Genomic DNA, 57,671 nt, shown 5'->3' with positions numbered 1-57,671 from the left:
ACAGAGTTAGGCTCTCGGTGGACAAGTCCAGACGTTTGCGGCGTTTAAGGGCTATATAAGCGGTGGAATTAATCAATGTAACCAGCACACCTACCGATGCAAAGCCAAATTCATTGGTCATAAATTCTGTAATTTCCCCCAGCAGCTTCACCCCCAGCTCGGTATCTTCCATGCGAAAACCGGAAAGGACAATATTATCCAGGGTATCAGTTATATGGGGCTGCTTCTGCAGATGCTGATAGGCATTGATAATATCCTGCCGGCTGAGCACCCCCACTGCCCTGCCCCTGTCATCCACTACAGGTAGCAGCTCCTGGCCCTCCCAGATCATCAGACGGGCGGCATGACCAATGGAGACATCCTGTTCAACTGTAACTGCCGGCCGCATTACCGCCGAAATCGGTTCCTCCTCTTCCCGCCCAAACACATCTACGGGGGTAACCAGGCCAATAACCTCCCCGGCCTCGTTCAAAACCGGGAAACGGCTGTGGTGATATTTCTCCACCGCGGCGTGCCAGTCGGCAATCCGGTCAGTTGCTTTTAAATAGCGGAACTCCCGCACCATAGCATCTTCTACCAGCACAATCTCCTTGTCCGGCATGGCTGCCAGCAGGGCCCGGTTAATGATACTGGTCACAGCAAAAGTGTCATAGGGGGTGGAAATGACCGCCCGATTTTTTTGCCGGGCCAGCTGGATAATCTCTTCTTCCGGGGTAAAGCCCCCGATAATCAGCAGATGGGCCCCCAGCTCCAGGGCCGCCCGCTGAGCATCAGTACGGTTACCCACAATAAAGACACTGCCCTCTTCAACATAATGGGGCAATACATCCACCGTTGACGCTCCAATTGTAAAAGCTTTAATCCCTCGGCTCAAATACTCTTCACCTGTAAGCACTGTACCCTCAACCAGGCGCTTGATTTCAGCCAGGGTTAGATCCTCAATTTCCCGTGCCTCCGGAGTTTCGATCCGCACTGTACCTACTTTGGGAATGGAACTGACCAGCCCCTGGGCCTCCGCCTCCTTGATGGCCCGATAGGCTGTACCATCACTTACTTCCAGCTCCCGGGCAATTCGCCGCACCGAAACCTTGGTTCCAACCGGTAATGCCTCAATATACTGCAATATCTGCTCATGTTTGGTTTGTGGTGCCATGGTCCGCACTCCTTCCTCTCCTGTGTTGCATAACAACCCGATTGTGCTACCATTATTGTATCATAGTTTTCCCTGCTGGTACAATCGACTTACCCATCATTCGCCTCCATTATTTCCAGTTCCCGGGATTTTATGCGCTGATCCCCGATTTCCGAATAAAGAATCCCTACTAAAATCAATGTCCCTCCCAGCCACAGCTGCAGGGTTGGTGTCTCTCTTAGAAAGACAAATGCAAACACCGCTGTAAAAACTGGCTCCAAAGTAAAGATTATAGCTGCCCGCTGGGCCGATGTAAAGCGCTGGCCCCAGTTTTGCAAAAATAATACCAGACCGGTGGCTATTACCCCCATGTACAGTAAACCCAGCCAGGTTGCCTTTCCGGCCATCAGCCAGCTTTCCCCGGTCCACCAGGAGAACAGCCAGCAACCCAAACCGATCACCAGTAACTGCAGCCAGGTAAAGGGGCCGGTAGGGTAGCGGCCGGCATAACGGGAAACCAGCACAATATGGAGGGCAAAGGCAATGGCACACAGCAGGGTCAGTACATCTCCCCGGTTAAACTCGCCCTGCACCAGTTCCGGAGACCAGGAAAGCAAAGCCAGCCCGGTGAAAGCCAGAAGTGACCCCAACCAGACTGCCCGGGAGGGCTTTTGCCCGTAAAGGAAAAAAGCTACTACCGGGGTTAATACCACCGCCAGGCCGGTTATGAAAGCTGACTTGGAGGCAGTAGTGCTCAATAAGCCCAGGGTCTGCAGAACAAAGCCAGCGCCCAGAACCAATCCCAGCTTGATCCCTGCCCACCAGCCCCCCGCCGGCAGGGCTTTAATCTGCTGCCAGAAGATCACCCCCAGCACCAGAGCCGCAATGGTAAACCTGATGGCCAGATAGCTAAATGGCGGCATCTCCCCCAGCCCCAGCTTAGTCACAATAAAAGTAGTGCCCCAGATCAGGGTCACTACCAGTAAAGCCAGCTCCCCTTTATTTTTCAGCAATTTTTTCGCCTCCTTTATCTTCTCCTATTATAACTGAATTTGGCAAAGTTTGCACCAGCAGTTAAAATATAATCAGAAAATTATTTCAGGAGGTTGAGAGCTATGAAGATTACATTTCTCGGTCATGCCGGCTTCTGGCTGACAGGAAACCAGACTCGAGTTGCCATCGATCCGTTTCTGACCGGCAATCCCGTCGCCAAACATCAGCCCGGGGAAATCCAGGCCGAATATATCCTGGTCAGTCACGGCCATGGTGATCACCTGGGAGATAGTGTGGCTATCGCCCGCCAGAGCAATGGCACCATTGTCAGCGTTTTTGAAATCGCCAACTACTGTGCCACCCAGGGGGCCACTGTCCATCCCATGCATATCGGCGGCAGCTACAATTTCGGCCCGGTGAGAATCAAGCTAACCCCGGCTCTGCATGGCAGTTCCAGCGGCGAATACCCTGCCATCTATCTGGGCAACCCCTGTGGCTTTATCGTGGAAATGGATGGCTTGACCCTCTATCATTCCGGCGATACGGGACTCTTTGGAGATATGGCCTTGATCGGCCGCCGGCATGTGCTGGATGTAGCCTTTATCCCCATCGGGGATAATTTCACCATGGGTCCTGATGATGCCCTGGAGGCGGTGAAAATGCTTACCCCCCGTTATGTGATCCCCATGCATTACAACACCTGGCCCCTGATCGCCCAGGATGCCACCAGTTTCAAACAGCGGGTAGAAGCGGAAACAGGAGCGGAAGTAATTATCCTTAATCCGGGTGAGAGCTGGGAAATACAGTAAAAATATAATAACGTCTTCACAACATCTTCACAAAATCTTCATAAATTCGACATATTTTAGCCAAAAATGTATATTACACTATGTAATAGATAAACTAATTAATAGCGAAGGGGGACTGTATTATGAAAAAAACAATTGTAACCTTTGTAACTGCAGCTGTGCTGGCTGTGCCATCTTTGAGTTTCGCTGCTGAAACTCAGTTTAGCGACATAACCAACCATCCCGCCGCCCCTTATATTCAGTTCATGCAAAGTAAAGGAATGGTAAAGGGTACGGGAAACGGCCAGTTTCATCCCGACATGAAAATGGACCTGAAGCATCTCAACCGTTTACTTACCAGGGTATCCGGCAAAGAAGCCAGCCTGACCATGACTCACCGGGTAGCAGTAATTAAAGGTATTGTAGATCTGTTCGGTTTAAATAGCGCCGCTGAGGCTTTAACCGTTGAAGAAACCACCGCACTCCTGTCTGCATACAATGACCAGCAGGATATCCCGGATGCAGACCGCAAGGCCGTTGCTTATCTCGTACAGCAAGGTGTACTGGTGCCTGCAGAGGAAAACAACCAGTTGCGCCCCCATCAGGAAATTACCCGCGCCGAAGCAGTAACACTGCTGGCCAAACTGGCCCAGAAAAATTTAATAACCTTAAACAACAGTCCCGAACTGGCTGATAAAATGATGGATGCAAAACAAACCAGCATGAATATGAAACAGGGCATGATGAAGGAAAAAATGGCTAAAATGATGGCTGAACAACAGACCAGAATTATGCAAATGGAAAAAATGCTGTCTACGATGAATGGTGAACAGAAAGAAAAAATGATGCAATTAATCAAAGACATGAAAGCCATGATGGAAGAAATGAAAATGATGATGGCTGAATCCGGTATGATGGGACAAACTGGCCAGCCCCATCCCACCGGGCATAAAATGTAAAAAGAGGGCTCTTCGCCCTCTTTTTATTCTATCACTACCAGCACTTCATTCATGCCCACGTTCTGGCCTTCACTGACCAGCACTTCCTTAACGGTACCAGCCTGTTTGGCAGCAATTTCATTTTCCATTTTCATCGCTTCCAGTATCACCAGCACCTGCCCGGCATCTACCTTATCCCCCGGCTTGACCTTTACTCCTTTGATCACCCCCGGCATGGGAGCGGTTACCTGCCCTTTGCCAGTAGCCACCGGAGCGGCGGCCGGAGCAGCCATTGCAGGAGGCGGCGGTGTCGCCGCCGGTTGCGCCGAACGCTGAATGGTAGCCGGCGTCTGGGCCCCGGCTTCAGTGGGCAGTTCCTCCACCAGAACTTCATAAGCTATGCCATTAATGGTTATTCGCAACTTTTTCATGCATCTCTCCCCTTCCTACCTCAGCAGTCTGCTTTGCATCTGCTGATACAATCCCAGCACTCGCCAGGGACTGCCGCCAGCCAAACCGCCGTCCCTGTCTGCTCTCCTGATTTCTCTTATCTGTAACGGCTTACCATCACTGACTGCATCCACGGCTGCAGCAATCACTGCCAGCAATTCCGGGGTCAGTTCCCCTCCGGCCCCGGCCACCCTCTGATTGTCACTGCCGGTAACCGCCTTTACCGCTTCAGGTCCGGGTTGAGGTACAGCCTCAGCCACCGGCGGGCGCACCGCTACTTTTTCCTTGGGTGCCAGGGGTCCCATGCGGGTAGTAAGGAAATTAGTATAGACCTCCCCTTTTTGAAAATAGAAATTATCCAGCACCTGTAGATGAAAGGGGATGGTGGTAGTTACCCCTTCAATGAGAAATTCCTTGAGACAGCGGCGCATGCGCTGAATGGCTTCCTGCCGGTCATGCCCCCAGACAATCAGTTTGCCGATCATGGAATCGTAGAAGGGAGTAATAGTATACCCCTGGTAAGCTGCACTGTCCAGCCGCACCCCGAAACCGCCCGGCGGACGGTAAAAGGTGATCGTACCTGGATTGGGCAGGAAATTGTTAAAGGGGTCTTCGGCATTGATCCGGCATTCAATGGCATGGCCGCGGATCTGGATATCCTTTTGCTCATAACCCAGAGGCTCTCCGGCCGCAATGCGAATTTGCTCCTTGATCAAATCGATTCCGGTAATCATTTCAGTCACGGGATGCTCTACCTGAATCCGGGTGTTCATTTCCATGAAATAAAAGTCGCCATCCCGGGTCAGGAGAAATTCCACCGTGCCAGCACCGGAATAGTTAACGGCCTGAGCTGCCCGGACCGCCACTCCCCCCATGATTTCGCGCAAGCGGCTGCTGAGGGCAGGAGACGGCGCTTCTTCAATCAATTTCTGATTCCGGCGCTGTACCGAACAGTCCCGTTCTCCCAGATAAACTACGTTGCCGTGGTTATCAGCCAGTATTTGAAACTCGATGTGACGGCAGTTCTCCAGATATTTTTCCAGATAGACATCAGGATTATTAAACCAGGTTTGGGCTTCAGAACGGGCTGCCCGCCAGGCCTCGGCAAACTCCGACTTCTGCCGGACAATCCGCATCCCCCGGCCGCCCCCGCCGGCAGCTGCTTTTAACAGCACAGGAAAGCCCATTCTGGTAGCCAGTTTCAACGCTTCTGCCTCCGACTCAATAATAGCTTCACTGCCTGGTACTACCGGCACTCCGGCCTTGATCATGGTTTCCCGGGCCACCGCTTTATCCCCCATGGCTTCGATGGCCTCCGGGGAGGGGCCGATAAAGACCAGACCGTTTTCAGCACAGCGCCGGGCGAAATCAGCGTTTTCCGCCAGGAAGCCATAGCCGGGATGCACCGCCTGGGCACCAGCTTTGACAGCCACCTCGATGATTTTTTCCGCCTCCAGGTAGCTGCGGGGGCCCCCGAGGCAATAGGCCTCATCGGCCAGCTGCACATGCAAACTATGGGCATCCGCTTCGGAATAAACGGCCACAGTGGCGATATCCAGTTCATGACAGGCCCGGATAATCCGAACCGCAATTTCTCCCCGATTGGCAATCAGGATTTTTTTAAACACGGCTCTCCCTCCTTTAGAACGGAATATTGCCGTGTTTCTTCGGCGGCCGGCTTTCCCGTTTATTGCGCAGCATGTGCAGGGACTGAATCAAGCGGGCCCTGGTCTGCCGGGGATCGATAACGTCATCCACCAGCCCCTTGGCACAGGCCACATAGGGGTTGGCAAACCTTTCGCGGTATTCCGCCGTCCGGCGCGCCCGCACTTCCTCTGGATTATCGGCACTGTTGATTTCATCCTTGAAGATGATATTGGCTGCACCATCGGGACCCATAACGGCGATTTCCGCTGTCGGCCAGGCCAGAGCCACATCAGCTCCCAGGGAGCGGCTGCACATGGCCACATAAGCTCCTCCGTAAGCCTTGCGTAAAATCACCGTCATCAACGGCACTGTCGCCTCTGAGTAAGCGTAAAGGATTTTAGCTCCGTGACGAATAATACCCCCATATTCCTGGGCCGTGCCCGGCAAAAAGCCAGGTACATCCACAAAAGTGATGATGGGGATATTGAAGCAATCACAGAAACGGACAAACCGGGCGATTTTGTCCCCGCTGTTGATATCCAGACAACCGGCCAGCACTTTGGGCTGGTTGGCCACAATGCCCACACTGTAGCCATCCAAACGGGCGAAGCCCACCACACAGTTTTCCGCCCAGTAGCGATGGACTTCGAAGAATTCGCCCCCATCCACTACTGCCTGGATGACATCCCGGACATCATACTGTTTGTTAGGTTCTGTGGGCACGATTTTCAGGATGTCTTCCGCCCGGCCGAAGGGCTCCCGTGGCTCCACCCGGGGCGGTTCCTCCATATTGTTCTGAGGTATATAGGAAAGGAGGGTGCGTATCTGCCGCAAACAGTCCTCTTCATTATGAGCCAGGAACTGGGCCACCCCGGAGACATGGTTATGGGTCATGGCACCTCCCAGTTGTTCAGTGGAAACATCCTCCCCGGTAACAGCCTTAATCACCTGCGGACCGGTGATAAACATCTTGGAAGTCTCCTGCACCATAAAGATAAAATCGGTGATAGCCGGGGAATAGACGGCTCCACCGGCACAGGGCCCCATAATGGCCGATATCTGGGGTATCACCCCTGAGGCCAGGGTGTTGCGGTAAAAGATATTGCCATAAGCGGAAAGGGCCATCACTCCTTCCTGGATACGGGCACCCCCCGAATCATTGAGCCCGATCACCGGGGCCCCCGATTTCATGGCCAGGTCCATGATTTTGCAAATTTTGAGAGAATGCATTTCCCCCAGGGCCCCGCCATAGACGGTGAAATCCTGGGAAAAAACGTAGACCAGCCGGCCATTGATGGTACCATAACCGGTGACAACCCCTTCACCCAGCTGTTCATCACTCTTGCCAAATTCCGGCGCTTCCCCCTGGACAAACATATCGGTTTCCACAAAGGAGCCTGGGTCCAGGAGCAGCTCAATCCGCTCCCGGGCTGTCATTTTACCGGCCATATGCTGGCGCTGGATGCGCTTGATTCCGCCCCCTAGCTTGAACTTTTCCCGGCGGGCGGCCAGTTCTTGCAGTTTTTCTTCAATGGTCGCCATTATTTCCCCTCCTGCCGTTCACAAAGTTCAATCAAGAGGCCCTGGGTGCCTTTGGGATGGAGAAAAGCAATTCTGGCTCCTCCTGCCCCCTGGCGTGGGGTCTCATCGATCAGCGGAACCCCTTGCGCTTTCAGCTCCGCCAGTGTCTGTTCCAGGTTTTCCACCCGGAAGGCCACATGCTGCAACCCCGGCCCTTTGCTGGCAATGAATTTGGCAATGGGGCCATCGGGGTCAGTTGATTCCAGCAACTCCACCTTGGTTTCCCCGACAGGCAGGAAGGCCACCCGGACTTTCTGGGCCGGTACCTCCTCAATTCCCTTCACTTCCAGGCCCAGAATATCCCGGTAGAGAGCCAGCCCCTCTTCTAAGGAGCGGACGGCAATGCCCAGATGGTCAATTTTCTTCAGCATGACCATCACCTCCCAGCCGCTCTTGAATAAACTCCACAATGGCGGAAGTGGGCGTACCAGGAGTGAATATTTCCGCCAGACCGGCCGCTTTCAGGCCCGGGATATCTTCCTGTGGTATAATCCCCCCGCCAATCACCAGTATGTCCTCAATCCCCTGGGCCCGCAGCAGTTCCATTACCCGGGGAAAAAGCTCATTATGGGCTCCGGACAGACAACTGAGCCCGATTACCTGCACATCCTCCTGAATGGCCGTGGCCACAATCTGTTCCGGGGTTTGCCTGAGCCCGGTATAGACCACTTCCATGCCGGCATTTCTGAGCGCCTGGGCTACGATTTTTGCCCCCCGGTCATGACCGTCCAGACCGGGTTTGGCCACCAAAACCCTGATTTTTTTCTCCACCTGCTACCCCCCTCTTTCTCCCATAACTCTATATTGTCAAATGCTGCTGATGTTCTCCGAACACCTGCCGCAAAGTATCACAAATTTCGCCCAGTGTAGCATATACTCTGACCGCCTGCAGGATGGCAGGCAGCAAGTTATCCGTGCTACAGGCCGTCTCCTTCAGGTTTTGCAAGGCATTGGCAACTGCCAGGTTGTCCCTCTCCTGTTTCAAAGCCTGTAACCGGGCCGCCTGTTCCCTTCCTACCGCCGGATCCACCCGCAGGATTTGCGGCTGTTTTTCCTCCGGCAGCACGAACTTGTTGACTCCTACGACAATCCGCTCTCCGGATTCGATTTCCATCTGGTAGCGAAAGGCTGCTTCCTGAATCTCCTTCTGCTGGTATCCCAGCTCAATAGCCCGGACTGCCCCGCCTATTTCCTCAATTTTGTTCAGATACTGCCAGACCCTGTTCTCAATCTCAGAAGTCAAGGACTCAATGAAGTAAGAACCAGCCAGGGGATCAATGGTATCCGTTACCCCGGTTTCATAGGCGATCACCTGCTGGGTCCGCAGGGCAATCAGGGCTGATTCCTCGGTCGGCAAAGCCAGGGCCTCATCCCGGGAATTGGTATGCAGGGATTGGGTTCCCCCCAGAACTGCACTCAAAGCCTGGAAAGCCACCCGCATTATATTGGTATCAGGTTGCTGGGCTGTCAGGGTACACCCTGCCGTCTGGGTATGGAAACGCAACATCCAGGAGCGGGGATTTTCCGCCTTAAAACGTTCCCGCATGATTTTGGCCCAGATCCGGCGCGCTGCCCGGAACTTGGCGATTTCCTCAAAGAAATTGGAATGGGCATTAAAGAAGAAAGATAACCGGGGTGCAAAATCATCCACCTTCAGCCCGGCTTTGATGGCTGCTTCCACATAGGCGATGCCATTGGCCAGGGTAAAAGCTACTTCCTGAACCGCCGTCGAACCCGCCTCCCTGATGTGATAACCACTGATACTGATGGTATTCCAGTTGGGTACATGCCGGGAACAGAAGGCAAAAATATCGGTAATCAGGCGCATGGAGGGTTCTGGCGGGAAAATATAGGTTCCTCTGGCGATATATTCCTTGAGAATATCATTCTGGATCGTGCCATTGAGCTGTTCTGGCCTGACCCCCTGTTTTTCCCCTACCACGATGTACATAGCCAGCAACACTGCTGCCGGGGCATTGATAGTCATCGAGGTGGAGACTTTATCCAGGGGTATGCCTTGCAAAAGAATTTCCATGTCCTGCAGGGAATCGATAGCCACCCCCACTTTGCCTACCTCCCCCCGGGCCATGGGATGATCTGAATCATAGCCAATCTGGGTAGGCAGGTCAAAAGCCACCGAAAGCCCTGTTTGACCCTGTTCCAGCAGGTAATGGAAGCGGCGGTTGGTTTCCGCAGCTGTGCCGTACCCGGCATACTGGCGCATGGTCCAGAATCGGCCCCGGTACATGGTGGGCTGAACCCCACGGGTAAAGGGATATTCTCCCGGGAAACCCAGCTGTTCCAGATAATCCAGGTCTTTTGTATCTTCCGGAGTGTAAAGTCTTTTGATCTCAATCTCTGAAGTGGTAGCAAACTTTGCCTGTCGCTCCGGTGTCCTGGGCAATATCTTTTCTTCCACTTTCTTTTCCCAGGCTGCCAGTTTCTCCCTCATTACCTCGCCCCCTCCTTATTTCTTGAGCGCCTGCTTAAGCAATTCCGGTACCTGCCAGGGCAATTCCGCTACCCGGGCTCCTGCTGCCGTCAGAGCCTCCACCTTGCTGGCAAAAGTGCCTTTGCCCCGTTCCACAATGGCGCCAGCATGGCCCATACGCTTGCCAGGAGGCGCGCTCTTGCCGGCCAGGAAGGCCACCACCGGTTTGGTCATGGTCTTGATATATTCCGCCGCCACTTCTTCAGCATTACCGCCGATTTCCCCGACCAGGATCACCGCTTCCGTGTCCGGGTCAGCCTCCAGCTGTTGTAATACATCGACAAAGGACAGCCCCACTACCCGGTCACCGCCCAAGCCTACTACGGTAGATTGCCCCAGCCCCTGTCGGGTCAGGTTGTAGACGATCTCATAGGACAGGGTGCCACTGCGGGCTACTACCCCTACTTTACCGGGCAGGAAAATCTGGTTGGGCATAATCCCCATTTTGCACTGACCCGGAGAAATGATCCCGAAGGTGTTAGGCCCGACTACAGTTGTCCCCCGTTCCCGGGCAAAAGCTATGATTTCCATTTCATCATGTAAGGGTACATGCTCGGTAATGATAACCACCGTTTTCAGACCGGCATCTATGGCTTCAAAAGCTGCATCCTTTACCAGTGGCGCCGGTATGAAGATAATGGAAGCTGTGGGCTGAACCGCTTCCACCGCCTGAGCTACCGTATCAAATACCGGTACCCCATGCACTTCCTGTCCGGCCTTGCCCGGGGAAACCCCGGCTACGATATTGGAACCATAAGCCAGCATCTGGCGGGTATGAAAACTGCCCTGATTACCGGTAATCCCCTGCACCAGTACCCTTGTATCTTTGTTAATAATAATCGCCATCTCCCTGCTCCCCCTTAACCTGCTTGTTTGGCCAGTTCTACCACTTTGGCCGCTGCTTCTGCCATGGATTCATAGGCTTCTACCCCGATTTCCTTCAGGATAGCCACCCCTTCTTCCTGGTTGGTTCCCACCAGGCGAATCACAACCGGCACAGTGATGCCCAGTTTTTCCTTGACCCTGACGAAAGCCCGGGCCACATCATCGCAACGGGTAATCCCGCCAAAGATGTTGATCAGTATGGCTTTGGGCTGAGTGGAAAGAAGAATTTCCAGGGCCCTGGCAGTGGCCTCTTCACTGGCACCGCCGCCAGCATCCATGAAATTGCGGGCTCGCCCGCCATAATATTGCAAAATATCCAGGGTGGCCATGGTAATCCCGGCTCCATTGGCCATAACAGCGATATCCCCGTCCAGCTCTACGTAAGAAATCCCCAGTTCATGGGCCAGCCTCTCCCGTTCTGTCCGTTCCTCCACCCTGGGCAATCCTGCCGGATAGCGGAAAGCCGCTTCATCATCAATGTTAATTTTGCCATCAGCAGCCAGCAATTTGCCCTCACTTATCACCAGAGGATTGATTTCCACCAGTTCACAATCATAGCGGCGGAAGATCTGCCACAATTTCTGCAGGAGCACAGTCATCTGCTTGTATATATCTCCAGCCAAACCCAGCCGCCGGCTGATTTCCCGGGCCAGATAGGGCATAATCCCCCGGTTGATATCCAGATGCAGCTTGACCAGGTATTCTTCCGGCACTTCCTCGATATCCATGCCCCCCTGGGCCGATGCGATTAACAGGGGTCTGCGGGCGCTGCCATCCACTGTAATCGCTACATAGATCTCCTTTTCGATCCCTATCTTTTGTTCCACCAGCAAGGTTTCCACCCGATAGCCCTTGATTTCCATGTTCAGCAATTGCTCTGCCACCTGGAGAGCTTCTTCCGGGGTGCTGGCAAACTTGATGCCTCCCGCTTTGCCCCGGCCCCCTACCAGCACCTGGGATTTCAAAGCCGCCGGCCCGAGTTCCGCCACCGCCCGGGCTGCTTCCTCAGGGGTGTTCGCAACTCGTCCAGCCGGCACAGCAATGCCTTCCTGGCGAAAGATTTCCTTGGCCATGTACTCGAACAACTTCATCCCCTATCTCCTCCTTTACTCCCTTTTGTTGTCTATCACTCAAAGACAAATGCCCATATTTGTAGCCTGTCTTTGCCGTGACTATAAGTTATGCAAAAAACAGGCCAAAATTAAGATTTTTCAGTAAATTCAAGTGATAAAAATAAGTAGATGGCAATATTTTGCCAGACAACCTCCCGACTCCGCAATCATTTGCAGAAACTACCTGCAATTTTTTTCAGTAGTCTGCAAATAAATTCATAGCGCAAAATGGCTATTGAAATTGTAGCGAATTTATTCTACAATTATAACGATTTTGTGTTGAACTGTGTCTGAGGAGGCACCGGACAGTGGTTAGAAAGTTTGCCATCTACAGTATTGCAACAATGATAATCTTAGGTGCAATCCTGGGTTTTGATTTGAATAATACCATTAAAGAAACGGCCATCTGGCTGTTCAAGCAGCAAATCAAGGCTCAGCAACTGCCCTTAATGCGTGATCATATAAATTCGACGGACTTTGCTGCCATTCCTGCTCCCAGGCGATTGGCTGAGCTGGATAATTTCTTCAATGCCTATCTGGCCAGCAACCAGGTCTTGCTCATCAAGCTCTGGAACTCGCAGGGAATGATCGTCTATTCCACTGATCACAAATATATCGGAAAGCAGGAACCCAATAACCCGGATATCAAAACCGCATTAAGCGGACAGATCATAGCAGAATTTACCGATGACTACTCTGCTACCGCCCATGCCGAAGCAGCCGGCCTGACCAAAAACTATCAGGAATTAATTGAAGTCTATCTGCCCATCGAAATCAATGGCAAGATTACCGGCATATATGAAGCCTACTGGAATACTGAAGAACTTTTTGCCAAACTTAAACAGGTGGCCCTTAGCGTCTGGGGCCTGATTGGAGCCAGTTTTTTCATCCTCTTTATTGTCCAGTATCGCATTGTCTTTGGCGCGGCCAACACCATTTCCCACCAGAAAAATGAACTGGATCGTATTGAAAAACGCTTGATCCGTTCTCTAAGTGAACAACAACAAATCTACCGGGGTACCATCCAGTCCCTGCTGGCCGCCCTGGATGCCAAGGACCATTATACCGCCGGTCACAGCCTGCGAGTGGCAGATTATGCCCTCCTGCTGGGTAAAAAAATCGGTTTACCCGCCGAGAGACTACGAATTCTGGAGGAAGCTGCCCTGTTCCATGATATCGGCAAAATCGGTATTCCCGAACACCTGCTGGGTAAGCCGACAGACCTTACTAAAGAGGAATATGCCGCCATGCAAACTCATGTCCGCATTAGCAGCCAGATTATTGGTGTGATGGACGGTTTCAGTCAACAGGCCCGCATCATTCTCCACCACCACGAACACTGGGATGGATCCGGTTATCCTGTCGGTCTGGCAGGAAAGGCCATCCCCCTGGAAAGCCGCATCCTGGCCATAGCTGACACCTATGATGCTCTCACCACTGACCGCCCTTACCGCAAGGGCCTGTCCCGGGATGAAGCCCTGCTGCGGCTGGCAGCGGCCAGCGGCACCCAGTTTGACCCGGAGCTGACCGAACTGTTTATAGCTATCATCCAGAAAAAATAAATTCCCCCTGACTGGCACAAGCTACTGTCAGGGGGGTGTTTTTATACAGTTTACCTCTACTGTTGATATTGTTCCCTTTTACAGTGGTTGCAAATCCCGTAAAATTCCAGGCGATGTCCCCGAATTTCCGCCCCACTCACCGCAGCTGCGGAAGTTTCCAGCTGGTGCATTACCGGCAGTTCCAGGTCATAAACCCGGCCACAGTTTTCACAAACCAGATGATAGTGGGGTACCGGATTGCCATCAAAACGGCTGAAACTGCTGCCATAATTCAATTCCAGAATCTCGCCCATTTCCGCCAGCTGGTTGAGGTTGCGGTACACAGTCCCCAGGGACAGGTTAGGAATCTGCTTGCGTGCCTCCATGTAGATCCAGTCAGCAGTAGGATGAGACCTGGTGGAACGCAGAACCTCAAGGATTATCTTTTTTTGTCTGGTCATCCGGGTCTGTTTCATGGCCCCGTCCCCTCTCATAACGATAATCATTTCTAATTACATTATAAAACCTCTACCAGCTATCGTCAAGCAAATGAGAGATGGCGGGACAAAATTTGTTCCAGATGACTGATAGTGTTGCACTCCAGTAAGCGGGCATGTTGCCCCAGTAACCTGGGGGCCCGGGTCAGAGGCCACTCCTTGCGGGGCAGGGTATTGAGCCAGAGGATATGCTTGACCCGTCCCCGCACCTTCTTAAGCCGGGCTGCTGCCTGTTCCAGCCCGGTGGTCTTGCCGTCACTGAGCAAAATCACCAGCGTGGAAGGAGTCAGCACCCGCTGATAATCCCGTTCCAGCTGGGCCAGGGCCTGAGCCAGGTTAGTACCCTGCCCCCAGACCTTGCTGCGGGCCATGATCTCACTCATGGTTTCGGCAAAACCCTGCCTTTGTTTCAATACCGGTGTAATGCGTTCCAGGTCCTCGGCGAAAACGAAGGCTTCCACATCCCGGACCGCTCCGGCCAGACCATAGACGAACTGCAGGACAAACCGGGCATAACGGGCCATGGAACCGGAAACATCACAGATCAGCACTACCCGGGGTTTATCCAGGCGATGATGTCGATATTTGAGCCGAAACATTACTCCCCCGTACTGGATATTGTGGCGAATAGTACGGCGCAGATCCAGTAAACGACGGCGCTGGCTTTGCCGGTAACGGCGGGAAATTTTCACCGCCAGCCGCCGGGTCAGCTGCTGAATCAGGCGGGTTACCCGGGGCAAGTCCTCATCTTCGATGTTCTTCATATCCTGATAGAGCAAGCTATCCTCTTCCGGCACATTCACTACCAGCTGGCTCAGCAGGGCATCCAGCTCCGCATCCCCTGTCTCCAGGGGTTTCAACTGCACCTGCCTGCTTTCCCGTTCTTCCTCTTCAGCCAGCAGTTTGCGTTTCCAGTAATTGAGCTGACTTTGCACCACCCTTTCCATCAGGCCGCGCGGGTCCACAATCTGGTTTCCAGCTGCGTACTGCTGTAAAAAATCCCGCAGTTTTTGCTTTTCCCCTTCCGGCAGGCGGGCATAGGTTTCTTTATCTTCCTGGGATAATTGCAGTTCCTGAGTCCACTCTTCCTCCGGACCGGTGAAAACCAGCTCCGCCTCCGCTTCAGCCAGCTGCTGGGCCTGTTCCTGCTGCTGAGCCGCATACTGGGCTAGCATTTCCGCTACCTGCTCCGGAGGCCGAAAATAACTGGCAAAGGCCTGGCGCACCAGCCGCCGGCTGCGGGCGTCTTTAGCCAGGGTAGTGATGAGAGCAGTCTCTACCTGGGAGCGGCTGGTCCAGTCCACAGCAAGTAAGGCCTCCAGCCCATCCATCACTTCAGCAGTGCTGATACGCAAACTGAGGCTGCGCAGGGCGATAATAAAGCGCAAGTAACGGGCCAGTATATCCATTATTTATCCCTTCTTCCACATCCTGCCCGCTGGCATAAACCAGCACAACCACCGGCTTCCTTGACCATTTCCCGGTCTTCCCGGTGCTTCAGCAGTAAATTCATTGTCTGCTCCAGGTTCCGGGCATTTACTTCTGCTGCGCCCAGGGCCAGCAGTCCCCGGACCCAGTCCAGCGTCTCGGCAATGGAAGGCTTCTTGCTGAGGTCCATTTGCCGCAAAGTCTGAACCACCGCCGCAGCCTGTCGGGCCAACTGTTCCTCAGCTTCCGGCACTCTGGTGCGGATAATTGCCAGTTCCTTGTCATAGGAGGGGTATTCAATGTAGAGATAGGCACAACGGCGCTTTAAACCATCAGACAGCTCCCGTTCCGCATTGGAGGTCAGAATCACAATCGGCCGGGTTCGGGCCACCATGGTCCCCAGCTCAGGAATGGAAACAGTAAAATCACTCAGTACTTCGAAGAGGAAAGCCTCAAACTCCGTTTCCGTCTTATCCACTTCATCGATCAGCAATACTACCGGTTTTTCAGCACGAATGGCCTTGAGCAGAGGCCTTTCCAGCAGATATTCTCCGGAAAAGAGATTATCTGCCCCCGGAGCTACACAGCCCATCTCCTTGGCCATCTGGATAGCAATCAATTGTTTTTGATAGTTCCATTCGTACAGGGCTTTAGCTTCATCCAGACCCTCATAGCACTGCAGGCGCACCAGTTCGGTGTTAAAAATCCGGGCTAATACCTTGGCAATTTCCGTTTTCCCTACTCCAGGTGCTCCTTCAATCAACAGGGGCTTGCCCAGTTTCAACGCCAGATAAACAGTGGTTATGATCTCCTCTTCCCCAATATAACCCTGCTGGCGAAAAGCTTCTTTCAGTTCCGCAACACTGTTAAACATCTTTTCTCCCATCCTTCCCATTCTCTCTTAGAGTTATTATAACACAGAAAGGCAGCAGTCAGCGACTGCCGCCTTCCTTCCTCCCCGGTTAAATGCCCAGGGCCTGGCGCTTTTTCAGAATATGGGCTTCAATGGCATCGGCAGCTTTAACGGGATCCAGTTCCACCAGGAAGCGACCGCCGGTCAGGTCTTCCACATCTTTGGTAAGAATCCTGGTTACCAGTTCAGAGCCCAGTACCGGTGGCGCAGGTGCCAAATGGGTTAGTAAACCAAAGGCTACGGCAAAAGCCCCATCGGCAACTGCTTTTTGTTCCAGATACTCAGGCGCAGAAGCTGCTACCGGCAGCTGGGAAGGATCTACACCCAGGGCATTGGCCAATTCAGTTACCACTACCCCGATACGGCCGATATCCACACAGGAACCGAAGTTCAAAGCAGGAGGAATGCCCAGGGACTGGCAAACCGCCTTCAGACCGGAACCGGCCAGTTCCGCAGCTGCAGGGTCCATCAGACCGGCATTTTCGGTAGCGCTGGACATACAACCGGAATTGATCACCAGAATATCCCGCTTAATCAGCTCTTTAGTGAGGGCGATGCCCATGGAATCATGACCATTGCGGTTGTTGGTGCAACCTACTACCGCGACTACCCCTTTAATAGCACCAGATTTAATAGCATCCAGCAGGGGATTCAGGCTACCGCCCAGAGCAGAAGCTATGCTTTCCAGGCCAAAGCCTGCCACCACCGGCTTCTGGTTGACCGGAATCACCACATCCTTGCCCCGGTTCTTGTAAGCAGCAATGGCCATTTTCACGATTTCCCGGGCCTGTTCTGCCACTTTTTCCGGCTTGTAGTCGATATTGGTTTCCACCCCGGCCATGCGCAGAATGTGGGATACGGAGATCAGTTTAGTGTGGAAGCGGTCAGCCACATATTTCAAGGCCGGAATAGAGCAGTTCATATCCATCATTACCAGATCCACCGCACCGGTAGCAATCATAAATTCCTGGGTTATCCAGTTACCCAGCTGGCCGGCATAGCCGGAACGATTGTGGGCATTTCTCTGCATCAGCTCCTGACCGGTACACATGGAACCATAGACCTTGATGCCTTTGGCGCCAGCGGCTTCCGCCAGCTTAATCAGTTCCGGGTCATTGACGGCCTCAATCACGGCAGTGGCCATCAAAGGCACGTGTCCGTGAGCTACAATATTGACCGTATCAGGATCCAGAATGCCCAGGTCTGCCGCACTCTTCACCAATTTCGGAGAGCCCAGCAGGATGTCCTGCAGGGTGATGGTTGCTACCAGACCCATGTAACCGGCAGCAATGCCAAGCCGCAAAGTAGTGAGTAACAGATCTACCGGGTCACTGGTGATGTTGGACATGGTTTTGGTCAAAGCATCCCGCACCTCGGACAGAGGACCGCCGGGAACAATCCCCAGCTTCTCCCAGGCCTGAATTCTGGTAGGAGGAGCAAACAACTTGACCAGAGCCAGAGGTTCATCGGCTCCTTTGCGCAATTCCACCAGCACAATATCCGCTACCGCTTTGGCCAGTTCATTCACCGGCTGTTCCGGCTCCAGCCCCAGTACCTGAGCCAGAGCTTTCAATTTATCAGGATCGCCAATGGTGAAGGGAGTTTTCCCTTCCGCAGTGGCTTTCAGAGTTTTACACAATTCTTCCAGGTGATGGGTATAGGCTGACACTCCGTGCACTGTTAAACGGGCCAGATTTCGGGCAACAATAGTATCAGCAGTAGCTCCGCAGATCCCGTAAGGAGCTTTGGGAGTAATCCGACAGGGACCATGACTGCACAGCTGGCAGCAGATTCCCTTTTTCCCGAAATCGCACTGAGGCTGTTGAGCCTGATAACGATCAAATACACTGGGTAAACCCAGCTGGTTCATCCTTTCCTGCAGCTGGTTCACTGATTCGTGGGCTGAATAACAGCTATCCGCTGCAGCACAGCTGGCACAACCATGACTTTCCTTATGATTTTGTTTATTGCCACCCAGTAAAAAATCGAAAATACCCATGACCAGGCCTCCTTTAGTTTTGTTCAGGGCTAATTATACCGGAGGCAGACAGCAGGTTACTGTAAGCAAAAACAAAAAAGAGTGTGAGATTGCTCACACTCTACAACCAGCGTTCCAGTTCCTTTTGTTTGAGAATAGTAATTTTTTTGCCTTCCAGTTTAATGATTCCACTGCGGGCCAGGTCCTGCAAAATCCGGGTTGCCGTCTCCCGAGAAGTGCCAGCATAATTGGCCAGTTCCTGACGGTCCAGGTAGAGGTTAATGACTGTGCTTTCCTTGCAAACTGCACACTCACTGCCGAAACTTTCGGCGAGCCTTAGTAAGGTAGAAGCAACCCGACCGTAGGTGTCTTTCTGAACCAGTTCCACCAGCCGTTGCTGGGCTTCCCTGAGTTTTTTGGCCATGTCCTTCAGCAACTGCACCGTCAGGGAGGGATGATGTTCCAGCCACTGGTAAAGATCAGCATTACGGATAATGCCAATCTGGCTTTCCTCAATAGTTTCCGCCGAAGCTGGATAAGGCCCGCCATCAAAAAGGGTAACTTCGGCGAAAATATCACCGGGCTGACGGAAATGCAAAATCTGTTCCTTGCCATCACTGGCCATTTTGTAGATTTTTACTTTCCCCTGCTGGACAAAATGCAAACCCTCTCCGGGCTCCCCTTCCAGAAAAATCAGCATGTCTTTTTTATAATTTCTCACCCTCACCAGTTTGGCCAGTTCGTTCAGGGCCTCTTCCGGCAAACCGGCAAAAAGCGGCAGACGGCGCAAATGTTTACCTGTCAGCTCCACTCAACTCCCCCCTTTTTAACGGATCAATTCCACAAAAACATCTACCAGTTGCGGGTCAAACTGGGTACCCCGGCAATCCAGCAAAATATTAATCGCCTTTTCCTTTGACATCCGGCTGCGATAAGGCCGGTCACTGGTCATGGCATCATAGGTATCAGCTATGGCCATAATCCTGGCCTCAATGGGAATTTCCTCTCCTTTCAGCCCATCAGGATAACCTCGCCCGTCAAAACGCTCATGGTGATGGCGGACCAGTTCGGCGTGTTCAGCAAATACCCTGGTAGAGGCAATGATTTCGGCACCAATTACCGGGTGTTTTTTCATTTCTTCAAATTCTTCCGTGGTCAGGGAATCCTTTTTGTTCAGAATTTGCTCGGGAATACCGATTTTGCCGATGTCATGGAAAAGGGCGGCTTCTTCCAGCAAATCCAGACGCTCCTGAGGCAAATTAACAGCTCTCCCCAGTAAAAGGGCATAGTCAGTCACCCGCATGCAATGCCCGGCAGTATAATGATCCTTGGCATCCAGGGCACTCATCAGAGCTTTAATGGTACCTACATGGATGGCCTCCTGGGCCGCCATGGTCTCATCCAGACGACTGGTCAGACGCCGAATGGCCACATTTTGTTCCTCAATGGTTTTAGCTGCCCGCTTAACAATCTGGTACAGAGATAAATATAAGACCAGAAAGCTGATGCCAATGAAGAAACGACCGAATTTTTGCCCATTGGCAATATACTCGTAGATATTATCCGCTTCCCGATAAACCTCAAATACGCCCAGCGTCTGACCAGAAGCTTTATCGCGGATGGGAACATAAACCTCTATATAGCGCCTGGATGGATCCAGCTCATCTATCTGGTTTTCCGGCTTTTCCATACTGGCAATTTCCGCTACTGTTTTCCCGGCCAGCGCTGTTTTCAAGTCGCTTTCCATAGGAAAGCGTTGACCTATCAAGTCCGTTTTATTAGAATAGATGATCAACCCCTGGGCATTCCAGATTTTGACCAGTTTCATATTCTCTTCATTGGTGATATTTTCTTTGATCACAGTATCGAAAGCATCCAGCCGGGGTCCAATCATGGGCTGGCTGAAATCCTCCGGGCGCAGAGAATAGGAGACAATGATATTGACTAGATCAGCTGTCCGTTCTGCCGACACATTCAGTACCTGTTTTTCGAAAAAAACGGAAAAAGTAATAGCCAGCACCGCCCCCAGCAAACTGATGACAATAAAACTGGAGATACTGAATTGCTTAACTAGAGACATTTTTCTTTTCATCCGGTTTCCCTCTCTCTGCTCCATTATCCCTCAAGATAGAGGTCGCGATAATGACAGGCATCTTCCGCCTGGGTCCCCGCTGATTCGCAGATAATCACCGGAGTTGCTTTCCATGCCTTCAATCCCGGAACCAGCCAGCGAAAATCCGGAGGAATTCCATCCGCTACAGTAGCATGCCGTTTTTCTCCACCGGTTGTGTACTCCACCGGACTGAAATGGACATGCAACTTGCTCAGCACATCCGGGCCCAGACCAGCTGCCAGGTCCTCCAGTACCCGATTCATGCCCGCTTCCGTCTCCAGCTCTCCCTGCAAGAGGGCATTGAGATGCCCAAAATCCACACATGGCAATAGCATGGGGCTGAACTGGCAAAATTCAATCACTTCCGCCAGAGTGCCCACCTGGTTTTTCTTGCCCATGGTTTCCGGGCAAAGATAAACATCCGTCCAGCCCCGGTCTTCCAGGATGGCGATAACCTCCTGTAGCCTCTCTTTGACCAGTTGTACCGCCGTTTCCCGCTCCATCCGGGCCGCTCCGCCGGGATGAAATACCACCCGTTGTGCTCCCAGCCAGCGGGCTGCTTCTACTGACTTGAGCAGGTGTTCCCGGGAGCTGGCCTGAATTTGCGGATCCGGTGAGGCAAAATTAATGTAATAGGGAGCATGAACGCTAAGGAGAACATCATGCTTAACCGCTTCTTCCCCCAGCTGCCTGGCCATCTTTTCCGAAATCCGTACCCCGCGGCTGAGCTGATACTCATAGGCATTTAGACCCAGACTGGCCAGATAGGCAGGCATCTGCAGCGAAGACCTGTAACCGGCAGCATAAAAGGAATCAGGGTTGCCTGCCGCACCAAATCGGATTTTCAACTAACATCGCTCCTTAAATTCCAGCAATATCAATAATGATAATGTATTTCGACAGAAAGGAATAAAATCCTTTTATTTTTATCTGCCTAAAATTTCTTTTACACTTTTTTCAACTGCCGCTCTCTCCACCAGCCAGTAACTGGCTCCGCCGATATAAGCTGGCCGGCCCGGCAGAGTAGCCGTTTTGACCTGGTAACCCTCGATAGTCAAAAAAGCCTCAGCCAGCTGGCTTTTTTCCTGCCAGGATAGATTGCTGGTCACCGCCTGATTGATTTTCAGCCAGACCTGAGGCAGCCGCCCCAGGTTTTGCGGCTTTCTGGCTTCCTGCCAGATAGCCTGGAGCAGTTTTTGCTGCCGCCGGGTGCGGCCGATGTCTGCCTGGGGGTCATGGCGAAAACGGGCATAGCCCGCAGCCTGCTGACCATTGAGTCTGTGCCAGCCTTTTTTGAGATTGATTTCCCCCAGGTCATCCCGCCAGTACATATCTTTTTCCACATAGATAGTTACCCCTCCCAGGGCATCCACCACCTGAGCCAATCCTGCTATATCAGTGATAATATAGCGTTCAATAGCAGTACCCAGCAGGTGATTAACTGCCAGCAACAACCCATCGATTTTCCATTTGAAATAGACCCGGTTAATTCTCCCCATCACACCATCAGGCTGCAATACCCGGGTATCGCGGGGAATGGAAAGAGCGCCAATCTGCTTCTTCTCGGGATCTACCCGCACGGCGATAATGGAATCACTGCGAGGGGTAGGATCGTGAGGGCGCTTGTCCAGTCCTACCAGAAGTACGGTAAAACCCGGTAGCTGGGGTTTACGTACTGCCTGACCGCTAATGGGAGGAGAAATTTTCCCTTCCCGGTACCACCAGATTCCTGCCCCAAAAAGGATGAAAATCAGCAATATCCCCAGCGTACGCCGCATTTCAGGCTACCTCCCTTCTCTGGCCATAGAGCCAGCGCAAGATGATGCCTCCTGCCAGGAGGGCAGTAAAAGAGTAATAGAGATTGATGCCTGACAGGCCGATAGCCAGTAAACCCAGACTGCAAGTTCCGCCATAGAGGACCAGTACCGCCTGCCGCTGGCTTAAACCCCAATCCAGCAGACGGTGATGCAAATGCCCCCGATCGGGGACAAAAACGCCCTGCCCGTTGGCCCGCCGCCGGATAATCGCCAGCAGGACATCACTGATGGGCAAGGCCAGGATAAGTACCGGCACCAGAATGCGTACCAGGGAGAGGGCACCAGCCATTCCTTCCAGAGTTATGGCCGCCAGGGTAAATCCCAGCAACATACTGCCTGTATCCCCGAGAAAAATGCGGGCTGGATGGAAGTTATAAAAGAGAAAGCCCAGTACCGCCCCGGCCAGCACCAGGGCCAGCCGGGCCGCCCGCCATTCCCCGGCCCCGGCAAAAAGCAAGGCCAGAAAAAGGCTGGCAAAAAGGGTAATCCCGCCTGCCAGTCCATCTAAACCATCAGTCAGGTTAATAGTATTGACCAGACCGACGATCCAGAGGATAGAAAATACCGCTCCCAGGCCATCAATATAGAACAGGCCACCAAAAGGATTCACAGCCCACTGACTGTAAAAACCATAGCCCACCAGAATCAGGGCCGCAGCCAGCTGGCCCAGCAGTTTATGCCAGGCTTTCATCCCCCGCCAGTCATCGATTATGCCCAGTAATACCAGCCACAAACTGCTTAAAATCAGCCCTGCCAGCCGGGAATCCAGCCCTACCGCCAGGGGCCAGCCAATAAACAGGCCCAGAGCTATTCCCAGTCCCCCCAGGCGGGGTATAGGCCGGGCATGAATATGACGTCCTCCCGGTTGGGCCACCGCCCCCATTTTTTCGGCTAATTCCATCACCAGGGGCATAGACGCCCAGGTCAAAGCCAGTGCCAGGAAAAAAGGCATAATAACCACCTCCACAGTAATAACTTGCCCCGGCTGACAGGATTTTTTTCATTTGAAGCGAAAACTATAGAGGAGGAGGGGATAAAATGCTGATTGCAGAAATCATGACACCCCAGCCGGTCAGCATCAGTGCTGATGCCCAGGTTGGGCAGGCTCTGGAGTTGATGCGCACTCACAGTGTCCGGCATTTGCCGGTAATCACCAGGGAGGGCAAACTGGTTGGTCTGCTCAGTGAAACCGATATCCTGCGCCTTTTTCCGCGCAAGGAGTTGAGCAAGTATGAAGCCAACTTGCTGGGCCGGACCCCGGTCCGACAAATCATGAAAACCGATCCCCATTTTATTGAACCAACCGCCACGGTTGAAGCAGCAGCCCATCTCTTTGCCAGCTGCCATCTGGATTGTCTGCCTGTGGTGGAGAACCAACGCCTGGTGGGTATTATCACCGAAACCGATGTTTTTCGCATTTTTGCCACCGCTTTCGGTTTTGCCGAACCCGGTACCAGGGTAACCATCGCCCTCCATCCCCGCAAGGGTTTTTTAGCCAGCCTGATCGCTGCCCTTGATAAGTACAATCTCTGGGTGGAGAAACTGGTGGTTTTACCCGATGAAATTGTGCTCAAACTGGCCCAAGAGGATGAAGAGCTGGTAAAATGCGCCCTCAGTGAAGCCGGTTTTCAGGTCCTCCATCTTACCAGTGATCCGCTGGCCTGTCCCTGGACCTAAAAAACCCCCTGGCCTTACCTGCCGGTAAGGTCAGGGGGTTTGACTTAGAAGTAGCGCCAGGTTATATAGATATGGCTTATAACAATCGAAAGCAGCATCAAGGGGAAGGCTACCAGCATAAAGCGCAGGAAACCGATGGGTTTACCCTGACTCTCAGCCATTCCCGCTACAATCACGTTGGCTGAAGCACCTACCAGGGTGCCATTGCCGCCCAGGCAGGCTCCCAGAGCCAGCGACCACCAGAGGGGTTCCAGATTGGCAATCCCGCCGCTCAGGCCTACCTCCTTGATCAAAGGAATCATAGTAGCTACAAAGGGAATATTATCCACAAATGCCGAAGCCAGGGCTGCCACCCAGAGAATCAATCCTGCCGCCAGCTCCGTATCCCCGCTGGTGACAGTCAGAGTCCACTGGGCCAGCCGGCTGATTACTCCCGTTTCCACCAGGCCACCTACCAGGGCAAACAGGCCTACAAAAAAGAAAATGGTTCCCCATTCCACTGTATGAAAAGCTTCCTCCAGATCAATCCGGGAGAGCAACAGCAAGAGTACCGCTCCCCCCATGGCAATGGTGGCTGATTCAATATGAAAAACCTGGTGCAGGAAAAAGCCCAGAATGGTCAAGGCCAGTACTCCCAAAGATTGATAAAGCAATGGTCCCTTTTTCAGTTCTCGCGCCGGATCCAGCTGTAACAGCCGCTGCCGGGTCTCCTCATCGATAACCAGCTGGCGCCGGTAAATCAAAACCAGAATCGGCAAGGTGACTGCCATAAGAATAATCGCCACCGGGCCAAGGTGCAGCATGAAATCAAGGAAACTCAGCTCCTTGACGGCACTACCGATCATAATGTTGGGTGGGTCCCCGATGAGAGTCGCCGTTCCACCTACGTTGGAAGCGATGATCTCGCTGATGAGAAAGGGTATAGGGCTAATCCCCATTTCCCGGCAGAGAGTAAAGGTAACGGGTGCAACCAGCAAAACCGTGGTGACATTATCCAGAAAAGCGGAAGAGCCCGCAGTTAAAAGACTCAGGTAAACCAGCAAAGCTAACGGCCGCCCCTTGGCCAGCCGCACAGATGTCAGGGCCAGATACTCAAAAACTCCGGTTTTGCGAATAATCCCCACAATGATCATCATCCCGATCAATAAGCCAAGGGTATTAAAATCCACATGATGTAACCCCTGCTCCTGGGTCTCTAAACCCAGCAAAATCATAGCCAGACCACCGGCCAGGGCTACAGCTGTGCGTGGCAGTTTTTCCGCCACAATCAGCGCATAGGTGAGAAGAAAAATTCCCGTCGCCAGTTCCATTTTCCCTATCATTTCCTGCCTCCTTTCTTTTTTACCCTTCTATTATAAGTTAAAAATTCATATATTGAAAATAGTGACTCCATACTGATGAAGGAGAGGCGGGTGGAAAATGAACATCTTCAGATGGGTACTGGTTATGCTTATTTCCTTGCTCCTGGCAGGTTGCAGCCTCAGCAAAGAAGCCAAACCCCCTATCACTGAAAAAAAATTAACCCCGGTCCGTTTGACCGAAGCTGTGCGCAGTGTCTATTATGCTCCCCAGTATGTAGCCTTCAGCCAGGGCTTTTTTCAGGCCGAACACCTGGAAGTTCAGCTTCAAACTGCCTGGGGCGGAGATAAATCTCTAGCTTCCCTGTTCAAGCAGGAAACTGATTTTATCCTGGCCGGGCCTGACCTGGTCCTTCAGGCTCGCCGCCAGCACCCTCCTCTGCGGGAATTGCCCGTGGTTTTCGCCCAGTTAACCCGCCGGGATGGTTCCTTTTTAATTGGCCGCCAGCCTGAACCTGATTTCACCTGGAAAAATCTCAAAGGCAAAATGGTTATCACCAGCCGCCGGGGAAGCATGCCGGAAATGTCCCTCGCCTGGCTCTTGCAGCAACAGGGGATTAAACCATATAGGGATGTTACGCTGGTGCAAAATATCCCCTCCGAATGGGTAGAAGGAGCTTTTGTCAGCGGCAGTGGCCATTATCTGCAGGCCTTCGAACCGCTAGCTTCTAAACTGGAAAACCAGGGACAGGGAAAGGTACTGGCCTCTCTGGGCCAGGCTGAGCCAGAATTGCCTTTTGCGGTTTACCTGAGCTTGCCCTCCACTCTGGAATTAAAAAAGACCTCCACCCTGGCCTTCCTGCGGGCCCTGGCCCGGGCCCAGCGCTGGGTGGCAGAACATACCCCGACCGATACGGCCGCTGCCATCAAGCCCTTCTTCCCCGAATACAGCCAGGCAGAACTGGAGCAAATGCTTACCCGCTATTATCAGGCCGGAGTCTGGGCCGAAAGTCCTCTCCCTGCCGCAACTGCTTTTAATAATCTCCAGGAAATGATGGTCAGTACCGGCCAGCTGGCTGCTCCTCTGCCAGAAAAGGAGTTGGTCAATCCAGAGCCGGCCCGCTCAGCCCTGTCCCATTAAAAATTAAAAACATTTGTCCTTGAGCAAATAATATCTCCCCTGTTTGTCAATTCTGCCGCTTTCCTTCAGTTCTTTTAAGGCCTGGACCACAATTACCCGGGAAACTCCCAGCATATCGGCCAGGTCCTGCTGGGTCAGCTGAACCTGGATCACCGTCCCCTGGGGAGTGGAACGACCATGCTCCCGGGCCAGCCGGACCAGTAACTTGCTCAGGCGTACCGGCACGGTATCGGTCAATAACTCCCCCTTGCTTTCCAGAGCCTGATAAAACTTGCTCCCCAGATAGCTAATTAACTGCATGGTCAGGCGGGGCTGAGCCAGCACCGCCTTTTCCAGCTGCTGTCTGCTGATGGTACAGCAGCGGGTGTTCTCCAGAGCGATTGCCGTTACCGGCCAGTTTTGCACTGAAAACAGGTTTTCTTCCCCCAGTACATCCCCTTTGCCAGCAATATCAACAATCACTTCCCTGCCTTCTTCTGTAAACTGGATCAGTTTGACAGAACCCTCTTTGAGCAGAAATACCGTTTCCGCCGGTTCCCCTTGCCGAAACAGTTCCTCCCCTTTTTCCAGGTGCCTTTTCCCTGTATTCTGGCAAATATGCTGGAAAAGATCTTCCTGTACCCCGGCAAAAAGGGGAATATCCCGCAGACAAAAAGCGCATTCCTCCCGCAACACAACCCTCACCTCCAGAATCCCTTGTTTATATTCTCCACTAAATCCCCAATCCCTGCCAGGTCTAACTTTTTCCTCTACCGGTCATACTATGAAAGAAACACAAGCAACAGAAAGGGGATTGGCATGGAGGATAAAATCTATGATATCGCCATCATCGGCTGCGGCCCCGCTGGCCTTTCAGCCGCCATCAATGGTCAGATTCGCCGTAAGTCCATCATCCACTTCGGGACAGATTTTTGTTCCCCTAAATTACATAAAGCCCCCCGGGTGGACAATTACCTGGGCCTGCCGGAAATGAGCGGAGATGAAATGCGCCAGCGTTTTCTCGCCCATTACCAGAGTCTGGGGCTCAATATCCTGCCCCAGCAGGTTACTCAGGTCGCACCTCAGGGAGAAGTTTTTGGCCTGCTGGCCAAAAATGAATTCTACCAGGCCAGAACGGTGATTATCGCCACCGGCATACCTATGGCCCGCTTTTTGCCTGGAGAACAGGAACTGCTGGGCAAAGGAGTAGGCTATTGTGCCACTTGCGATGGTCCCCTTTATCAGGGTAAAACAGTAGCCTACATAGCCGAAAATCCCAAAGGGGAAGAAGAACTGCCTTTCTTGACCCAGATCTGCGGCAAAGTCTACTATCTTCCCCTTTATGAAAAGAATATAGGTTTTCAAGCTGCCAATCTGGAGGTTGTGTTCATTAAGCCCAGGGCAATCCATGGTCAGGATAAGGTGGAGGCCCTGGAGCTGGCCGACGGTACCCGGCTGACAGTGGATGGAGTTTTTCTGGAAAAAGAGACCTTACCACCCGGTCAACTGATTCCAGGGCTAGAGCTGGAGGATAACCATATTAAAGTCAACCGCCAGCAGGAAACCAATCTCCCAGGTGTTTTTGCCGCCGGGGACTGTACCGGTACCCCCTACCAGCTGGCCAAGGCTGTAGGAGAAGGGCTGGTAGCGGCTCTGGCAGCAGTGCGCTATCTGGATCGACAGCAATAAAAACAAGGGCCCCGGTCATGACCGGGGCTTTAACATGGGGAGAGGATGGATGAGTGGGTGTGGGTCTATGGTATTGGAGTTCAAAAATGAACTCCAAACTTGTAAACTTTTTTACATTTTCGCTAATGAGTGTTATTATCGTTTACCGCAACTTAATTATATCCTCTCCCCCGCTTCTTGTCAATATCACTGGCTAAAGGCGATTAACAAAAATAACCCGTAAAAAATACCGCCTGCCAGCAAGGTAAAGGCACTAATCCTGCCTTTGATGTTCATCAAAAGATAAACATAACCTGCGGAGGCCAGAGCAAAAAAGGAGCTAATAAGCGGTAAAGAAGGCCAGGTAAATTGCCAGGGGGTCAGGAAGATCCCCAGAGCGGGAATAACTGAACTCTGGAAAACCATTGCCCCGGAAATATTACCCAGCGCCAGAGTGTCCCTTCCCTGCCGAATCCAGATTACTGAATTGAACTTTTCCGGTAACTCAGTGGCAATGGGCGTGATAATCAGGGACAGGACCAGCGGCGAAATACCCCAGTGTCCCGAAAGAACTTCCAGAGATTTGACGAAATACTCAGCCCCCAGTACAATGGCCCCTAAAGCAGTTACAACCTGTAACAGGATTATGCCCAGGGCGGGGTTGGGATTATTTCTGGCAAAGGTGAGAGGAGAAAGGCATTCACATTCTACCCCTTCCTCATCCTGAATGGTTTTATAAGCATAAATAATATAGGCTCCCAGCAAGGCCACTGCCACTGCCAGTTTCAACTGCCTTATAGTCAGGAATGAAGCCACAATGGCCAGAGCATAGACCAGCAAGAAGAAACGCAAATCCCGGCCAACTACCCTCTTATCCACTGTCATCCAGGTGCGGCTGGGGCGCCGATAGGCAAAAGCCAGAGCTGCCAGCCCGGACACACAAAAAGCCAGGGTTCCCAGCATAAACGGAGCTCCCAGAATAGCTCCAATACCGATTTCTGTACCAGCCTCCCGGCCAGCGTTGAAGAGAATGGCTATAATGGGTACCAGGGTTTCCGGCAGGGCCGTCCCCACCGCTGCCAGAATACTGCCCACCGCCCCTTCGTTCATTCCTAATCGTTTCCCCAGCCATTCCACCCCGTTGGTGAACAGCTCTGCTCCTAACAAAATTACTCCCAAACTGACCAGGAGAATACCGATTTCCAGCATGCCTCAGCCTCCGTTCTCCTCAGTAATTCCTGCGGCCCGGGCCAGCCAGTCCCATACTTCTTCCCGACCCTGCCTGGTCTCTGCCGAAAAGGGCAGCAGCTGGTGTTCCGGTTTTAACCCCAGCTCATTCCTGATAATCTTCAGGTGTTTGGCCCATTGCCCCCGGCTGATTTTATCCGCCTTAGTGGCTACCACCAGGGTCGGTTTGTTGAAGTAGCAGAGCCAGTCATACATCATCACGTCATCCCGGGTAGGGGGATGGCGAATATCCACCAGCAGCACCACTGCCACCAGCTCCCGGCGTTGATTGAGATAGGCTTCAATAAAACGTCCCCAGCGCTCCCGTTCCGCCCTGGAAACCCGGGCAAAACCATAGCCGGGCAAATCCACGAGGTAAAGCAGGTCATTGACACTATAAAAATTGATGGTCTGGGTTTTGCCCGGCTGGGAACTGGTACGGGCCAGGTTTTTTCTCTGCACCAGGGTATTGATAAGAGAAGATTTGCCCACATTGGAACGGCCGGCGAAGGCAATTTCCGGCCGGCCGTCCTGAGGATATTGTTCTGCTTTGACTGCACTAACAGTATATTCTGCCTTAATGATTTTCATGCTGTTCCTCACCACACCTGGGAGCTTCGGTTTCATTCCAGACTATGGCTTCTTTCAAGACCTGGTCCATATGGTCAACCAGGACGAACTTGAGCTTTTTGCGCACATTCGCTGGAATTTCCTCCAGGTCTTTCTTGTTTTCGCTGGGTAAAATTACCGTGGTAATTCCGGCCCGGTGGGCAGCCAGCACTTTTTCCTTGACCCCGCCTATGGGCAGAACCCGTCCCCGCAGGGTAATTTCCCCCGTCATGGCTACATCACAGCGCACCGGTTTGTTGAGCAGAGCTGAAGCCAGGGCCGTGGCCATGGTAATCCCCGCCGAAGGCCCATCCTTGGGAATAGCTCCCTCCGGTACGTGGATATGGATATCAGTGTTTTCGTGGAATTCAGGGTCAATTCCCAGCTGTTCGGCCCGGGAGCGCACATAGGTAAAGCCTGCCTGGGCCGACTCTTTCATGACATCCCCCAGCTTGCCTGTCAGGGTGAGCTTGCCCTTTCCTTTCATCAGGGAAACCTCAATGGCCAGGGTGTCTCCCCCTACTTCCGTCCAGGCCAGACCGGTAGCTACTCCCACTTCATTGGCCTTTTCCGCTGTACCATAGCGGAAACGGGGAATACCAAGGTATTGCTCCAGATTCTGCACCGTGACCTTGACGGTTTCTGCCTCTTCCTGTACAATCTGACGGGCCGCTTTCCGGCAGAGAGCAGCCACTTGCCGTTCCAGGTTGCGAACCCCGCTCTCCTTGGTATACTGCCGGATGATGCGGCGGATAACATTTTCCGAAACCTGCAATTGTTCCGGTTTCAGCCCATGTTCCTTGACCTGCTTGGGCAAAAGATAACGCAGGGCGATTTGTACTTTTTCCTCCTCGGTATAACCGCTGACATGAATTACTTCCATCCGGTCCAGCAAAGGCCGCGGAATGCTATACAGATTGTTGGCAGTAGTGATAAACATCACCTTGGATAAATCAAAGGGCACTTCCAGGTAGTGATCGACAAAATTAGCATTTTGTTCCGGGTCCAGCACTTCCAGCAGAGCCGCCGACGGGTCTCCCCGAAAGTCCATGGACATTTTATCGATTTCGTCCAGACAGAAAACTGGGTTTTTGGACCCTGCCTGTTTGATACCCTGAATGATGCGGCCAGGCAATGCGCCTACATAGGTGCGGCGATGGCCGCGGATTTCCGCTTCATCCCGTACCCCACCCAGGGACATGCGAATATATTTGCGCTCTAACGCCCGGGCTATGGATTTGACCAGGGAGGTTTTGCCCACCCCCGGCGGGCCTACCAGACAGAGAATAGGACCTTTCATCTTCTTGGCCAGTTTGCGAATAGCCAGATATTCAAGGATGCGCTCCTTGACCTTTTCCAGGCCGTAATGGTCCTCATCCAGAATCTGTTCTGCCCGTTTGATGTCAATGCGATCTCTGGTTTCTTTGGCCCAGGGCATAGCCAGGAGCCAGTCCAGATATGTACGAATCACAGCGGTCTCTGCCACCATGGGAGGCATTTTTTCCAGCCGCTCTACCTCTTTCAAGGCTTTTTCCTCTACTTCTTTCGGCATTTTGGCGGCCTTGATCTTTTCCCGGTATTCCTCACTTTCTGCTACCCGTTCGTCCTTTTCTCCCAGCTCCTTCTGGATGGCCTTGATTTGCTCCCGCAAATAGTACTCCCGCTGGGACTTTTCCATCTGTTTGCGGACGCGGATATTGATGCGCCGTTCCAGCTCCACGATTTCCAGTTCCTTGCCGACGATTTCACAGAGTTTTTCCAGCCGTTCTGCCACGGAGAATGCTTCCAGGATAGCCTGCTTTTCTTCTACCTTCAGACTCAGGTGGGAAGCAATGATATCCGCCAGACGCCCAGGTTCGTCCAGATTGATCAGTCCGGCCAGAGTTTCCGGAGGAATTTTTTTACTGATCTTAACGTATTGCTCAAACTGGTTGAGCAAAGTACGCATCAGGGCTTCAGTTTCCGGGGTTTTTCTTTCTTCATCCATATGTTCTTCGACTTCAACCTGGAAGAATGGTTCTTCCGCTATGTACTTTCGAATCCGTGCCCGGGCCAGACCTTCCACCAGCACCCGAATGGTACCTCCCGGTAATTTGAGCAATTGCTTGACTTCCGCAATGGTTCCAATAGCATAAACATCTTCCGGACCGGGATTATCATTTTGTGCTTCTTTTTGAGTGGTCAGGAAAATCAAGCGCTCCTGAGTCATGGCCTCATCGATGGCTTTGATGGATTTTTCCCGTCCCACATCGAGATGAATGACCATGTGAGGAAAGACCAGAATACCGCGCAGAGGCAGCAATGGTAGTGTCTTGTTTTCTTTACTGGCAGCAGCTGCCATATTTTCACCTCCAAACCCCTATGACACTATCGTTAGTATATTCTATCATAAGATTTTTCATCAAACAAACAGTACATAATAATGGGGGAGGTGAGCAGGATATGGCAAATCCCACAATTTCCACTCTATTAGAAAAAAATATCAAATTCCTTGAAAATCTTTTCAGCCCCAGCTCCGATTTGCAAATCCGAACCTTTCATACCCGCCATGGTAAAGGGGCCCTGGTGTTTTTTGAGTCCCTGGTCACTAAAAAGACCGTCAGTGACCAGGTTCTTGCTCCCCTTCTTCTGCATCTACCCAAACTGGAAATGATTAATTATGAATCCCTCCTGACCATCCATGCTCTGGAAAAATACGATAGCTGGCAGGAAGCCATTCCGGCCCTACTCAATGGTAGCTGTTTGCTTTTATTGCAAAACCAGCGTTCCTGTTATGGCCTGGAAGTTAAAGGCTATCCTGATCGTCAGGTAACTGAACCGGAATCGGAAACAGTAGTCCGTGGTCCCCGGGAAGGTTTTGTGGAAAATCTGTTGACCAATATCAGCCTGATTCGGCGCCGGCTCAATACTGTCGACCTGAAAGTGGAATTAATGGAAATCGGTGACCTGGCACCGACCAAAGTCGCTGTTATCTATCTGACCAGCACCACCCGCACCGATCTGGTCCTGGAAGTAAAAAAACGCCTGCAGGCCATCAAATTGCCTACCGTCCTGGAGTCAGGTTATCTGGAGGAGTTTATTGAAGATAACAAATACAGTGTCTTTCCCCAAATCGCCCATACTGAACGGCCTGACCGGGTGGTAGCCAATTTGCTGGAGGGCAGGGTGGCCATCTTATGTGACGGCACTCCTTTTGTGCTGATTATCCCCACTACCTTTAACCAGTTCTGGCAGGCCAATGAGGATTATTATGAACGCTATCCCATTGCTTCACTGATTCGTACTATTCGTCTGGCTTCCTTGCTTTTGTCCTTGCTGTTGCCTTCCCTTTTTGTGGCGGTAATCAGCTTTCATCCGGAAATGCTGCCTACTGTTTTACTCCTGAATTTTATGCAACAACGGGAAGGCGTCCCTTTTCCCATCTTTGTCCAGGCATTGATCATGGAAGTTTCTTTCGAAGCCCTGCGGGAAGCCGGGGTGCGCTTACCCCGGGCCGTGGGTCAGGCTGTCAGTATTGTCGGGGCTCTGGTTATCGGTGAAGCAGCGGTAAAGGCTGGCCTGGTAGCTCCTGCCATGGTAATCATGGTGGCAGTTACCGGTATTGCATCCTTTGCTGCCGGCAATTACCCCCTGGCTATCGCTATGCGGCTTTTGCGCTTCCCCATGTTAGCTTTAGCAGCTATCCTTGGCCTTTATGGCATTATGCTTGGGGTAATAATGATAGTGCTGCATGTTACCAGCCTGCATTCTTTCGGACAGCCCTATATGTCACCGATCGCCCCCCTTAATATTCAAGGTCTGAAGGATTTTATTCTGCGGGTACCCATCTGGTTTAACAGGAGGCAAAAAACATGACTCCCTGGCAAGCGATTCTGCTGGGCGTTTCCGCTATCTTTTCCACATCTATTCTATTCGTACCGGCTATTACCACCCATCATGCCCTGAATGACAGCTGGTTATCTGCTGTACTGGCTACTCTGGCCGGCTTCTTGCTGGCCGAAATCCAGGTCAGACTCCAATCTTATTATCCCGGTCAACATTTACTGAGCATCCTGCGCCAGACATGGGGCAAACTGGGCTGGCTTATTGGTCTTGGCTATGCTTTCTGGTTTTTCCATGTCACCATTGAAGTTTTTCAGGAATTTACTACCATTCTGGTGGCGGTCTTTATGCCGGAAACGCCTAAAATGATTTTTTTCCTGACCATTCTGGTTCCTATTCTCTACTGCCTGAACCTGGGAATTCAGACCCTGGCCCGGACTGCAGAAATTTTTCTGCCTGTTTCTTTTATATTTTTCGTAATTTTAGCTCTCCTGGCTTTGCCTAACTATCAGTTTGGTAACCTGCTTCCCTTTCTGGATCGAGGCTTTTTACCGGTGCTGAAAGGTGCAGTTACTCCTGCCAGCTGGTTTGCGGAAATAGTCTGTCTATCTTTTCTCATCTATCATGGTAATCAACAAACCCAAAGACGGGGGCGAAAAATTGGCTATGGAATCATAGCCATCTGTGGATTTTTGTTTACCATAAATGTTATCGGGATTGTTTCCATTTTCGGCCCCTTATATGTCCGTAAACTGGTTTTCCCAACTTTGAGTGGAGCCAGGGTAATTTCCCTTTTTAATTTTCTGGAAAGACTGGAATCCCTTTTTCTTTCCTTCTGGATTCTTACAGTATTCGTTAAACTGGCAATCTGGTACTGGTTGACCTGTTTTGCTATCAAGGATATTTTTAATCTCAAAAGCCGGGAAGTAACTATTGGTTTGCTGCTATTACCTCTAATGGTCGCATCCAATTATTTTCTCTATGATAATATTTCCCAGCTGGTTGCCTTTCTGGGTGGCATCTGGCCAGTCTATACCCTGCTGACCTTTGGTTTTGTCATTCCCTTTTGTTTGCTGTTATGGCTGGCAGGCCGTAAACTGCTCTTTCCCCTCCTGATTTTTCTGCTGCTTTTTAATAGTGGCTGCTGGAGTATTAAAGAATTAAACCGCCGCGCAGTAGCACTGGGCCTGGCCATCGACCCCGGCCCCGGTAACACCCTGCGCCTGACGGCAGAAGTAATAAAACCTGAACAAAGTGCCGGGGAAGTAGCCCCAACCCAGCGCCGGATCCTGGTTTCCAGCAGTGGGGAAACGATTTTTGCTGCGGCCCGCAATTTATCCCTCTCGGTATCCCGGGAACTCTACTGGGGGCATGTTATTGCGGTTTTGATTAACGAAGATCTGGCCAGAGAAAATCCGGGCAAACTGCTGGATTTTTTCACCCGTTACCCGGAAATCCGGGAAAATGTCTGGCTTTTTGTTACTAAAGGTTCAGCAGCCAGATTTCTGGCTGCCAGACCGCAATTTGAAACTTCCATGGCCCAGCAAATCGGGTTTCTGGCTACCACTTCCGGTGGCTATAGCCTCAGACTATATCAGTTCATTAATCAATGGATCGATCCGGAAATAACTCCGGTCCTGGGTTTACTGGAATTGAAAGGACAGAATCCTGTTTTCGGGGGACTGGCTGTTTTTGACAATTCTCGACTGAAAGGGTTTTTATCGGTCAATGAAATGCGGGCTTATATGTGGTTGATCAATGAAATCAAAAACGGGGCAATCACCATTGACCTGAGAAACAATAAGAAATTAACAGTACAGATTCGCCTGGCCGAATGCAGCAAGGAACTGGTCAAATCCCGGCCCTTAACCTTTAAACTTAAGATCAGACTAAAAGCCAATTTAACAGAACAACAAACCCATATCAATTTAGCTAACCCTGAAGCTTATAAAAAAGTGGAAAAATTATTGGCCCGGGATTTGACCATCCGCCTCAACAGCACCATTAACAAATTCAAACACTGGCAGGTTGACCCGCTGGGCCTGGGCAAAACCTTCCATCGCCAGCAGCATCACCTCTGGCATCAATATGAAAAGAACTGGCCTGACCTGATTGCCAGCAGCCAGATCCTGATTCAGGTCAATGTCAATCTGGAAAATATCGGCCTTACCAGTCAATCCTTTACAAGGGAGGAAACGAGATGACCCCCAGTGCACTGCTCTGGTTCAGTTTTTTGGCGATTCTGGCTGCCAGCTTACCTGCAGTTTTTCGTTTCTGGCAACAGGAAAGTTCCCGTACCGCAAAAATCCTGCTCAGCCTGCTCTGGTTAAGCGGAATTGGCTTATTAATGCTGGCAGCTCTGGCACTACCTTTACCTAATCTGGATCAATTTGTCACCAGACTCTTTCAGCCTCTTGCCCACAAAATCGGCCTGATATGATATAATAGCCCTTGTAAGGGAGGGCTAACAATGGTCAATTACCGCTTGAAATATCCCCTCTTGCTTTTTCTACTGGCTACTGCTGTCAGCAGCCTGCTCTGGTGGTGGCAACCCCAGGTTATTTTCACCGCTGCTGCTCTGTTCAAATCAGAACAGGTCGGTTATACGCCCCTGCAGCTTAATCCAAACCAGCGCCTGCTGGTGATCGCACCTCATCCTGATGATGAGGTGCTGGCCACCGGGGGGTTGCTGGCGATGGCTCACGCCCAGGGCCTGCCCGTCAAAGTAATCGTGGTAACTATGGGCGACAGTTTTAAACTGGCCTGTGAACACAGCAGCGGTAAAATAGAACCGACTGCAGCTGATTTTTTCCGTCTCGGCCTGCAGAGGTGGCAGGAAAGCAGGCAAGGACTGACCCGCCTGGGTCTTAAACCTGACCAGCAAGCCGTCTACCTGGGTTTTCCTGATGGAGGCCTGCGTTTCCTCTGGGAACAATCCTGGCAAAAACCCCGGCTCAGCGGCGGAGTGCGTACCGATAAAGTCCCCTATCCCCAGGCCAGACAGCCCGGTCTGAGTTATACAGGAGAAAATCTGCTCCAGTCCCTGCAGGCAGAAATTCGGGCTTTTCAACCTACGGATATCTTCTATCCGACTCCGGCTGATGAGCATCCCGACCACTGGGCGGTAGGCACCTTTACCGAAATAGCCCTGCAGGAATTACAGCTGCCCGTCAGGCGCCATACCTACCTGGTCCACCATGTGGCCTGGCCGGCATTGTGGGCAGCAGAACCAAACCGGGAGGCAGAACCGCCTCCACGCCTGGTCGGACCGGAATTTAACTGGGAAAGGCTGCTGTTAAATGATGAAGCCAAAACCGCCAAGGAACAGGCTCTGTCCGCCCACCGCTCCCAGTTGCAGGTGATGGGACCATATTTAAAAGGATTCTTGCGGGCATCAGAAATCTTTTTGGCCTGGTCCAAATACCAGTTGCCCTTTAGCATGCCCGATGGTGAACTGGATCATGTCCGGATGCGGTTAAAGCCGGGCCAGGATATCAAAGCCCTTGCCATCCAGCCCACAGCCTCAGGTTGGACTGCTAACTTACAGCTCTATGGAACCCCTGAACGCAGTAGTTCCTATCGTTTATACCTCTGGCTTTACCGAAATCAACATCCTCTGGCCCATCTGCTGCTGGAAAGGGATACTGCAAAGGTCCTCTGGGCAACTGCTGCGTACGACCTGGCAACAAAAAAAGTCCCCTTTCACTGGCAGGAAAAGGGACTGGAATGGCAAATACCTTCCGAACTATTAGGCCAGGCCAACCGGGTGTTGCTGGCCGGCATGACTGGCAGCAACGGCAAGCAAATTGCGGACAAAACCGGCTGGTACTGGGTAAAACTACAATGACATGGCCGCCAGGGTTTGACCCTGGCTTTTTTCTTCTCGCACCAGGATAGCATGCCGGATGACCTCGGAAATGTGTTTAACGGGAATTACTTCAATATCTTTGATTTCCGCCAGCAGCTGTTGATAGTTATCCTGGGGAATCAGCACTTTTTCTGCCCCGGCCTGACGGGCCGCTTCCACTTTGGCCACAATTCCACCTACTGGCCGCACCAGGCCTCTTAACGAGACTTCTCCGGTCATGGCTACCCGGTTGTCTACCGGTAAATTGCGCACTGCCGAATAAATGGCGGTCAGGATACTGATTCCGGCTGAAGGTCCATCGATAGGAGTGCCCCCGGGGAAATTGAGGTGAATGTCATAATCCAGGGCCTCAATCCCCAGGTAACGGCGAAGAACAGTAAGGACATTATCCACCGAAGCCCGGGCCATGGATTTGCGGCGCAGGGTCTTGCCCCCGCCCCCCAGTTCTTCTTCTTCCACCAGACCGGTCATCAGCACCCGCCCCGTCCCCGGAGTGACGGGAATTACCGTGGCTTCCACTTCCACTACGGTACCCATGCCCGGTCCATAGACAGCCAGTCCATTGACCAGACCCACCTGGGGCGCCAGGGGGATTTTTTTCTCCGGCCGGGGACTGTACTGGCCGCTGTTAACCACCCATTCCACATCCGCCACCCGAATCAGATTGCGTCCTTCGGTCAAAGCCAGACCGGCAGCGATTTGCACCATATTGACCGCTTCCCGGCCATTGGTGGCATACTTTTTAATCACATCCACAGCCCCTGCTTCCACAGGCATCTTGATTTTTTCTGCCGCGTTGGCCGCTATGACCCCTATTTCTTCAGGCAGCAGGGCCCGGAAAAAAACCTCCATACAGCGGGAACGCAAAGCCGGAGGCAATTCCTGGGGCAGGCGGGTAGTGGCTCCCACCAGACGAAAATCCGCTGGCAGTCCATTCTGGAAGATATCATGAATATGGGAAGGGATATTGCCATCTTCCGCACTGTAATAGGCTGACTCCAGAAAAACCTTGCGGTCCTCCAGGACTTTTAACAATTTATTCATTTGTACCGGATGCAATTCTCCGATTTCGTCAATAAACAAAATCCCTCCGTGGGCTTTGGTTACTGCCCCCGGCTTGGGTTGTGGAATACCCGCCATGCCCAGGGGGCCTGCCCCCTGATAAATGGGGTCATGGACTGAGCCGATCAGGGGATCGGCAATCCCCCGTTCATCAAAACGGGCGATAGTGGCATCCAGTTCCGTGAAGGTAGCTTCCGGTCCAAAGGGAGAAAGGGGATTGCGTTTGGCTTCTTCCAGCACCAGCCGCGCTGCTGCGGTTTTCCCTACCCCCGGCGGACCATAGATGATAACATGCTGGGGATTAGGTCCGCACAAAGCTGCCCGCAGAGCTTTTAAACCTTCTTCCTGGCCGATGATTTCCTCGAAGCGGGTTGGACGGGTTTTTTCCGCCAGGGGTTCAGTCAGGGATATGCGCCTGAGCTGCTGGAGTTTCTCCATTTCCTTCCGGCTTTCCCGGTTGACCGCAATTTTGGTGCCCTGCTGGGCCTTGAGCAAGTTCAAAAAGTAGAGTCCGATCACAATGGCAAAAAAAAGCTGAATCAAGCCTACAATGCCACTGATGCCAATGGAATTCATAAAAAATCACCTCCGGTTGGTCTACTTAGATATTATTACCAGCCAGAGGTGATTTTAGTCTTTACATACGCATCGCCATGGGTAAAATGAAGAGATAAATATTGATTGCTGTCAGGATAGCAATTAGTATGCTTACAGGCAACCAGCTGGCCAAAGCTTTCTGTTCATAATTGGTTCTGGCAATCCGCCAGGCGGTATAAAGGGAACCAATGGCGCCCAGACCGATTAAAATGAATTGCAGGATTTGAATAGTATCATTCCCTACCAGAGCAGGAGATCCCCCATGGGTTTCATGGCCAAACAGCGCCAGGAAGGTATACCAGATATTTTTCCCTTCCGCTAGGATATGGAACAGGTTGTGGGCCACATGCCCGGCCAAATCCAGTGGAATCAAGGCATAGCCGAAACGGGCAAAGTTTTGCCAGCCACTTTCTCCGTTAAACAGACCAGCTAGTTTGCCAGTCAGCCAGGTAGCTGCCACAGGTAAAGTCATGGCAATCAGGAACAACACCGTAAAGGTAACACCATAGTTAGTTGTTCCCAGAATGTGTTCCAGACTCTTTTGCCACTTCTGCCAGATTTCCAGCATGGTCACATTCTGGACAAACACAATCCCCATAATTACTACCGCCAGGAAAGATTCTTCCAGCCGGGGTTTGCGAATAAACCAGAGTTCACTGGTAGGTAACCGCCAGGAAAGCTGCAATGAATCATTGGGGCAATTCTTTATACAGTTGCCACATAGATTACAGGTAGCACTGGTTTCCATCGTCCGGGGCACTTCAAAGAGAGGACAACCGGGAGCCTTTTCTCCCCCTTTGTAGCAGGCCAGCGTCTTACAATTAGCGCAGATCTCCGGTGTGGCCCTCAGCTGTAAAGCTCCAGTTCGCGAGTAGTTCCCTGCTAGTCCACCCAGGAAGCAAAGATAACGACACCAGGTCCGCCGTTCCCAGAAAGAACCGGCTATAATTACACCGGTGGTGATCAGCAACAATAAAATGCCCGAACCCCGGGGTGACTCCACAATCCCCCAGACATGGTCGGCCCAGGTGATCAAAATAAAAAAGAGGTCGATTAACCAGATGCCATATTTCTTCAAGAAGTTTGGTACTTTTCCATTTACCCCTACCACTTTCTGCACCAGGTCACTAACGGTGGCAAAGGGACAAATAGCACACCAGAAACGGCCAAAAATCACGAATATCAGCGGAATCACTGGCCACCACAGCACCCAGGTCATAGCAGTGCCAAAATTGTCATGAGCTGAACCAGGCCCTGCGATCAATTGATAAACTATTACCGTAAACACACCCAGCACCAGCCATTGCAACAAACCGGGAAACCAGGCAAAGCGCAGTATTTTTTTCAGGGTTGCTCCTTTCATGCTTTTTCCACCTCCTGCCTGGTATATTTGAGATATGCTGCTGTAGTAATAGCCAGACCATTTATAACCGCAATAGCAAGTAAAAATTTGACCGGAATATCTCCCTGTTCTTCCTTTTCCTCATGAACTGCTGGCATTTCTTCATGACCATCTCCAGCTTTTTTGCCATCGGCAAAAGCAGGTGATGTCAAGCTTCCGAAAAAGGTTATCAGCAAGGCAACTAGTACCAGCCCTCGTTTTAGCACGGTCATCCTCCCCCTTTACTATGTATCGTAGTACGACTATAGTGTATTAGAAGCCCTTCTATTAGTCAATGAAATTTCTGTGAACAAAAAATCTACAAAAAATACACAAAAAATCTACATATGTTAATTTATGCCAGAATATAAAAATATAAAAATAAAAGGAGAAAACATATTATACTTCAACTAATATGTTTTCTCCTTTATCTTTTATTTTAGGCTGTCACGCCTTTTTTCTTTTTCTTCTTTTCGGCAGTAATGATCAGGGGCTGTTCTTTTTTCAGGATGCAGTCGGCCGTAATCACAACTTTCTCGATATCATCACGGGAAGGAATCTCGTACATAATGTCCAGCATGATGTCCTCGATAATAGCCCTTAAGCCCCGGGCCCCGGTATTGCGCTTGAGCGCCTCCTGAGCCACTACCCGCAGGGCTTCCGGCTGAAACTCCAGCTCGATGCCATCCAGCTCGAAAAGTTTCTGGTACTGCTTGACCAGAGCATTCTTGGGCTCAGTCAGGATGCGGACGAGAGCCTCTTCATCCAGGGCATCCAGGGTCACAATCACCGGCAGCCGCCCGACAAACTCCGGAATCAGACCGTACTTGAGCAAATCCTCGGGCAGGATCTCCCGCAGCAGCTCACCGATATTGCGCTCCTGCCGGGACTTGACTTCCGCCCCAAAGCCCAGGGTTTTCTTGGCCAGCCGGTTTTGAATGATTTTGTCCAGACCATCAAAGGCACCACCGCAGATAAAGAGGATATTGGTAGTGTCCAGCTGAATGAATTCCTGATGGGGGTGTTTGCGTCCTCCCTGCGGGGGCACACTGGCAGTAGTCCCCTCCAGAATTTTCAGCAGGGCCTGCTGTACCCCTTCTCCAGATACATCCCGGGTAATGGAGGGGTTATCGGACTTGCGGGCGATTTTATCGATTTCATCAATATAGACAATCCCTTTTTCCGCCCGCTCGATATCATAATCGGCATTCTGGATCAGCTTGAGGAGAATGTTCTCTACATCCTCACCCACATAACCGGCTTCCGTCAAACTGGTCGCATCGGCAATGGCAAAAGGCACATTGAGAAGCCGGGCCAGAGTCTGAGCCAGCAACGTCTTACCACTACCGGTAGGGCCGATCATGATGATATTGGACTTTTGCAGTTCCACATCATCAATTTTGCCTCCCAGATTGATGCGCTTGTAGTGGTTATAGACTGCCACGGCCAGGGCTTTTTTGGCTTCCTCCTGACCGATGACATACTGGTCCAGGATCTCCTTGATCTCTCTGGGTTTGGGGATATCACCCAGTTCGAATTCCGTTTCCTCGTGCAATTCCTCTTCGATGATTTCATTGCACAGTTCTATACATTCATCACAGATATATACCCCGGGGCCAGCCACCAGCTTCTTGACCTGATCCTGTAACTTGCCGCAGAAGGAACACTTCAGTTGGCCTTTGTCATCATATTTGTACATAAAATATCACCTCAAAGTTTACTTCTTACGGGTAATCACCTCATCGATGATCCCGTACTGTTTAGCCTGGTCTGCTGACATGAAGAAATCCCTTTCGGTATCGACAGCGATTTTCTCCAGTGGTTGGCCGGTGTGATGGGAGAGCAATTCATTCAATACCTGCTTCATGCGCAAAATCTCGCGGGCATGGATTTCAATCTCAGTGGCCTGGCCCTGTACACCGCCCAGGGGCTGATGGATCATGATCCGGGCCTGGGGCAAAGCGAAGCGCTTACCTTTGGCCCCGGCAGCCAGCAGGAAAGCCCCCATGGAAGCTGCCTGGCCCAGGCAGATAGTGGATACATCGGGTTTGATATACTGCATGGTATCATAAATTGCCATTCCAGCGGTTACAACCCCACCCGGGGAATTGATATACAGATGAATGTCCTTGTCCGGATCTTCCGCTTCCAGGAACAGCATCTGGGCAATGACCAGGTTGGCCATGTGGTCATCAATGGGACCACCAATGAAGATAATCCGGTCTTTCAGCAAGCGGGAATAAATATCATAGGAGCGCTCACCGCGATTAGTCTGTTCCACCACAATTGGTACCAAATAACTCATTTGTTATCACCTCATTCTACTCTTAAATGGGTAAATGGGCAAACAAGACGGCATTACACAGCCGCCTTGTCCTCCCACCCTAAGCTATTTTGGCTTTTTCCACCAGGAACTTGATGGTTTTTTCAAAAGCTATGCTATTTTTCAACGCATCCATGGAGCCATAACGTTCAAAGGCTGTGCGCAGTTCTTCCACACCCTGGTTATAAATTTTGGCCAGCTTTTCCAGTTCAGCAGTAACTTCTTCCTCAGTGGCATCAATAGCTTCCTTGCGGGCAATAGCTTCCAGAACCAGATCGGTGCGCACAGATTTTTCCGCTTCCGGACGCAGGTCGGCCTTTACCTGCTCGATAGTGGAACCAGTGTAACGCAGATAGTCTTCCATGGTCAGACCTTGCCGCTGCAGGCGCTCAGACATATCCTGCACCATGTTTTCCAGGCGGTTTTCAATCATCACTGCCGGAATTTCCACTTTGGCATTGGCAACCGCCTTTTCCACTACCTGACTGCGGACAGAGGCTTCCGCATTCTTTTCTGCGGTCTCCAATAGTCTATTCCGAATGTCAGCTTTTAATTCCTCCAGAGTATTAAATTCACTGACATCTTTGGCAAATTCGTCATCCAGAGGCAGCAATTCCTTGCGGCGGATGGTCTTGACAGTAACTTTGAAAACGGCATCCTTACCGGCCAGGTTTTCGGCATGATACTCCTGCGGGAAGGTTACTTTCACATCTCTGGTCTCGCCCACCCGGGCCCCAATCAGCTGCTCCTCAAAGCCAGGAATAAAGGTACCAGAGCCGATTTCCAGGGGATAGTCCTCCCCTTTGCCACCAGCAAAAGCTTCCTCATCGATAAAGCCTTCAAAGTCGATGACAGCGACATCGCCTTTTTCCACAGTGCCATCTTCCACAGTCTGGATTTTAGCATAGCGCTGTTGCAGCTGGGCCAGTTCCTTTTCCACATCTTCATCGGTTACATTGACTTCAGGCTTATTGACTTCCAGTTCAGTATACTGACCCAGTTCCACTTCCGGTTTTACCTGAACAGTAGCCTTGAAGATCAGCGGTTGACCTTCTTCTGCCTGCACCAGTTCTACCTGTGGCCGGTCAATGGGCTCAATTTCAGTCTCCATAACGGCCTGGAAATAGGCATCTGCCAGCAAGGTATCCAGAGCTTCATTATAGAGGCTTTCCTTGCCAAAATATCTTTCAAAAATGAACCGCGGCGCCTTTCCTTTCCGGAAGCCGGGGATATTCACTTTTTTCACCAGTTTCCGATAGGCCTGATCCAGCGCCAGGCTGAAGCGTTCAGCCGGTACTTCCACATCCAGTTGTACCAGGTTCTTTTCTATTTTTTGGGCTGTGGCTTTCATCAACTAATGCTCCCCCTTAAGATTATGTAGTTTTTTAGCCAGTCTTTAAACGGCATATATTTATTTTACATGATTCTGTCAAGATACGCAAATAAATTTCAGAAAAATCTCAGGGCCGCCATTCGACAATTTCAACTCGTATCCCGTCCTGCTCCAGCCAGAGGCGACCATAGCTGCCATAAGGAGAACCCGTGCGCGGTCTGGCCAGGCTGCCGGGGTTGAACAGCAAAACTTGCCCGTCATCCTCCTGAACCGGTATATGGCTGTGGCCAAATACTACAATCCTTACCCCTTCCTCCTGGCCCTTGTAATAAAGGGAGCTCAGCCCTGACTTGGCTCCATAACGATGACCATGCAGGAGCAAAAGGGGTACATCAGCAAGGACCAGCTTTTTCTCCTCCGGCCCTGCCCAATCACAGTTTCCCTTCACTCCGTACACCGGCACCTCGATTACCTGGCTGAGGGCAATCGCATCATCATAATGATCCCCGGCATGCAGGATAGCATCAGCCCTGCCTTCCCTGTCCAGTACCTCACGGCATAACTGCCAGCGACCATGGGTATCACTGAAAACCAGGATTTTCATAATTACTCACCTGCCCTGGCCAGTCGTTCCAGTTCACTTATCATTTTGCGCAAAGCCTGGCCCCGGTGGCTGACGGCATTTTTTTCATCCGGGCTCAGCTCAGCCATGGTCTTGCCTTTTTCCGGCAGGTAGAAGAGGGGATCATAACCAAAGCCCCCTTCTCCTCTGGCTTCACAGAGGATAATGCCAGGACAGCTGCCCTCGGTAACTGCCACTACCCCGCGTTCCGGATGGGCTAAAGCCATCACACAACGAAAACGGGCTTCCCGGTCAGAAAAAGGCACTCCCGCCAGTTCTTCCAGTAATTTGGCATTATTGCGGGCATCATCCTTAACCTCACCGGCATAGCGAGCCGAATGCACGCCGGGCGCTCCCCCCAGAGCTGCCACCTCCAGCCCGGAATCATCGGCCAGAGCCCAGCAACCTGTAGCCCTGGCTATTTCCAGGGCCTTTTTGCGAGCATTGCCCTCAAAAGTCAGCTCATCTTCCACCACTTCCGGCAAATGGGGAAAATCGGTCAGGCTTTTGATTTCCCAGTCAGTCCCTGCCAGCAAAGCCTTGATTTCCTCCAGTTTTCCCTTGTTTCCCGTTGCGATCACCAGTTTACCCACTATCCTAACACCACCAGTTGTTTTTGGTAAGCCACCATTTCCGCAATCCCCTTGCTGGCTAAATCCAGCAGTGCGTCCAATTCCTCCCGGGGAAAAGCGGTATCCTCCGCTGTGCCCTGTACTTCCACCAGTAAGCCCTGGCCGGTCATTACCACATTCATATCCACCTGGGCCCGGCTGTCCTCTTCATAGCACAAATCCAGCAGCAGCCGATCTTCCACCTTGCCCACACTGACGGCTGCCAGATAATCCCGCAAAGGCAGACCAGGCAAAGTGCCTGCCTCTACCAGACCCTGCAGGGCATCAGCCAGGGCGATAAAGGCACCGGTGATAGAAGCGGTCCTGGTTCCCCCATCGGCCTGAATCACATCACAATCCAGGGTCAGGGTCCGTTCACCCAGCAAATCCAGGTCCACCACCGCTCGCAGGGCCCGGCCGATCAGGCGCTGGATCTCATAAGTCCGCCCGCCGATGCGGCCTTTGACCGCTTCCCGCTGGCTGCGCTGATGAGTAGCCCGCGGCAACATGGCATACTCGGCTGTAATCCAGCCTTTGCCTGTTCCCTTCTGAAAGGGAGGTACTTTATCCTCTACTGTACAGGTACAAATCACCCTGGTATCTCCCAGTTCTACCAGGACTGAACCTTCCGCATGTTTGATATAGTTGCGGGTGATTTTCAGTGGTCGCAAATCATCGGGTTTTCTGCCATCCACCCGCTGCCAGAGCAATTGTTCCATGGACATCCTCCTATCCTTTATCCCATTCCCGCGCTTCTTCTAAGGGAATGATCATAAACTCGTCCAGGTAGGTGCGGGCAAAGGGATTTTCTTCCCGCCGTCCCACCAGACCTGCTACTACATACAGCTTGCGCACAGGGTCCCATCTAAATTCCTTCAATAAATGGAAACCCTGAATTTCCCCGGTGCGTTTCATGTGAATGCGCGGCCCGGTACATTCCCGCACTTCCTCTCCTACCTTGATGTGATCTTCACCATGATAACAAATTGGCAGGTCTTTGGCAATCAGTTCATTAACTTTTCTTTCCACCTCTGCCAGGTCGATATTGGGTTTTTCCGCAAATTCCAGGACAAAGCCGTGTTTGATATCACTATGTACTTCCGGTTTTTTGAGCCCCATTTCCTCCAGCACCATAGCCACCAGGTCCTCGGCGCTGTGGGCCATCTTCCGGTATTTCAGTGAACGGAAAACGATTTTGGCTATATCCTGGGGATAGGGTCCAAAAACTCCCGGGCGGGTAACAATCACTTCCTCCCCAACCCCGATCAGGATTTCCGCATTAAACCCCAGTGCCTGATACAGCAGATCAAAATGCTCGATTACCACCCGCCGACCGGCCCGTACTGCCGCTTTCACCGCTTCAGCAATTTGCCAGAGCTGGGTAAAAGCAGTCTCAAACCGAACATCCAGATGATAGGTTCGGGTGCGAAAATGCCCTTGCTCCCAGTCCCTGATCAGAGGCAAAGGCCGCACATTGATGCCATCATCATCATTGGTCAGTTCCAGGCCAGGAAACATGCCGCGAATCAAGAGGGATTTGCCAGCCCCGGCATCCCCGATCAAACCTATAATGCGGTCCTCCGGGCTCAAGTACCGCTGCCCGATATTGTTGCCCAGGTTCAGCAGGCGCTGTTTGCCCCGGGGGGCAAAATAGGCGGCATACATCAAGTATTCATACATGGGCAGAACAGCCATTTGTGGTCACTCCCTTAGAGCTCCTGTTTGGGCATAAAATTTTCATTTACCATTAAAATAAAATTTTTGAAATCATCAAGATGCTTTTTCATTATCGCAAATACAATTTTTTTGTCTATTTTTAAATACTCATGAGAAAGAATATTACGAAATCCTACCATCTTTTGAAATATATCTTTTTGCTGTTTACTAATAAGTTTTTCACGGTACAAAATATCAAAAGCGTCCGCCATTTTTTGCGGGCGACCCATATTGTTATCAACAACTATGTGCGTAGCCATGTCCACAATCATATTGATGGCAATAAACAAGTTGTACTCAACCACATCCTGCGCAATTTCGTCGGCTAAAAATTCTTCTTCTGTCAGATGTCGATATCTATTGATTTTTTCGATTGACAAATTAAGTTGCTCCAGCCGTTTCGCTAACACTTCACGTCTCACCATTTCCTTTCACCTCCTGACGTACCCGATCTATCATGCGTTTGTATGTCAATTCCAGATAAGGCCGCATATCCTCATATTCGAACAAGGCTCTGACCAGGAAATTACTGGCCAGGATATCGTCCTTGCTGAACAACAATACTCCATCCAGATAGACCTGATATTTGAGTAAAGGAGTGGCCTCATTCAGGATAGCCAAATCCACTGTACGACCACAAATCTCCTCCAGGTCCCTTTTCCAGTCCAAATATTCCAGTATATCGTAATCCCGATCTTTTAGATATACAGCAATATCCACATCACTGTCCTCCCGCGCATCCCCGCGGGCCCAGGAGCCAAAAAGAAAGGCAAATAGAATATTTGGTTTTGCTGCCAGGTAGCGGCCGAGTTTTTCCCTTTCCATTCCTTTCACCTTCATACTCTTCATTTTCTTAATAATATTATATTAAAGAAGCAAAAACAAATAAATGTGAGCATATGAATATTATGTCGACTTTTTCTTTCAATTCTAACTTCTGTAAAAAGCATTGACCTGGCTACTATTGTCTGTAATAATAAAATTGTCAAAAAATTAACAGAGAGGAGTGGTGTTATGCATAACAAAAAAGCGGCTCTAATCGGACTCTTCCTTGTTCTCTCATCCTTGCTGGCCTTCAGCGGAGCTTCAGGCAGTACCAAGTTTTCCTCAACAACCGGCAAGACATGCGCTGACTGCCATGACCTCAGTAAGTTGCCAGCCCTGAATGCTTTCGGCCAAAAATTTAAAGCCAACGGGTACAAAATTGTTAGCCAGCCAACGAACGTGAAAACCGGAACAACCTCGCAAACCAAATCAACTACTTCAAATCAACCTAAAACAACTGTAGCAGCTTATAAAGAAAAAGATTTCGCTGCCAGCGCAAATCAAATCCTGAAAGTAAAAGTGAAAGTAAACAGCCCAAATTCATCTCTTACCCGGGGTGAAGCTTATCTCTACCTGGCAAATGCTCTGGGCTGGACCCAGGAAGCGCAAAAACTGGGCAAAGAAGCTGATAACTTATTAAAAAAGTATAAGGATAGAGGAAAAGTACCAGCAAAAATGAAATACACAGTTGCCCTTTTTGTCAAAAAGGGGCTGGTACAGGGCAACACCCTCAATCTCCAGTCAATCATGAAAAAGAATGAGGCTGAAAATCTTTTACAGCAAATTGCCAAATTAAGAACAGTTGCAGTAAAGCCTCAACCTCCTAAACCGGTTCCGCTGGCTGCCCGGCAATACGTCGGTTCCAAACGCTGTGGTCAGTGTCATACCGCTTATTATCAAGGCTGGCAGGAAACCTACCATAGCAAAATGATTCAACCCAAAGAACAAGGTATCCTGCGCGACGCTGTGTTAAGCTGGACTTATGACGACGCTGGCAACCAGGGTCCGACTATCGGGAATGCCACTAAAACCCCCTTCACTTTTGATGATGTGGTCATGGTCATTGGCTCCCGCTGGAAACAGCGCTATCTGGTTAAAAACCCGCAAACCGGCGGTTACCAGCTGATGAATAAACAATTTAACGCCGTTACCAGGAAATGGGAAAATTATGGAAATGCAAATGACTGGGACACTCAATGTATCACCTGCCATTCCACCGGTTATAAAATCTTAAGCTATGATGAGGCTAATCCCAGCGCTACCAAAGTAGCCTGGGCTGAACTGAATGTTGGCTGTGAAGCCTGCCATGGACCTGGTTCCGCCCACGTCGTAACCGCAAATAAAGCTGATATTTTCAACCCGGCCAAAGCATCAAAACAGGAACAGGCCAGAATCTGCGGCTACTGCCACATCAGACTGGAAAACGATAAGTATAAATCCAGACAGGGCAAACCCAGGGAAGATTTCCCCGCTCCTACCCTTAATACTTCCTGGAAACCATGGGATGATTGGACAAAGTGGTATCCCGAAGAAGTAATTATCCCCGGTGTTCAACCTGAAGATCCAGCCAGTGCTCCTTACACCGGAGATTTGCAAAACCTCTTTATCGTGGATGATAAGTCCGTCACAGCCGGAGTATATGAAGAGAACAAGCACCATCAACAATATCAAGGTTTTATTCAGTCCAAACATTATCAAACCACTATGATGAATATTACCTGTACCACCTGTCATAACCCGCATAAGCGCGATAAAGTGGCCGGCAGCTTAAGAACCAAGCCGGAAGATCTCTGCGCCAAGTGCCATACCGGTGCTCCTTCCGACCTCTGGAAGAAGATAATGCCAGGTACTGGCAAAACGGCTGAAAACCTCTATGTACGCACCCATACTTTCAAAAAGGGTCAAGACAGACTGGATAAGGGAATGTCAGTTTATGGCCTCCCTGAACCCATCTACTTTTTTGGTAAAAGATAAATAGTAATTCGCCCTCAGGTTAGCCAGGCTACCTGAGGGCTTGTTTTTCTAGTCCAGATTCAGTTCCAATTCCAGCAAAGGCCCATGCTGCTGGGCCCCGTAGACATCGGTTTCTCCCAGGTCCCCCGAAGCCAGGGGGCGCTTGAGGGTGCATTTGATGGCTGCTGCCGGGTCAAATTCTACAAAGGCGATGATATCCTCCTGTTTAACCCCGTACAGGCGAGCGAAGAGCTCCGGAGTAAAAAATCGGGAGGCTTTCACTTTCTGATAGGTTTCCTCATCCTTGAACATAATATCCAGGGTCAGTTCATAGGGGCCGGAGTTTTTGCTCCTGATCACCCGGGCCAGTTCGGTCAACCGGTATTTAGCCATTGCCGCCACCCCCGATTTCCTCATAGTGAATGGGAAACAGTTCCTGCCAGCTTACATCCTGCACCAAATGGTAGAGGGAGAACTGGTAAACCGGACCCGCCTTGAAATCGGAAGGGCTATACGGAAAAGCCAGATTGCCGGCAGTGGAAATCCGCCCTTCATAACCGTAATGCAACAGGGTGGAACGGGCAAAACCGCAAATGGTATTGGCCAGCTCCTGGGTTGGCGCTACAGCTTCGATAACTATCCCGATTTCATGGGAGGTGATGGTAGGTGTGGGCTCCAGTGGTCCCATTACCCCATTGCGGCCATAGATATTAAAGTGCAGGAAATACTCACTGCCGGGTATATCGCGGAAATTATCCTTTACCCGCTGCCGCACTCCAGCCAGGATTTCATCCAGCCGCGCAATGAAAATGGGATCCCGGGCCCCGGCAATACTAACGGTGCGGTAGCCCATTTGCCTTGCCCCTTCCAGCTTGAAGGCCAAAGGAGTCGGGTTATGTTTGCTCCCTGTAACCCGTACCCGCCGTTCACCGACCTGGGTGAAGCGGGTAGCTGTCAAATCCAGTATTCCTCCTGGCCCTGGCAAGCGATAGGGATCGGTTTTTTCGTACAGGGTATGAGCCGCAACAGAAGTGACGCTGCAGCGCCGTTCCGGGCTCAAGGGTTCTACCTCAAAGTGGTCTTCCCGCAACCAGCCGAACATGCAGTCACTGCCACTGCCCGGCACAGCTGCGATGGCTGCACACTCCAGAATTTTACCCAGATGGATGGCCAGGCCGGGATCAAACCCCTCCTTGATGGCCAGAGCAGCAAACACCGCCGGGTCATAGGCCCGTCCAGCAATGATCACCTGGGCCCCTGCTGCCAGGGCTGCAATGAAAGGCTCTGTTCCCATCTGTGCCACTATATGGCTGCTGGCTGCCACCGCTTCTGCAGTTAAGGGAGGAGCCGGATGCAAAGGAGTTATTTTCCCTGCTGCCAGCCAGGTCTGAACCTGTTCCCGGCTCTGTTCAGCACCGATTACTGCCAGCCGAAAACGCAAACCTTCTTCGCGGGCAATTTCCCGGACGATATCCACTGTCCACTCCAGATGGGGAGTGGCTCCGGAACCGCCCGCAGTGCCCACCACCACTGGAACCCCGGCTGCCAGCCCGGCTGTCAGCATCAGCTTCAGGTCACGCTTAACCGCCCGCCGGTCAGTAAAGGATACCCCTGCCCCAAGATAATAGGGTCCCGGATCAGTGGAACCGGCATCCACAGCGATCAAGTGGGGCCGATACTCCAACCCGCGGCGAAAACTTTCCTCCGGAAAGCCATAGCCTAAAATAGCAGTAGGAGACAAGATGCGCATCTCCTTCATCTTCCTTACCTTACCTCCCCTCCACCGTCCAGCTCCGCCCTTCCCGGGCCAGATCCAGACGGCCACTAAAGACTTCTCTGGCCTCTTTCAGTGACAGGGCAGCATTGAATTCCGGCCAGAGATGGGTAAGCAGCAGGAAGCCTGCCCCAGCCTGCCGGGCCAGCTGTCCGGCCTGGCGGGAGCTAAGATGGCCCAGTTCCTGACCTTTGCTTTCATGCTCTACCTGCAGACTGGCTTCAGCCAGCAACAGTCCGCATTCCCGGCTGAATTCAGCCAATTCCTCGCTGTATGCGGCATCCCCGGTATAGACCAGGCTTTTGCCTTCAGCTTCCAGCCGCACGGCATAAGCAGGTAAACTGTGGCTGACCGGGAAAAATTTCAGTTCCAGCTGGCCGGCCCTGGCCTGCCCTCCGGCAGCCGGAATTGCTATCAGCTGCAAGGCTTCCTGGTAGGCAGCAAACTGCTCAAACAACTGCGCCGGTTCGACGGGTGCATACACTGGTAGCGGTCCTGGCCGCCTCCCTTCCCGAATGGCACCTGCGATAGCATGCCTTATACAATGCAAATCAGCCCAGTGGTCAGGATGCCAGTGGGTAATGATTACTGCCGTCAGCTGCCAGAAGTCCATATGTTCCCGCAAACGGCCGAAAACGCCATTGCCACAATCCAGCAGAATCGCTGTGTCCCCGGAGCGAACCAGATAGCCGGAACAGGCACCACCAGCCCGGGGATAGGGGCCCCAGCAGCCCAGCACTGTCAACTTCATCAGTTAACCTCCTTCTCTGTCTGTAATTGGGCTTCCACCCAGCAACCAATAGCGCCATTCATCTGCGGTTCCGGCGGAATAACCACCTCTACCCCCAGCTCCCGCTCCAGAATAGTAACGAGGGCCCGGTTAAAGGCCACCCCGCCGGTGAAAACCAGTGGACCTTTCCCTAACAAAGGTTTTAGCATAGGCTGGACCCGCCGGAAAATGGTATAGTTCACTCCTGCCGCCAGTTCGGCAACGGAATAGCCCTCAACAATCCGGCCAATCAATTCCGATTCCCCGAAAACAGCACAGGTAGAACTCAACTCCACCGGGTTATCGGCATACTGACTCAGTTCCTCCAGACTAATGCCCAGAACCGCTGCCATGTTTTCCAGATAGCGGCCGGAGCTGGCCGCACACTTGTCATTGGTGACAAAATCCCGCATTTTCCCCCGGCTGACAGCGATGACTTTACTATCCTGGCCTCCTAAATCCAGCAGGGTAAAATCCTGCAACCCGGTCTGAGCCATTGCTCCCAGCATGTGGGCTTTCAGCTCCGGAATCGTTTTACCACCAGCTATTTTTACGGTATTGCGCCCATAGCCGGTGGAAACAATGGCTTCAAACTGCGGCAGATCCAGAGCAGCGAAATCCACCGCCAGGTCTTCTGCCACTTTACGGCCGTACTGGCGATAAAAGAGGATAGTATCGTAGCGGTGAAAACTCAACTCCGGCAGAGGCTCCCCCGGTTGCCAGCCTGCCTGCCGCGGGCCCAGCACCAGTTTAGCCTGCCGGCTGCCTAAATCCAGTCCCAGTAACATCGATTTCACCTCAACATCTCGATAAAGGACTCCAGCCGCATTTTACTGCGCGCATCCAGCCGCCCCGGTTTGTCTCCTTCCAGAGTCAAAACAGGGATATCCAGCTTCTCCCGGATGATTATATCCTCAATCTGACGGAAGCAAAAACTCTGAGTGTAATGGATAATCCCATCCAGATTGCGCCGTTCCACTTCCCGACTGATATCCTCCAGCCTTGCAAAAATATCATAGGGATAGGTATAGAGCAGGTACTGCTCCACGATATCCTCAGTGGCAAAAGGCATGGCAAACTGCCTTTGCACCTCATTATAGACCACCCGGGCTCCCAGCTCCTCTACAAATTGATAGATATCGGAGAAAATGGGGGGTACACCGATATAGCCCAGGCGCACATCCTCTTCAATCACCTTGTGGTGCTGGACTTCCGCCAGGAATGCTTCCACTTGCTGTTCAAAAGTATCGGGATCCCCATTAAAGTCACTGCAGGACACCTGGAAAAGATGGTTTTCAAACCCGCTCACCTGCTGGCCTTCCCAGGTCAGACGGTCAATTTCTGCCACCTTGCGGCGAATGCGGTCCAGCCGCTGTTTGGTAGCATTGACCTGGTCCCAGGTTACTCCCCCCAGGGCCTCCATCAGTTTTTCCATTTGCAGTTTGAGCATGTCCCGATCCCGATCGTAGGGAAAGGCGAAAGGTATGGTTTTAATCCCCTGGACCTGCAGGGTCTCCATCAGAGCGTGGGTATTGGAACAATCCCCCTGGGTCACAGCAATCACCCGGTCAATTTCCCGGTTGGCCAGAACGGTGCTGTAGATGCCCTTGATCCAGCCACACAAATTGCGGGGATAACCGGCTACTTCTGCCTCTTCCACCAGTTGCATGGGATCAGGGCTGGTAATGAAGATATTGTTGAGATCCACTGGTATCTCTCCTGCTGCGTAAATTATTTCCACCGGCACCGTGGTGGTTATGCCCACCTTGCCCACAGGCGTTCCTCCTTTACACGAAATTCTTGACCTAAATTTTCCCTTTCATTTTCAATATAGCCAGGGTTCTGGCCATTTCATTATACACCACCATCAGGCCTTCATCCACTCCCATTCCGGGTTTGGCCAGCATCTGATCGGGATTGGTAGCCAGGGCGATGTGCACACAGACCTGAGCCGAACGGTCAGTTTCATTACAGGTACCGCCCAGATAGGCTCCCATACCTCTGGCTTTGGCATAAAGGACCGCTTCGATGGTATTATTGATGCCTCCCAGGTCCGGTGTTTTGATTTGCACCATATGGGCTGACTGGTGATCGGTGAATTCTATAATATCCTCCAGGGTGTTACACCATTCATCGGCCACAATTTCCACCGTACAGCCTGTGTCAGTCAGTTCCTGTTTCAGGTCCTTCAGGGCCCGCATCTGGTCCGGTTTATTGCCCATATCCATCGGCCCTTCAATGCGCAGCTGCAAGGGCCGTGCTGCCGCCTCCAGTTCCTTGAGGTAAGCTGCCATCCGTTTGGTATCATGGCCAAAAGCCAGGCCAATGGTGCCATAAACATCAATATGTAAAACAGGACGGTAACCGGGTTGGCCTAATTCCTCTACCCGTTTCCGCAGCCACTCTACATATTCCAGTAACAGCTCTCCATTTTTGCCCAGTTTGGTCTCCACGTTATTGATCAGTCCATGCGGGAGCACATCAGCCCTTTTTACAATGGCCTTATCGGCATTGTTATGCCTTTCATCCCCCGTCTGACAAAAGATCGGTACAGGAGCGTTAACCAGTTGAGTCCCATATTCCCGGGCGATGGTTTCCGCCATGGTCTCCCTGTGGGCTCTGGCTACGGCATCCAGCAGGGCCTGGGTAATACCATAGCGCAGAGCAGTATGCAGTCTCTCCCCATTGGGACGGATAAAATGGTCAAATTCCTGGGCCAGGGGCCGAAAAGCGGTCAGTTCCCGACCCAGCAACCGGGGCTTTACCTCTTCCTCCAGCAGAGGAATAAAATCTTTGGCCAGAAAAAGGGGATCCCGGCCCCCTGCTCCCGAATACTGTACCGCAGCGCAATCGCCAAAAGCAATCTGTCCATCTTCCAGCATTAACATGATGGAAATGGATTCACCCCGCTGCCGGACAGCGGAAAAACCCGGGGTCAGAGGTTGACCCCGGTAAGTACCGCCATCAGGCTGAGCTCCGGCTTTAATGGCTTTCTGGTCATCAAAGAAGAATCCGGTTAATCCTGCCGAAAAAACAACATCTATTATCTTCATTATCATCGCCTCCGCTTTTCTATCTGGGCCGGCCTACCAGCATGCCTTTACCAATGGCATAGATATCATCGATTACCATCTGGAAACTGGGCTGGCGATTTTCCTTACGGCCCCGTTCAGCAATTTTCTCCTGATGGAAGGCCCGGATTTCCGCATCAAAAGGCAACTGGCCGAAATCCAGGAAACGCACCGCCCCCTGATTGTCCCGGGCCGGCAAAATCTTGCCCAGATTGTGGCGACTGGGGGCAAAAGGTACATCTATTACACCGGCCTTGAAGGCCCGTACGGCCCCAACGGCCCAGTCTCCCTCTCCCAGTTCCAGGGTCTTGTCCAGGATGGCCCGGGTTTCCTTGCGAATCATCTCCATTTCCAGCTGCAGCTCACTGGTCAGGGGCAAACTCTGATCCTTGAGCATGTTCAGTACCTGTTTGGTGGCCTTGAGCCCGGCGGCATTGGCTTCCCTGGTCGGAATTCCCATCGCCTCATGGGGAGTCTTAACAATTACCTTATTAACTCTGGCCAGGGCGGCAGTAACAGCGCCCCAGGAGATGACACCAAAGGCTTTGCTTTCATCTTGCGGGAAGCCGCCCATCCACTGGTGGAACACCGTGGTGATTTGCCGACCACTGTACCCAAAGCGGTTCAGATATTCCTCTGCCAGTTCGGCCAGGGTCCTTATGGCCGCTACATCCTGATAGAGGTTACCACATTGTCCATAGCCCAGGGTCAGGTTCATAACCCCCTGTTCGGCTGCCAGTAAGGCTTCAATAATAGCCACCGCATGGGATATACTGGGAGGCACCAGGGTACCGGTTAAAGGCCCAAAAGGCTCCCGGTTGATGCTGACCCCATTTTCTTCATAATATCCCACCAGGCGGTCAACATATTGCCAGTAACGGATAGACTTTTCCAGCGGCATATCTTTGGAATAAGGAATATTATAGCTGATACCGCCACCCTCAAAATCGGTAAAACCTCCAGCCAGCGTAATTTCCGCCAGCAAGCGGGCATCAGGAGTACCGTGCCGAACCTGTACCGGCACATTCACTGCTTCCACCACTTTACGGCAGGCATCTACCCCGTAATTGACTGCCGGAAAGCCATTGAGCATGGAGCGACCTGCTGCCCGGGACTCCTCGATTCCTGTTTCCGCCTCTTTATAGCGGTTTTGCCGGGTATAGGAATCAATGGTGGTGGGCAGGAAATCCGCCCCGCCTTCGTCCTGTAAATAACGCAACAGCTCTATGTGTTCATGCAAGAGAGCTACTCCGGCCCGGGGCTGGGCAAAGGTAATTCCTTCCCGCTTGCCCTGAGCCAGTTTTTTGGCCATCACCTTGCTGGCCGGTAACTGTTTATGATAGGCAATAGCTTCTTCCAGATCTACTCCGCGTCCGGTAGGCCAGGACTGCAATACTTCCTGCCGTTCAGCCCAAAACTGTTCTAAGTCCAGCTTTTTGTTTACAAGTTCCACACTTACCCCTCCTAGATTTCTCTAAGTCCGGCCGTCATGATAGTCATGGCCGCCTCTTCATCTATTTCAGCCAGCAGACCCATCGCTGCCAGAATATACTCCTGATCCAACCACAGGCGCGGTTGCATGGGTTTCAACAACATGGGCTGTTCCGGTTCAAACAGTACTCCTTCCAGAATCCGCCGGGGCCGGGGATGATGGACCAGCACCCCGCCGGTACCGATGACATGCCCGATTTGGGTCAAATCCTTGCCATACTGGACAAAGGTCGCCCCAAAAGGAGTGTAAACTGTTTCCAGCTGCCCCACATGCCGTTCAGTGGCCAGGCGGGCACAGAGGTAGCCCAGCAGCGTATCCCACTCCCATTCCTGTTCATTTACCGGCAGATAATCAGGCTGCTGGTGTACTTTCCGTACATATTCCTGACCTTCCTGCCATTTTTCTCTAAATAGCTTTAGCAACAGGGCCCTGGGGGTTGCTTCCCAGAGGGCCTCGGCACTATAACGCATGCCCAGGTCACCCTCAACTGTGCGCTTGGCTTTAGGCTCCGGTAAACCCTTCCAGTTAACTCCCGGCTTGCTGGGCGCC

The 57,671-nt window shown here is 51.7% G+C and carries 54 protein-coding genes and 1 pseudogene (1 of these 55 running past the window's edge); 11 read left to right on the top strand and 44 right to left on the bottom strand.

What is annotated here, in order from left to right:
- Positions 1–1,153, bottom strand: the 5' portion of a protein-coding gene (locus tag ULO1_RS06620; protein ID WP_079933223.1) for a DRTGG domain-containing protein. It extends 155 nt beyond the left edge of the window; only the first 1,153 of its 1,308 coding nucleotides appear in the window; the start codon lies at positions 1,151–1,153; its stop codon lies off the left edge, out of view.
- 89 nt (positions 1,154–1,242) lie between these two features.
- Positions 1,243–2,145, bottom strand: a complete 903-nt coding sequence (locus ULO1_RS06615) for a DMT family transporter (RefSeq protein WP_079933222.1) — start codon at positions 2,143–2,145, stop codon at positions 1,243–1,245.
- A 102-nt stretch (positions 2,146–2,247) separates the two neighbouring features.
- On the opposite strand from ULO1_RS06615, the gene ULO1_RS06610 reads away from it, so the two are divergent.
- Together ULO1_RS06610 and ULO1_RS06605 are read left to right on the top strand one after the other, a co-directional pair.
- Entirely contained in the window at positions 2,248–2,934 is a 687-nt protein-coding gene (locus tag ULO1_RS06610; RefSeq protein WP_079933221.1) for a metal-dependent hydrolase, read from the top strand.
- A 122-nt stretch (positions 2,935–3,056) separates the two neighbouring features.
- Positions 3,057–3,872: an S-layer homology domain-containing protein gene (locus ULO1_RS06605; protein ID WP_079933220.1), complete on the top strand. Its 816-nt coding sequence runs from the start codon at positions 3,057–3,059 to the stop codon at positions 3,870–3,872.
- 23 nt (positions 3,873–3,895) lie between these two features.
- Here ULO1_RS06605 and ULO1_RS06600 read toward each other — a convergent pair whose 3' ends face one another.
- The 8 genes and pseudogenes from ULO1_RS06600 to sucC all read right to left on the bottom strand — a co-directional run bounded on the left by ULO1_RS06600 (position 3,896) and on the right by sucC (position 11,996).
- The gene (locus ULO1_RS06600) at positions 3,896–4,282 is read right to left on the bottom strand and encodes a biotin/lipoyl-containing protein (protein WP_079933219.1); all 387 of its coding nucleotides are present in this window, start codon (positions 4,280–4,282) and stop codon (positions 3,896–3,898) included.
- Positions 4,283–4,603: 321 nt separating this feature from the next.
- Positions 4,604–5,929 (bottom strand): annotated as a pseudogene (gene accC, locus ULO1_RS06595) (acetyl-CoA carboxylase biotin carboxylase subunit); the annotation flags it as partial.
- Positions 5,930–5,942: 13 nt separating this feature from the next.
- Positions 5,943–7,490: an acyl-CoA carboxylase subunit beta gene (locus ULO1_RS06590; RefSeq protein WP_078664283.1), complete on the bottom strand. Its 1,548-nt coding sequence runs from the start codon at positions 7,488–7,490 to the stop codon at positions 5,943–5,945.
- Complete coding sequence (gene mce / locus ULO1_RS06585; RefSeq protein WP_078664284.1) at positions 7,490–7,900, bottom strand: methylmalonyl-CoA epimerase; 411 nt, start codon at positions 7,898–7,900, stop codon at positions 7,490–7,492. The genes ULO1_RS06590 and mce overlap by 1 nt, the downstream gene beginning before the upstream one ends.
- Positions 7,884–8,300, bottom strand: coding sequence for a cobalamin B12-binding domain-containing protein (locus tag ULO1_RS06580; RefSeq protein ID WP_078664285.1), 417 nt, complete (start codon positions 8,298–8,300; stop codon positions 7,884–7,886). Before ULO1_RS06580 ends, mce begins: the two co-directional genes overlap by 17 nt.
- Positions 8,301–8,328: 28 nt before the next feature.
- Positions 8,329–9,981 (bottom strand): methylmalonyl-CoA mutase, encoded by a 1,653-nt coding sequence (locus ULO1_RS06575; protein ID WP_079933217.1) that lies wholly within the window; start codon positions 9,979–9,981, stop codon positions 8,329–8,331.
- Positions 9,982–9,996: 15 nt separating this feature from the next.
- Positions 9,997–10,866, bottom strand: a complete 870-nt coding sequence (gene sucD, locus ULO1_RS06570) for a succinate--CoA ligase subunit alpha (protein ID WP_079933216.1) — start codon at positions 10,864–10,866, stop codon at positions 9,997–9,999.
- 14 nt (positions 10,867–10,880) lie between these two features.
- A complete protein-coding gene (gene sucC / locus ULO1_RS06565) occupies positions 10,881–11,996 on the bottom strand; it encodes an ADP-forming succinate--CoA ligase subunit beta (protein ID WP_078664288.1) in 1,116 nt (371 codons plus the stop codon).
- Between the two features lie 329 nt (positions 11,997–12,325).
- Between sucC and ULO1_RS06560 the strand changes: the two genes are divergently transcribed.
- Positions 12,326–13,579 carry an HD-GYP domain-containing protein gene (locus tag ULO1_RS06560; RefSeq protein WP_078664289.1) on the top strand — a complete coding sequence of 418 codons (1,254 nt, stop codon included), beginning with the start codon at positions 12,326–12,328 and terminating at the stop codon, positions 13,577–13,579.
- A 56-nt stretch (positions 13,580–13,635) separates the two neighbouring features.
- Here ULO1_RS06560 and ULO1_RS06555 read toward each other — a convergent pair whose 3' ends face one another.
- The 9 genes from ULO1_RS06555 to ULO1_RS06515 all read right to left on the bottom strand — a co-directional run bounded on the left by ULO1_RS06555 (position 13,636) and on the right by ULO1_RS06515 (position 23,256).
- Entirely contained in the window at positions 13,636–14,034 is a 399-nt protein-coding gene (locus tag ULO1_RS06555) for a transcriptional repressor (RefSeq protein WP_242946581.1), read from the bottom strand.
- Positions 14,035–14,099: 65 nt separating this feature from the next.
- The gene (locus ULO1_RS06550; protein ID WP_079933215.1) at positions 14,100–15,464 is read right to left on the bottom strand and encodes a VWA domain-containing protein; all 1,365 of its coding nucleotides are present in this window, start codon (positions 15,462–15,464) and stop codon (positions 14,100–14,102) included.
- Positions 15,464–16,357 (bottom strand): MoxR family ATPase, encoded by an 894-nt coding sequence (locus ULO1_RS06545; protein WP_079906251.1) that lies wholly within the window; start codon positions 16,355–16,357, stop codon positions 15,464–15,466. The genes ULO1_RS06550 and ULO1_RS06545 overlap by 1 nt, the downstream gene beginning before the upstream one ends.
- A gap of 88 nt (positions 16,358–16,445) precedes the next feature.
- Positions 16,446–18,395 (bottom strand): anaerobic carbon-monoxide dehydrogenase catalytic subunit, encoded by a 1,950-nt coding sequence (cooS, locus tag ULO1_RS06540; protein ID WP_079933214.1) that lies wholly within the window; start codon positions 18,393–18,395, stop codon positions 16,446–16,448.
- A 100-nt stretch (positions 18,396–18,495) separates the two neighbouring features.
- Positions 18,496–19,185: a Crp/Fnr family transcriptional regulator gene (locus tag ULO1_RS06535; RefSeq protein WP_242947907.1), complete on the bottom strand. Its 690-nt coding sequence runs from the start codon at positions 19,183–19,185 to the stop codon at positions 18,496–18,498.
- A 15-nt stretch (positions 19,186–19,200) separates the two neighbouring features.
- The gene (locus tag ULO1_RS06530; RefSeq protein WP_159446840.1) at positions 19,201–20,466 is read right to left on the bottom strand and encodes an HD-GYP domain-containing protein; all 1,266 of its coding nucleotides are present in this window, start codon (positions 20,464–20,466) and stop codon (positions 19,201–19,203) included.
- A gap of 23 nt (positions 20,467–20,489) precedes the next feature.
- Positions 20,490–21,335: a TIM barrel protein gene (locus tag ULO1_RS06525; protein ID WP_078664293.1), complete on the bottom strand. Its 846-nt coding sequence runs from the start codon at positions 21,333–21,335 to the stop codon at positions 20,490–20,492.
- A gap of 78 nt (positions 21,336–21,413) precedes the next feature.
- Positions 21,414–22,265: an LCP family protein gene (locus ULO1_RS06520; RefSeq protein ID WP_079906248.1), complete on the bottom strand. Its 852-nt coding sequence runs from the start codon at positions 22,263–22,265 to the stop codon at positions 21,414–21,416.
- Position 22,266: 1 nt separating this feature from the next.
- A complete protein-coding gene (locus ULO1_RS06515; protein WP_079933212.1) occupies positions 22,267–23,256 on the bottom strand; it encodes a glycosyltransferase family 4 protein in 990 nt (329 codons plus the stop codon).
- A gap of 86 nt (positions 23,257–23,342) precedes the next feature.
- On the opposite strand from ULO1_RS06515, the gene ULO1_RS06510 reads away from it, so the two are divergent.
- Positions 23,343–23,981 (top strand): CBS domain-containing protein, encoded by a 639-nt coding sequence (locus ULO1_RS06510; protein WP_079906246.1) that lies wholly within the window; start codon positions 23,343–23,345, stop codon positions 23,979–23,981.
- A 44-nt stretch (positions 23,982–24,025) separates the two neighbouring features.
- Here the strand turns inward: ULO1_RS06510 and ULO1_RS06505 are convergent, their stop codons facing one another.
- Positions 24,026–25,303, bottom strand: coding sequence for an ArsB/NhaD family transporter (locus tag ULO1_RS06505; protein WP_079933211.1), 1,278 nt, complete (start codon positions 25,301–25,303; stop codon positions 24,026–24,028).
- A gap of 97 nt (positions 25,304–25,400) precedes the next feature.
- On the opposite strand from ULO1_RS06505, the gene ULO1_RS06500 reads away from it, so the two are divergent.
- Positions 25,401–26,420, top strand: coding sequence for an ABC transporter substrate-binding protein (locus ULO1_RS06500; RefSeq protein WP_079933210.1), 1,020 nt, complete (start codon positions 25,401–25,403; stop codon positions 26,418–26,420).
- Positions 26,421–26,423: 3 nt separating this feature from the next.
- Here the strand turns inward: ULO1_RS06500 and ULO1_RS06495 are convergent, their stop codons facing one another.
- A complete protein-coding gene (locus ULO1_RS06495) occupies positions 26,424–27,095 on the bottom strand; it encodes a Crp/Fnr family transcriptional regulator (protein ID WP_143311760.1) in 672 nt (223 codons plus the stop codon).
- A 123-nt stretch (positions 27,096–27,218) separates the two neighbouring features.
- Between ULO1_RS06495 and ULO1_RS06490 the strand changes: the two genes are divergently transcribed.
- Positions 27,219–28,088: an NAD(P)/FAD-dependent oxidoreductase gene (locus ULO1_RS06490; protein WP_079906243.1), complete on the top strand. Its 870-nt coding sequence runs from the start codon at positions 27,219–27,221 to the stop codon at positions 28,086–28,088.
- A 186-nt stretch (positions 28,089–28,274) separates the two neighbouring features.
- Here ULO1_RS06490 and ULO1_RS06485 read toward each other — a convergent pair whose 3' ends face one another.
- From ULO1_RS06485 to lon, 3 genes are read right to left on the bottom strand one after another with little or no spacing between them, the layout of a single operon-like run.
- A complete protein-coding gene (locus tag ULO1_RS06485) occupies positions 28,275–29,276 on the bottom strand; it encodes a sodium:calcium antiporter (protein ID WP_079906242.1) in 1,002 nt (333 codons plus the stop codon).
- 3 nt (positions 29,277–29,279) lie between these two features.
- Positions 29,280–29,885, bottom strand: coding sequence for a ribosome biogenesis GTP-binding protein YihA/YsxC (yihA, locus tag ULO1_RS06480; RefSeq protein ID WP_078664302.1), 606 nt, complete (start codon positions 29,883–29,885; stop codon positions 29,280–29,282).
- Complete coding sequence (gene lon, locus ULO1_RS06475) at positions 29,872–32,244, bottom strand: endopeptidase La (RefSeq protein ID WP_079933209.1); 2,373 nt, start codon at positions 32,242–32,244, stop codon at positions 29,872–29,874. Before lon ends, yihA begins: the two co-directional genes overlap by 14 nt.
- Positions 32,245–32,345: 101 nt before the next feature.
- Here lon and ULO1_RS06470 point away from each other — a divergent pair, with 101 nt between their 5' ends.
- Genes ULO1_RS06470 through ULO1_RS06455 form a run of 4 tightly spaced genes read left to right on the top strand, consistent with a single transcriptional unit; the run spans position 32,346 to position 37,572 of the window.
- On the top strand, positions 32,346–33,758 hold the full coding sequence (locus ULO1_RS06470) for a spore germination protein (RefSeq protein WP_159071807.1): 1,413 nt from the start codon (positions 32,346–32,348) through the stop codon (positions 33,756–33,758).
- Positions 33,755–35,929: a Ger(x)C family spore germination protein gene (locus tag ULO1_RS06465; protein ID WP_079933208.1), complete on the top strand. Its 2,175-nt coding sequence runs from the start codon at positions 33,755–33,757 to the stop codon at positions 35,927–35,929. Before ULO1_RS06470 ends, ULO1_RS06465 begins: the two co-directional genes overlap by 4 nt.
- A complete protein-coding gene (locus tag ULO1_RS06460) occupies positions 35,926–36,165 on the top strand; it encodes a hypothetical protein (RefSeq protein ID WP_079933207.1) in 240 nt (79 codons plus the stop codon). The genes ULO1_RS06465 and ULO1_RS06460 overlap by 4 nt, the downstream gene beginning before the upstream one ends.
- A gap of 30 nt (positions 36,166–36,195) precedes the next feature.
- Entirely contained in the window at positions 36,196–37,572 is a 1,377-nt protein-coding gene (locus tag ULO1_RS06455; RefSeq protein ID WP_079933206.1) for a PIG-L deacetylase family protein, read from the top strand.
- Here ULO1_RS06455 and lonB read toward each other — a convergent pair.
- The 12 genes from lonB to ULO1_RS06395 form a co-directional block, all read right to left on the bottom strand.
- On the bottom strand, positions 37,564–39,231 hold the full coding sequence (gene lonB / locus ULO1_RS06450) for an ATP-dependent protease LonB (protein WP_079933205.1): 1,668 nt from the start codon (positions 39,229–39,231) through the stop codon (positions 37,564–37,566). The two genes, ULO1_RS06455 and lonB, sit on opposite strands and share 9 nt — an antisense overlap.
- Positions 39,232–39,292: 61 nt before the next feature.
- Positions 39,293–40,615, bottom strand: coding sequence for a 4Fe-4S binding protein (locus ULO1_RS06445; RefSeq protein ID WP_079933204.1), 1,323 nt, complete (start codon positions 40,613–40,615; stop codon positions 39,293–39,295).
- Positions 40,612–40,860: a hypothetical protein gene (locus ULO1_RS06440; protein ID WP_079933203.1), complete on the bottom strand. Its 249-nt coding sequence runs from the start codon at positions 40,858–40,860 to the stop codon at positions 40,612–40,614. Before ULO1_RS06440 ends, ULO1_RS06445 begins: the two co-directional genes overlap by 4 nt.
- Positions 40,861–41,072: 212 nt before the next feature.
- The gene (gene clpX, locus ULO1_RS06435; protein WP_079933202.1) at positions 41,073–42,332 is read right to left on the bottom strand and encodes an ATP-dependent Clp protease ATP-binding subunit ClpX; all 1,260 of its coding nucleotides are present in this window, start codon (positions 42,330–42,332) and stop codon (positions 41,073–41,075) included.
- Positions 42,333–42,350: 18 nt separating this feature from the next.
- Entirely contained in the window at positions 42,351–42,938 is a 588-nt protein-coding gene (gene clpP, locus ULO1_RS06430; RefSeq protein ID WP_078664309.1) for an ATP-dependent Clp endopeptidase proteolytic subunit ClpP, read from the bottom strand.
- A gap of 79 nt (positions 42,939–43,017) precedes the next feature.
- On the bottom strand, positions 43,018–44,307 hold the full coding sequence (tig, locus tag ULO1_RS06425; RefSeq protein WP_078664310.1) for a trigger factor: 1,290 nt from the start codon (positions 44,305–44,307) through the stop codon (positions 43,018–43,020).
- A gap of 109 nt (positions 44,308–44,416) precedes the next feature.
- Complete coding sequence (locus ULO1_RS06420; protein ID WP_078664311.1) at positions 44,417–44,893, bottom strand: metallophosphoesterase; 477 nt, start codon at positions 44,891–44,893, stop codon at positions 44,417–44,419.
- Between the two features lie 2 nt (positions 44,894–44,895).
- On the bottom strand, positions 44,896–45,504 hold the full coding sequence (locus tag ULO1_RS06415; protein ID WP_078664312.1) for an XTP/dITP diphosphatase: 609 nt from the start codon (positions 45,502–45,504) through the stop codon (positions 44,896–44,898).
- The gene (gene rph / locus ULO1_RS06410) at positions 45,504–46,241 is read right to left on the bottom strand and encodes a ribonuclease PH (protein WP_078664313.1); all 738 of its coding nucleotides are present in this window, start codon (positions 46,239–46,241) and stop codon (positions 45,504–45,506) included. The genes ULO1_RS06415 and rph overlap by 1 nt, the downstream gene beginning before the upstream one ends.
- 10 nt (positions 46,242–46,251) lie before the next feature.
- Positions 46,252–47,217, bottom strand: coding sequence for a lantibiotic ABC transporter (locus ULO1_RS06405; RefSeq protein ID WP_078664314.1), 966 nt, complete (start codon positions 47,215–47,217; stop codon positions 46,252–46,254).
- A 14-nt stretch (positions 47,218–47,231) separates the two neighbouring features.
- Positions 47,232–47,663: a DUF86 domain-containing protein gene (locus ULO1_RS06400; protein WP_079933201.1), complete on the bottom strand. Its 432-nt coding sequence runs from the start codon at positions 47,661–47,663 to the stop codon at positions 47,232–47,234.
- Positions 47,650–48,063, bottom strand: coding sequence for a nucleotidyltransferase domain-containing protein (locus ULO1_RS06395; protein ID WP_143325421.1), 414 nt, complete (start codon positions 48,061–48,063; stop codon positions 47,650–47,652). Before ULO1_RS06395 ends, ULO1_RS06400 begins: the two co-directional genes overlap by 14 nt.
- Before the next feature lie 189 nt (positions 48,064–48,252).
- Here ULO1_RS06395 and ULO1_RS06390 point away from each other — a divergent pair, with 189 nt between their 5' ends.
- Positions 48,253–50,037 carry a cytochrome c3 family protein gene (locus ULO1_RS06390; protein ID WP_143325420.1) on the top strand — a complete coding sequence of 595 codons (1,785 nt, stop codon included), beginning with the start codon at positions 48,253–48,255 and terminating at the stop codon, positions 50,035–50,037.
- Positions 50,038–50,085: 48 nt separating this feature from the next.
- Here ULO1_RS06390 and ULO1_RS06385 read toward each other — a convergent pair whose 3' ends face one another.
- The 8 genes from ULO1_RS06385 to ULO1_RS15145 form a co-directional block, all read right to left on the bottom strand.
- A complete protein-coding gene (locus ULO1_RS06385; protein ID WP_078664317.1) occupies positions 50,086–50,409 on the bottom strand; it encodes a DUF4387 domain-containing protein in 324 nt (107 codons plus the stop codon).
- Positions 50,402–51,775 (bottom strand): acyclic terpene utilization AtuA family protein, encoded by a 1,374-nt coding sequence (locus ULO1_RS06380; protein ID WP_079907065.1) that lies wholly within the window; start codon positions 51,773–51,775, stop codon positions 50,402–50,404. Before ULO1_RS06380 ends, ULO1_RS06385 begins: the two co-directional genes overlap by 8 nt.
- 10 nt (positions 51,776–51,785) lie before the next feature.
- Positions 51,786–52,541: an MBL fold metallo-hydrolase gene (locus ULO1_RS06375; protein WP_079907066.1), complete on the bottom strand. Its 756-nt coding sequence runs from the start codon at positions 52,539–52,541 to the stop codon at positions 51,786–51,788.
- Entirely contained in the window at positions 52,541–53,347 is an 807-nt protein-coding gene (locus ULO1_RS06370; RefSeq protein ID WP_079933199.1) for an acyl-CoA dehydratase activase, read from the bottom strand. The genes ULO1_RS06375 and ULO1_RS06370 overlap by 1 nt, the downstream gene beginning before the upstream one ends.
- Positions 53,348–53,352: 5 nt before the next feature.
- A complete protein-coding gene (locus tag ULO1_RS06365) occupies positions 53,353–54,333 on the bottom strand; it encodes a 2-hydroxyacyl-CoA dehydratase (RefSeq protein WP_078664321.1) in 981 nt (326 codons plus the stop codon).
- Between the two features lie 31 nt (positions 54,334–54,364).
- Entirely contained in the window at positions 54,365–55,612 is a 1,248-nt protein-coding gene (locus tag ULO1_RS06360; protein ID WP_079933198.1) for a methylaspartate ammonia-lyase, read from the bottom strand.
- A gap of 19 nt (positions 55,613–55,631) precedes the next feature.
- Complete coding sequence (locus ULO1_RS06355) at positions 55,632–57,083, bottom strand: methylaspartate mutase subunit E (protein WP_078664323.1); 1,452 nt, start codon at positions 57,081–57,083, stop codon at positions 55,632–55,634.
- An 11-nt stretch (positions 57,084–57,094) separates the two neighbouring features.
- Positions 57,095–57,671: glutamate mutase L (locus ULO1_RS15145; protein ID WP_242947906.1), on the bottom strand; the 577-nt coding region annotated here is incomplete at its 5' end.

This window comes from Carboxydocella sp. ULO1 (genome assembly GCF_002049255.1).
Lineage (GTDB): Bacteria > Bacillota.
The sequence above is the reverse complement of the archived record's forward strand: the minus strand, read 5'-3'. Positions and strand labels throughout refer to the sequence as shown.

Coding starts and splice junctions, on each gene's coding strand:
- ULO1_RS06610 (WP_079933221.1), top strand. CDS start 2,248: ATGAAGATTACATTTCTCGGTCATGCCGGCTTCTGGCTGACAGGAAAC.
- ULO1_RS06605 (WP_079933220.1), top strand. CDS start 3,057: ATGAAAAAAACAATTGTAACCTTTGTAACTGCAGCTGTGCTGGCTGTG.
- ULO1_RS06600 (WP_079933219.1), bottom strand. CDS start 4,282: ATGAAAAAGTTGCGAATAACCATTAATGGCATAGCTTATGAAGTTCTG.
- ULO1_RS06590 (WP_078664283.1), bottom strand. CDS start 7,490: ATGGCGACCATTGAAGAAAAACTGCAAGAACTGGCCGCCCGCCGGGAA.
- mce (WP_078664284.1), bottom strand. CDS start 7,900: ATGCTGAAGAAAATTGACCATCTGGGCATTGCCGTCCGCTCCTTAGAA.
- ULO1_RS06575 (WP_079933217.1), bottom strand. CDS start 9,981: ATGAGGGAGAAACTGGCAGCCTGGGAAAAGAAAGTGGAAGAAAAGATA.
- sucD (WP_079933216.1), bottom strand. CDS start 10,866: ATGGCGATTATTATTAACAAAGATACAAGGGTACTGGTGCAGGGGATT.
- sucC (WP_078664288.1), bottom strand. CDS start 11,996: ATGAAGTTGTTCGAGTACATGGCCAAGGAAATCTTTCGCCAGGAAGGC.
- ULO1_RS06555 (WP_242946581.1), bottom strand. CDS start 14,034: ATGAAACAGACCCGGATGACCAGACAAAAAAAGATAATCCTTGAGGTT.
- ULO1_RS06550 (WP_079933215.1), bottom strand. CDS start 15,464: ATGGATATACTGGCCCGTTACTTGCGCTTTATTATCGCCCTGCGCAGC.
- ULO1_RS06545 (WP_079906251.1), bottom strand. CDS start 16,357: ATGTTTAACAGTGTTGCGGAACTGAAAGAAGCTTTTCGCCAGCAGGGT.
- cooS (WP_079933214.1), bottom strand. CDS start 18,395: ATGGGTATTTTCGATTTTTTACTGGGTGGCAATAAACAAAATCATAAG.
- ULO1_RS06530 (WP_159446840.1), bottom strand. CDS start 20,466: ATGAAAAGAAAAATGTCTCTAGTTAAGCAATTCAGTATCTCCAGTTTT.
- ULO1_RS06520 (WP_079906248.1), bottom strand. CDS start 22,265: ATGCGGCGTACGCTGGGGATATTGCTGATTTTCATCCTTTTTGGGGCA.
- ULO1_RS06515 (WP_079933212.1), bottom strand. CDS start 23,256: ATGCCTTTTTTCCTGGCACTGGCTTTGACCTGGGCGTCTATGCCCCTG.
- ULO1_RS06510 (WP_079906246.1), top strand. CDS start 23,343: ATGCTGATTGCAGAAATCATGACACCCCAGCCGGTCAGCATCAGTGCT.
- ULO1_RS06505 (WP_079933211.1), bottom strand. CDS start 25,303: ATGATAGGGAAAATGGAACTGGCGACGGGAATTTTTCTTCTCACCTAT.
- ULO1_RS06500 (WP_079933210.1), top strand. CDS start 25,401: ATGAACATCTTCAGATGGGTACTGGTTATGCTTATTTCCTTGCTCCTG.
- ULO1_RS06490 (WP_079906243.1), top strand. CDS start 27,219: ATGGAGGATAAAATCTATGATATCGCCATCATCGGCTGCGGCCCCGCT.
- ULO1_RS06485 (WP_079906242.1), bottom strand. CDS start 29,276: ATGCTGGAAATCGGTATTCTCCTGGTCAGTTTGGGAGTAATTTTGTTA.
- yihA (WP_078664302.1), bottom strand. CDS start 29,885: ATGAAAATCATTAAGGCAGAATATACTGTTAGTGCAGTCAAAGCAGAA.
- lon (WP_079933209.1), bottom strand. CDS start 32,244: ATGGCAGCTGCTGCCAGTAAAGAAAACAAGACACTACCATTGCTGCCT.
- ULO1_RS06470 (WP_159071807.1), top strand. CDS start 32,346: ATGGCAAATCCCACAATTTCCACTCTATTAGAAAAAAATATCAAATTC.
- ULO1_RS06465 (WP_079933208.1), top strand. CDS start 33,755: ATGACTCCCTGGCAAGCGATTCTGCTGGGCGTTTCCGCTATCTTTTCC.
- ULO1_RS06460 (WP_079933207.1), top strand. CDS start 35,926: ATGACCCCCAGTGCACTGCTCTGGTTCAGTTTTTTGGCGATTCTGGCT.
- ULO1_RS06455 (WP_079933206.1), top strand. CDS start 36,196: ATGGTCAATTACCGCTTGAAATATCCCCTCTTGCTTTTTCTACTGGCT.
- lonB (WP_079933205.1), bottom strand. CDS start 39,231: ATGAATTCCATTGGCATCAGTGGCATTGTAGGCTTGATTCAGCTTTTT.
- ULO1_RS06445 (WP_079933204.1), bottom strand. CDS start 40,615: ATGAAAGGAGCAACCCTGAAAAAAATACTGCGCTTTGCCTGGTTTCCC.
- clpX (WP_079933202.1), bottom strand. CDS start 42,332: ATGTACAAATATGATGACAAAGGCCAACTGAAGTGTTCCTTCTGCGGC.
- clpP (WP_078664309.1), bottom strand. CDS start 42,938: ATGAGTTATTTGGTACCAATTGTGGTGGAACAGACTAATCGCGGTGAG.
- tig (WP_078664310.1), bottom strand. CDS start 44,307: ATGAAAGCCACAGCCCAAAAAATAGAAAAGAACCTGGTACAACTGGAT.
- ULO1_RS06420 (WP_078664311.1), bottom strand. CDS start 44,893: ATGAAAATCCTGGTTTTCAGTGATACCCATGGTCGCTGGCAGTTATGC.
- rph (WP_078664313.1), bottom strand. CDS start 46,241: ATGGAACAATTGCTCTGGCAGCGGGTGGATGGCAGAAAACCCGATGAT.
- ULO1_RS06405 (WP_078664314.1), bottom strand. CDS start 47,217: ATGGCTGTTCTGCCCATGTATGAATACTTGATGTATGCCGCCTATTTT.
- ULO1_RS06400 (WP_079933201.1), bottom strand. CDS start 47,663: ATGGTGAGACGTGAAGTGTTAGCGAAACGGCTGGAGCAACTTAATTTG.
- ULO1_RS06395 (WP_143325421.1), bottom strand. CDS start 48,063: ATGGAAAGGGAAAAACTCGGCCGCTACCTGGCAGCAAAACCAAATATT.
- ULO1_RS06390 (WP_143325420.1), top strand. CDS start 48,253: ATGCATAACAAAAAAGCGGCTCTAATCGGACTCTTCCTTGTTCTCTCA.
- ULO1_RS06385 (WP_078664317.1), bottom strand. CDS start 50,409: ATGGCTAAATACCGGTTGACCGAACTGGCCCGGGTGATCAGGAGCAAA.
- ULO1_RS06380 (WP_079907065.1), bottom strand. CDS start 51,775: ATGAAGGAGATGCGCATCTTGTCTCCTACTGCTATTTTAGGCTATGGC.
- ULO1_RS06375 (WP_079907066.1), bottom strand. CDS start 52,541: ATGAAGTTGACAGTGCTGGGCTGCTGGGGCCCCTATCCCCGGGCTGGT.
- ULO1_RS06370 (WP_079933199.1), bottom strand. CDS start 53,347: ATGTTACTGGGACTGGATTTAGGCAGCCGGCAGGCTAAACTGGTGCTG.
- ULO1_RS06360 (WP_079933198.1), bottom strand. CDS start 55,612: ATGAAGATAATAGATGTTGTTTTTTCGGCAGGATTAACCGGATTCTTC.